The organism is Erwinia sp. INIA01 (assembly GCF_025947915.1).
GTDB classification, from domain to species: domain Bacteria; phylum Pseudomonadota; class Gammaproteobacteria; order Enterobacterales; family Enterobacteriaceae; genus Erwinia; species Erwinia coffeiphila.
The window spans coordinates 1-57671 of record NZ_JAPDNC010000002.1 but is presented as its reverse complement, the minus strand read 5'-3'; the positions used below and the strand labels follow the sequence as shown (position 1 = coordinate 57671).

Annotated in this window: 49 protein-coding genes, 1 rRNA gene, 1 pseudogene and 1 riboswitch (1 of these 52 running past the window's edge); of the genes and pseudogenes, 13 read left to right on the top strand and 38 right to left on the bottom strand. The window is 56.8% G+C overall.

The features are described 5' to 3' along the window. A protein-coding gene (locus OMR58_RS02220) for a MetQ/NlpA family ABC transporter substrate-binding protein (protein ID WP_105592288.1) crosses the window boundary here: on the bottom strand, positions 1-467 show its 5' portion. The gene continues 346 nt to the left of window position 1, outside the view; only the first 467 of its 813 coding nucleotides appear in the window; the start codon lies at positions 465-467; its stop codon lies off the left edge, out of view. Positions 468-709: 242 nt separating this feature from the next. On the opposite strand from OMR58_RS02220, the gene OMR58_RS02215 reads away from it, so the two are divergent. Continuing rightward, positions 710-1888, top strand: a complete 1179-nt coding sequence (locus OMR58_RS02215) for an aminotransferase class I/II-fold pyridoxal phosphate-dependent enzyme (protein ID WP_200561691.1) — start codon at positions 710-712, stop codon at positions 1886-1888. Positions 1889-1912: 24 nt separating this feature from the next. Here OMR58_RS02215 and OMR58_RS02210 read toward each other — a convergent pair whose 3' ends face one another. The 5 genes from OMR58_RS02210 to dnaB form a co-directional block, all read right to left on the bottom strand. Continuing rightward, positions 1913-2329, bottom strand: a complete 417-nt coding sequence (locus OMR58_RS02210; protein ID WP_105592290.1) for a secondary thiamine-phosphate synthase enzyme YjbQ — start codon at positions 2327-2329, stop codon at positions 1913-1915. Between the two features lie 101 nt (positions 2330-2430). After that, positions 2431-3624, bottom strand: coding sequence for an amino acid aminotransferase (locus OMR58_RS02205; RefSeq protein ID WP_172606572.1), 1194 nt, complete (start codon positions 3622-3624; stop codon positions 2431-2433). A 74-nt stretch (positions 3625-3698) separates the two neighbouring features. After that, complete coding sequence (locus OMR58_RS02200; RefSeq protein ID WP_200561687.1) at positions 3699-4316, bottom strand: YitT family protein; 618 nt, start codon at positions 4314-4316, stop codon at positions 3699-3701. A gap of 267 nt (positions 4317-4583) precedes the next feature. After that, a complete protein-coding gene (locus OMR58_RS02195; protein ID WP_105592293.1) occupies positions 4584-5048 on the bottom strand; it encodes an Lrp/AsnC family transcriptional regulator in 465 nt (154 codons plus the stop codon). 154 nt (positions 5049-5202) lie between these two features. Beyond that, positions 5203-6618 (bottom strand): replicative DNA helicase, encoded by a 1416-nt coding sequence (dnaB, locus tag OMR58_RS02190; protein ID WP_105592294.1) that lies wholly within the window; start codon positions 6616-6618, stop codon positions 5203-5205. 98 nt (positions 6619-6716) lie between these two features. Here dnaB and OMR58_RS02185 point away from each other — a divergent pair, with 98 nt between their 5' ends. Next, positions 6717-7697 (top strand): quinone oxidoreductase, encoded by a 981-nt coding sequence (locus OMR58_RS02185; RefSeq protein WP_200561685.1) that lies wholly within the window; start codon positions 6717-6719, stop codon positions 7695-7697. Positions 7698-7920: 223 nt separating this feature from the next. Here OMR58_RS02185 and pspG read toward each other — a convergent pair whose 3' ends face one another. From pspG to OMR58_RS02165, 4 genes are all read right to left on the bottom strand, one after another. Then, positions 7921-8151 carry an envelope stress response protein PspG gene (pspG, locus tag OMR58_RS02180; protein WP_105592296.1) on the bottom strand — a complete coding sequence of 77 codons (231 nt, stop codon included), beginning with the start codon at positions 8149-8151 and terminating at the stop codon, positions 7921-7923. Between the two features lie 137 nt (positions 8152-8288). Continuing rightward, a complete protein-coding gene (gene dusA, locus OMR58_RS02175) occupies positions 8289-9338 on the bottom strand; it encodes a tRNA dihydrouridine(20/20a) synthase DusA (protein ID WP_200543035.1) in 1050 nt (349 codons plus the stop codon). 97 nt (positions 9339-9435) lie between these two features. Then, complete coding sequence (gene nadS / locus OMR58_RS02170) at positions 9436-9732, bottom strand: NadS family protein (protein WP_200543034.1); 297 nt, start codon at positions 9730-9732, stop codon at positions 9436-9438. 67 nt (positions 9733-9799) lie between these two features. Next, positions 9800-10117 (bottom strand): type II toxin-antitoxin system RelE/ParE family toxin, encoded by a 318-nt coding sequence (locus tag OMR58_RS02165; protein ID WP_264545177.1) that lies wholly within the window; start codon positions 10115-10117, stop codon positions 9800-9802. Positions 10118-10328: 211 nt separating this feature from the next. Here OMR58_RS02165 and zur point away from each other — a divergent pair, with 211 nt between their 5' ends. Then, positions 10329-10838: a zinc uptake transcriptional repressor Zur gene (gene zur / locus OMR58_RS02160; protein ID WP_205066132.1), complete on the top strand. Its 510-nt coding sequence runs from the start codon at positions 10329-10331 to the stop codon at positions 10836-10838. 197 nt (positions 10839-11035) lie between these two features. On the opposite strand, the gene OMR58_RS02155 is transcribed toward zur, so the two are convergent. The 4 genes from OMR58_RS02155 to OMR58_RS02140 all read right to left on the bottom strand — a co-directional run bounded on the left by OMR58_RS02155 (position 11036) and on the right by OMR58_RS02140 (position 13984). Continuing rightward, the gene (locus OMR58_RS02155) at positions 11036-11245 is read right to left on the bottom strand and encodes a CsbD family protein (RefSeq protein ID WP_105592300.1); all 210 of its coding nucleotides are present in this window, start codon (positions 11243-11245) and stop codon (positions 11036-11038) included. Positions 11246-11490: 245 nt separating this feature from the next. After that, positions 11491-12819: an MATE family efflux transporter DinF gene (dinF, locus tag OMR58_RS02150; RefSeq protein WP_264545176.1), complete on the bottom strand. Its 1329-nt coding sequence runs from the start codon at positions 12817-12819 to the stop codon at positions 11491-11493. Positions 12820-12899: 80 nt separating this feature from the next. Then, entirely contained in the window at positions 12900-13508 is a 609-nt protein-coding gene (gene lexA, locus OMR58_RS02145; protein ID WP_264545175.1) for a transcriptional repressor LexA, read from the bottom strand. A 107-nt stretch (positions 13509-13615) separates the two neighbouring features. Then, a complete protein-coding gene (locus OMR58_RS02140; protein WP_264545174.1) occupies positions 13616-13984 on the bottom strand; it encodes a diacylglycerol kinase in 369 nt (122 codons plus the stop codon). A 128-nt stretch (positions 13985-14112) separates the two neighbouring features. Here OMR58_RS02140 and plsB point away from each other — a divergent pair, with 128 nt between their 5' ends. Beyond that, a complete protein-coding gene (gene plsB / locus OMR58_RS02135; RefSeq protein ID WP_264545416.1) occupies positions 14113-16536 on the top strand; it encodes a glycerol-3-phosphate 1-O-acyltransferase PlsB in 2424 nt (807 codons plus the stop codon). A 141-nt stretch (positions 16537-16677) separates the two neighbouring features. On the opposite strand, the gene ubiA is transcribed toward plsB, so the two are convergent. The 5 genes from ubiA to malK form a co-directional block, all read right to left on the bottom strand. Beyond that, positions 16678-17526 (bottom strand): 4-hydroxybenzoate octaprenyltransferase, encoded by an 849-nt coding sequence (ubiA, locus tag OMR58_RS02130; RefSeq protein WP_444861292.1) that lies wholly within the window; start codon positions 17524-17526, stop codon positions 16678-16680. A 19-nt stretch (positions 17527-17545) separates the two neighbouring features. Next, positions 17546-18073 (bottom strand): chorismate lyase, encoded by a 528-nt coding sequence (ubiC, locus tag OMR58_RS02125; RefSeq protein WP_264545172.1) that lies wholly within the window; start codon positions 18071-18073, stop codon positions 17546-17548. A gap of 168 nt (positions 18074-18241) precedes the next feature. Further along, positions 18242-19165, bottom strand: a complete 924-nt coding sequence (malM, locus tag OMR58_RS02120; RefSeq protein ID WP_200543028.1) for a maltose operon protein MalM — start codon at positions 19163-19165, stop codon at positions 18242-18244. A gap of 101 nt (positions 19166-19266) precedes the next feature. Further along, positions 19267-20550: a maltoporin gene (locus OMR58_RS02115; protein ID WP_105592308.1), complete on the bottom strand. Its 1284-nt coding sequence runs from the start codon at positions 20548-20550 to the stop codon at positions 19267-19269. A gap of 16 nt (positions 20551-20566) precedes the next feature. Next, the gene (gene malK / locus OMR58_RS02110) at positions 20567-21697 is read right to left on the bottom strand and encodes a maltose/maltodextrin ABC transporter ATP-binding protein MalK (RefSeq protein ID WP_105592309.1); all 1131 of its coding nucleotides are present in this window, start codon (positions 21695-21697) and stop codon (positions 20567-20569) included. A gap of 331 nt (positions 21698-22028) precedes the next feature. Here malK and malE point away from each other — a divergent pair, with 331 nt between their 5' ends. From malE to malG, 3 genes are read left to right on the top strand one after another with little or no spacing between them, the layout of a single operon-like run. Beyond that, the gene (gene malE, locus OMR58_RS02105) at positions 22029-23225 is read left to right on the top strand and encodes a maltose/maltodextrin ABC transporter substrate-binding protein MalE (protein ID WP_105592310.1); all 1197 of its coding nucleotides are present in this window, start codon (positions 22029-22031) and stop codon (positions 23223-23225) included. A 55-nt stretch (positions 23226-23280) separates the two neighbouring features. Continuing rightward, positions 23281-24813, top strand: coding sequence for a maltose ABC transporter permease MalF (malF, locus tag OMR58_RS02100; RefSeq protein ID WP_264545171.1), 1533 nt, complete (start codon positions 23281-23283; stop codon positions 24811-24813). Positions 24814-24821: 8 nt separating this feature from the next. Continuing rightward, positions 24822-25712: a maltose ABC transporter permease MalG gene (malG, locus tag OMR58_RS02095; protein ID WP_105592312.1), complete on the top strand. Its 891-nt coding sequence runs from the start codon at positions 24822-24824 to the stop codon at positions 25710-25712. A gap of 78 nt (positions 25713-25790) precedes the next feature. Here malG and psiE read toward each other — a convergent pair whose 3' ends face one another. From psiE to pgi, 6 genes are all read right to left on the bottom strand, one after another. Next, a complete protein-coding gene (psiE, locus tag OMR58_RS02090; RefSeq protein ID WP_264545170.1) occupies positions 25791-26207 on the bottom strand; it encodes a phosphate-starvation-inducible protein PsiE in 417 nt (138 codons plus the stop codon). Positions 26208-26373: 166 nt separating this feature from the next. Then, complete coding sequence (locus tag OMR58_RS02085) at positions 26374-28467, bottom strand: YjbH domain-containing protein (protein WP_264545169.1); 2094 nt, start codon at positions 28465-28467, stop codon at positions 26374-26376. Further along, positions 28467-29222 (bottom strand): capsule biosynthesis GfcC family protein, encoded by a 756-nt coding sequence (locus OMR58_RS02080; RefSeq protein WP_264545168.1) that lies wholly within the window; start codon positions 29220-29222, stop codon positions 28467-28469. Before OMR58_RS02080 ends, OMR58_RS02085 begins: the two co-directional genes overlap by 1 nt. Then, the gene (locus OMR58_RS02075; RefSeq protein ID WP_264545167.1) at positions 29219-29866 is read right to left on the bottom strand and encodes a YjbF family lipoprotein; all 648 of its coding nucleotides are present in this window, start codon (positions 29864-29866) and stop codon (positions 29219-29221) included. Before OMR58_RS02075 ends, OMR58_RS02080 begins: the two co-directional genes overlap by 4 nt. A gap of 75 nt (positions 29867-29941) precedes the next feature. After that, complete coding sequence (gene yjbE / locus OMR58_RS02070; protein ID WP_264545166.1) at positions 29942-30214, bottom strand: exopolysaccharide production protein YjbE; 273 nt, start codon at positions 30212-30214, stop codon at positions 29942-29944. A 551-nt stretch (positions 30215-30765) separates the two neighbouring features. Further along, entirely contained in the window at positions 30766-32409 is a 1644-nt protein-coding gene (gene pgi, locus OMR58_RS02065; protein WP_200561667.1) for a glucose-6-phosphate isomerase, read from the bottom strand. A 391-nt stretch (positions 32410-32800) separates the two neighbouring features. Continuing rightward, positions 32801-32993: riboswitch (Lysine riboswitch) on the top strand. Positions 32994-33085: 92 nt separating this feature from the next. Here pgi and lysC point away from each other — a divergent pair. Together lysC and panS are read left to right on the top strand one after the other, a co-directional pair. Beyond that, positions 33086-34438, top strand: coding sequence for a lysine-sensitive aspartokinase 3 (gene lysC / locus OMR58_RS02060; RefSeq protein WP_264545165.1), 1353 nt, complete (start codon positions 33086-33088; stop codon positions 34436-34438). A 246-nt stretch (positions 34439-34684) separates the two neighbouring features. After that, positions 34685-35611: a ketopantoate/pantoate/pantothenate transporter PanS gene (panS, locus tag OMR58_RS02055; RefSeq protein ID WP_105595820.1), complete on the top strand. Its 927-nt coding sequence runs from the start codon at positions 34685-34687 to the stop codon at positions 35609-35611. 292 nt (positions 35612-35903) lie between these two features. On the opposite strand, the gene OMR58_RS02050 is transcribed toward panS, so the two are convergent. From OMR58_RS02050 to OMR58_RS02025, 6 genes are all read right to left on the bottom strand, one after another. After that, positions 35904-37529 (bottom strand): Na/Pi cotransporter family protein, encoded by a 1626-nt coding sequence (locus OMR58_RS02050; RefSeq protein WP_105595789.1) that lies wholly within the window; start codon positions 37527-37529, stop codon positions 35904-35906. Between the two features lie 117 nt (positions 37530-37646). After that, complete coding sequence (locus tag OMR58_RS02045; protein ID WP_264545164.1) at positions 37647-38639, bottom strand: ABC transporter ATP-binding protein; 993 nt, start codon at positions 38637-38639, stop codon at positions 37647-37649. Between the two features lie 2 nt (positions 38640-38641). Continuing rightward, a complete protein-coding gene (locus OMR58_RS02040) occupies positions 38642-39427 on the bottom strand; it encodes an ABC transporter permease (RefSeq protein WP_105595787.1) in 786 nt (261 codons plus the stop codon). Between the two features lie 13 nt (positions 39428-39440). Further along, on the bottom strand, positions 39441-40283 hold the full coding sequence (locus tag OMR58_RS02035) for an ABC transporter permease (protein ID WP_264545163.1): 843 nt from the start codon (positions 40281-40283) through the stop codon (positions 39441-39443). Then, positions 40280-41095: an alkaline phosphatase family protein gene (locus OMR58_RS02030; protein WP_264545162.1), complete on the bottom strand. Its 816-nt coding sequence runs from the start codon at positions 41093-41095 to the stop codon at positions 40280-40282. Before OMR58_RS02030 ends, OMR58_RS02035 begins: the two co-directional genes overlap by 4 nt. 9 nt (positions 41096-41104) lie before the next feature. Then, on the bottom strand, positions 41105-42169 hold the full coding sequence (locus tag OMR58_RS02025) for an ABC transporter substrate-binding protein (protein WP_200543015.1): 1065 nt from the start codon (positions 42167-42169) through the stop codon (positions 41105-41107). Positions 42170-42377: 208 nt separating this feature from the next. Between OMR58_RS02025 and OMR58_RS02020 the strand changes: the two genes are divergently transcribed. Beyond that, positions 42378-43082 (top strand): UTRA domain-containing protein, encoded by a 705-nt coding sequence (locus OMR58_RS02020; protein ID WP_264545161.1) that lies wholly within the window; start codon positions 42378-42380, stop codon positions 43080-43082. Here OMR58_RS02020 and metH read toward each other — a convergent pair. Then, complete coding sequence (gene metH, locus OMR58_RS02015; RefSeq protein ID WP_264545160.1) at positions 43079-46762, bottom strand: methionine synthase; 3684 nt, start codon at positions 46760-46762, stop codon at positions 43079-43081. The genes OMR58_RS02020 and metH overlap by 4 nt on opposite strands. A 199-nt stretch (positions 46763-46961) precedes the next feature. Between metH and iclR the strand changes: the two genes are divergently transcribed. The 3 genes from iclR to OMR58_RS02000 all read left to right on the top strand — a co-directional run bounded on the left by iclR (position 46962) and on the right by OMR58_RS02000 (position 49540). Continuing rightward, a complete protein-coding gene (gene iclR / locus OMR58_RS02010; RefSeq protein ID WP_105595781.1) occupies positions 46962-47795 on the top strand; it encodes a glyoxylate bypass operon transcriptional repressor IclR in 834 nt (277 codons plus the stop codon). A 156-nt stretch (positions 47796-47951) separates the two neighbouring features. Next, complete coding sequence (locus tag OMR58_RS02005; RefSeq protein WP_264545159.1) at positions 47952-48611, top strand: lysophospholipid acyltransferase family protein; 660 nt, start codon at positions 47952-47954, stop codon at positions 48609-48611. Beyond that, the gene (locus OMR58_RS02000) at positions 48608-49540 is read left to right on the top strand and encodes a phosphatidate cytidylyltransferase (RefSeq protein WP_264545158.1); all 933 of its coding nucleotides are present in this window, start codon (positions 48608-48610) and stop codon (positions 49538-49540) included. The genes OMR58_RS02005 and OMR58_RS02000 overlap by 4 nt, the downstream gene beginning before the upstream one ends. A gap of 3 nt (positions 49541-49543) precedes the next feature. Here the strand turns inward: OMR58_RS02000 and aceK are convergent, their stop codons facing one another. The 6 genes and pseudogenes from aceK to rrf form a co-directional block, all read right to left on the bottom strand. After that, entirely contained in the window at positions 49544-51289 is a 1746-nt protein-coding gene (aceK, locus tag OMR58_RS01995; protein ID WP_200561655.1) for a bifunctional isocitrate dehydrogenase kinase/phosphatase, read from the bottom strand. Between the two features lie 57 nt (positions 51290-51346). Beyond that, entirely contained in the window at positions 51347-52651 is a 1305-nt protein-coding gene (gene aceA, locus OMR58_RS01990; protein WP_200561652.1) for an isocitrate lyase, read from the bottom strand. Positions 52652-52671: 20 nt separating this feature from the next. Continuing rightward, on the bottom strand, positions 52672-54270 hold the full coding sequence (gene aceB / locus OMR58_RS01985; RefSeq protein WP_264545157.1) for a malate synthase A: 1599 nt from the start codon (positions 54268-54270) through the stop codon (positions 52672-52674). A gap of 345 nt (positions 54271-54615) precedes the next feature. Then, the gene (gene metA, locus OMR58_RS01980; RefSeq protein WP_105595775.1) at positions 54616-55545 is read right to left on the bottom strand and encodes a homoserine O-acetyltransferase MetA; all 930 of its coding nucleotides are present in this window, start codon (positions 55543-55545) and stop codon (positions 54616-54618) included. A gap of 185 nt (positions 55546-55730) precedes the next feature. After that, positions 55731-56813 (bottom strand): annotated as a pseudogene (locus OMR58_RS01975) (porin); the annotation flags it as partial. Between the two features lie 453 nt (positions 56814-57266). After that, positions 57267-57382: ribosomal RNA gene (rrf, locus tag OMR58_RS01970) — 5S ribosomal RNA — on the bottom strand. Positions 57383-57671 lie beyond the last annotated feature (289 nt).

Genomic DNA, 57671 nt, shown 5'->3' with positions numbered 1-57671 from the left:
GCCTTCAGTTTGACCCAGCCGAGGCTTTGCAGCACCAGCAGGGCGCGATATTCATTAGGCGCCTGGTTCGGCACCGAGATCACCGTACCCGGCTTCGGCGTATCCAGCGTGTTGAGCTTGCCGGCATAGAGGCCCATCGGTGGGGTTGGCACCTGCACAATGCCGACGTTATCAATACCCAGACGTTCGTTGACCGATTTTAAATACACCGGGTGCTGCATAATATTGGCTTCAATATTACCCCGCGCCACCGCATCGTTAACCTGAATACCGTCGCTGAAATCTTTATACTCGACTTTATATCCCTTCTTGATCAAAAATGGTGCAACGCCATTCTGGAACTGCTCTTTATAAGGGCCGGGGTTAAAACCCACACGAATTAGTTTATCATCGGCATGCGCTGTCGAAATAACTACAGCAGAAGACAATAAGGCAACAACCAGTCCGCTAATCAATGACCTGCGCATAGAAATACTCTCTCCGGTGAAGTGCTGAATATAAAATAAATGATTCCAATATACTCAGGACTTTGCAGCGAAAGTGAATTCTGCTCAATATCTTTATTGTGCTAACCTTATCCGTTATTTGTTATTGTGTTTTTTGCATATCGATATCTGTTTTTATCTTTTCGCCGCCGAACAATTTCATTTTTATGCACCGATGGGCTATGCGATAGTCCGGCTATTAATAGTTTTTATCGAGAAGTATTATGCCGGTATTTTCTGCTTCGCCCCTTTTAGATCAATTAGAAGAAAATCTGTTTAGCGCGCTGGAAAAGATGGCGGCACAGATCGATACCTCGCAGCGTCCGCTGATTGACCTTTCTTCCGGCAGCCCGCGCCAGCCCACTCCGGCAGCGGTGGTCGCCACGCTGCAATCCGCCGCCGCACAGCCGGAAAACCATGATTACCCGTCGTTCTGGGGCAAACCCGCGCTGCGCCAGGCGATCGCCCGCTTTTATCAGCGCCAGTACGGCGTAGAGCTGGACCCGGATAGCGAGATTGCCGTTTTCCACGGCTCGCATATCGGTGTGACCGGCCTGCCGCGCGCGCTGCTCGCGCCCGGTCAGTTTTTGGTTTCGACCGATCCCTGCTACCCCATTTACCGTTCGGCCGCCGCGCAGGCGCAGGCGAAGTTTTACGGCATCCCGCTGCACGCTAAAAACCAGTTTCTGCCGGACTTTACCGAAGTGCCGGAAGCGGTCGCGCGGCATGCCGGGCTGCTGATGCTCAACTACCCGCATAACCCGACCGGGGCAGTGGCGACCCCGCAGCTGTTTGACGATGCGCTGGCGTTCGTCCAGCGGCTGAACGTTCCGCTGCTGCACGACTTCGCCTACTCGGCGATTGGCCGCCATGCTCAGGAAGCGCCGCCCAGCCTGCTGTCGCAGCCGGAGGCCAAAGAGTGGGGCGTGGAAATCTATACGATGTCGAAAACCTTCCTGATGGCGGGCTGGCGCTTTGGTTTTGCCGTCGGCAACGCCTCGGTGATTAGCGCATTCAAAAAGCTGCACACCCACAGCTACAGCACGGTGTTTGGCGCGGTGCAGGATGCGGCGATTACCGCGCTGGATCTGCCGGAGAGCGCGGTGGCGGAGTTTGCCGCGCTTTACCACCGCCGCCGCGAGCGGGTCATCCGCGCGCTGGAAGCGATGTGCTGGCCGGTGGATGCCCGCCAGGGCACCTTCTTCCTCTGGCTGCCGGTGCCGACGGGCTACAGTTCGCAGCAGTTCACCGAACGCCTGCTGCACGAGGCGCAGGTGCTGGTTGCTCCCGGCCACGGTTTCGGCGCGGGCGGCGAAGGGTTTGTGCGCCTGAGCCTGACCGCCAGCGACGAGGCGCTGGATGCGTCGCTACAACGGATTGCGGCACTGAAATTGTTTAGCTGATGCAGCTGGCGGGGAATGGGCATTTTACTCCCCCTGTAGCGTCGCCACGATCCGCCGCTCGCCGCCGTGAATACGGTGCTCGCCCAGATAAATCCCCTGCCAGGTGCCTAACAGCAGTCGCCCACGGCTGACCGGCAGCAGCAGCGACGTGCCGAGCAGTGAGGATTTAATGTGCGCCGGCATATCGTCCGGGCCTTCGTAGTCATGCTTGTACGGCGCATTCTCCGGCACGTGGCGCAGGAAGTGCTGCTCCATATCGCTGCGTACCGTAGGGTCGCAGTTTTCATTCAACGTTAATGAGGCCGAGGTGTGCTGCAACAGCAGATGCAGCAGGCCGGTCTGCACATCGCTCAGGCGGCGCAGTTCGCCGAGGATTTCATCGGTGACGAGGTGAAAACCGCGCGGTTTGGCGTTCAGGGTGAGGGTTTGCTGATACCACATTGTCTGGCTCCTTAACGTAACTGATGCGTTAAGTGTGCCGCATATGAGGCAAAGGTAAACCGGAAAAAACAACTGGCCGGGAGTTCCCGGCCAGCAGAACATCAGATTACCGCAGCGATAGCTTCGGCCACCTGACGCACGTTGTTGTGGTTCAGACCGGCGATGCAGATACGGCCGCTGGCAATCAGGTAAACGCCAAACTCGTTGCGCAGGCGATCAACCTGGGCCGCGCTCAGGCCGGTATAGCTGAACATGCCGCGCTGCTTCAGCAGGTAGTCGAAGTTTTTACCCGGTACGGCCTCGCCCAGCACGTCCACCAGCGTCTGGCGCATTTCCTGGATGCGCACACGCATCGCTTCCACTTCCGCCAGCCAGTTGGCTTTCAGATCGGCATCGTTCAGCACGCAGGAAACCACCTGCGCACCGAAGTTCGGCGGGCTGGAGTAGTTGCGGCGCACGGTGGCTTTCAGCTGGCCCAGCACACGAGAAGCTTCTTCCGCATCGTCACAGACGATTGACAAACCGCCGACGCGCTCGCCGTACAGCGAGAAGATTTTCGAGAAGGAGTTGCTGACCAGCGCAGGCAGGCCCGCAGCGGCGATAGCGCGGATCGCGTAGGCATCTTCTTCCATGCCGCCGCCAAAGCCCTGATAGGCGATGTCGAGGAACGGGATCAGCTCGCGCGCTTTCAGCACTTCGGTCACTTTATCCCACTGATCGTTATTCAGGTCCGCGCCGGTCGGGTTGTGGCAGCACGGATGCAGCAGCACGATGCTCTGTGCAGGCAGGGAGTTCAGTTTTTCCAGCAGCGCATCAAACTTCACGCCGTTGGTTTCCGGGTCATACCACGGGTAGGTATTCACCGTGAAGCCGGCACCGGCAAAGATAGCCACGTGGTTTTCCCAGGTTGGATCGCTGACCCAGACCTGTGAATTCGGGAAGTAGTGTTTAAGGAAGTCAGCACCCACTTTCAATGCACCTGAACCACCCAGCGTCTGAATGGTGGCGATGCGGCCCGCTTTCAGCACAGGATGTTCCGCGCCAAACAGCAGAGGCGCCACCGCGCTACGGTAAGGCGGCAGGCCTTCCATCGGCAGATACAGTGACGCCATCTGCGGCTTCGCGTTCAGCAGGGCTTCCGCTTTCGCCACGGCATCCATCTGCGGAATTGCACCCTGTGCGTCGTAATACAGGCCGATGCTCAGATTGACCTTGTGCGCACGATCGTCCTGCTTGAAGGTTTCCATCAGGGTGAGAATTGGATCGCCAGCATAGGCATCAACATTTTGAAACACGGTGCAGATCTCCATTTAATAATCAGTCATTCTGACGGCGGTTAACCCCGCGTCACATAGTCATCCAGAGGATATTACACGAAGTAACGGCCCGGGCGATGGTTCATGGCAATAATCAGGTTCAGGATCAGCGCGCCAATAATTGAGGCCACCAGCATTTCGCGGCTGACCACAAACAGCGACGCCAGCACCACGCAGGTGTCGACGCCCATTTGCAGCTTACCGGCGCGGATGCCGTAGCGATCCTGCAGCCACAGCGCGAGGATATTGATACCACCCAGGCTGGCCTTATGGCGGAATAACACTATAAACCCAATGCCCGTTACCACGTTACCGAACAATGTCGCATAAAAGGGATCCAGCGCCGCAAAATGAATAAACATCGGGTGCAGCTGGGAGAACAGCGACACCAGGCCGACCGCGCAGAAGGTTTTGATGGTGAACGCCCAGCCCATACGTTTCACCGCCAGCCAGTAAAACGGCAGGTTGATGGCGAAGAAGGCCAGACCAAAGGTACTTTTGGTGATGTAGCTAATCAGGAAAGCGATCCCCGCCGTGCCGCCGGTCAGCGCACCGGCCTGCTTCATCAGCGTCACGCCAAAGGAGACCATCAGCGTACCCAGCACGATCGCCATAATATCTTCGACCAGGGTATGGGGGATTTTTACGGGTTGTTCTACGACGTTATCCATCTTGTTTCTCGGGGGCTAAGTTATGCAATTATCTACCTGATAATTAGCAAAAATCGCACCAGCTAAGGACGCACGAAAGCACCTGAATCGCCCCGAAGAATTAACCCGTTGAATAAAATGCGCTTTAATTTTACATTTTGTGCGTAAAAATCAAATTATGCCGTTATTTCACGCATGGTTTGTGATTTTTTCGCACGATTTATGCATCAACAATGATGCATACGCACAGTATTGGTGCATCTCTTGCACCAATACTGTGCATTGCACTCACACCTGCGCCAGCATGCCGTTCTCTTTCAGGCGGTTCAGCACCACCGACGTTTTCACGTGTGCGACGCTTTTATGCCCGGCCACCAGCTGGCTAATCAGCGCACTCAACCCCGCCAGATCGGCCACCGCCACCTTCAGCAGATAGTCGGCATCGCCGGTGGTTTTGTAGGCGTCAACGATCGCCGACTGATCTGCCACCATGCGGTGGAAGCTGTCAACGTACTCCTGGGTGTGGTTGATCAGGCGCACTTCAATCAGGCCAATCACCCCCATGCCGACCGCATCCGGCGACAGCCGCGCGTGATAACCGAGGATCAGGCCCGCCTGCTCAAGATTGATGCGGCGGCGAGAACACTGCGAGGCGGATAAGCCGACCAGGTCACTCAGTTCCTGGTTGGTCAGCCGCCCGTTGCTTTCCAGTAAAGTCAGTATCTTAAAGTCAAAATCATCGATCTGGGTCATCGTCATTCCATGCCGGTATCAGGGGACAGCTTACTGACAGATAACCGTATTTTTTGTCGTGTTGTCCAACACTATTTTTCGCGGGGGATGAAACGCAGATCGATGCGGCGGGAACGATGGCCCCATGCGAAGCCGCCTGTTTTATGCTTTTAGGTTACTCGTCGTCGTACTGCGGACCGGCGTAGTTATCGAAGCGCGACCACTGGCCGTTAAAGGTCAGGCGCACCGTACCGATCGGGCCGTTACGCTGTTTACCGAGGATGATTTCGGCCACGCCTTTCAGATCGCTGTTCTCGTGATACACCTCATCACGGTAGATAAACATAATCAGGTCGGCATCCTGCTCGATGGAGCCGGACTCACGCAGGTCGGAGTTGACCGGGCGCTTATCCGCACGCTGCTCCAGCGATCGGTTCAGCTGCGACAGCGCCACTACCGGCACCTGCAGCTCTTTCGCCAGCGCCTTCAGCGAGCGGGAAATTTCGGCAATTTCCAGCGTACGGTTGTCCGACAGCGACGGCACGCGCATCAGCTGCAGGTAGTCGATCATAATCAGGCTGAGACCGCCGTGCTCGCGGAAGATGCGGCGGGCGCGGGAACGCACCTCGGTCGGGGTCAGGCCGGATGAGTCATCGATAAACATGTTCTTCTTTTCCAGCAGGATCCCCATGGTGCTGGAAATACGCGCCCAGTCCTCATCATCGAGCTGGCCGGTACGAATTTTGGTCTGATCCACGCGCGACAGCGAAGCCAGCATACGCATCATGATCTGCTCGCCGGGCATCTCGAGGCTGAAAATCAGCACCGGCTTATCCTGCAGCATTGCGGCGTTTTCGCACAGGTTCATCGCGAAGGTCGTTTTACCCATCGACGGACGAGCGGCGACAATAATCAGATCCGAGCGCTGAAGCCCGGCGGTTTTTTTATTGAGATCCTGATAACCGGTATCCACCCCGGTCACGCCATCGTGCGGCGTCTGATACAGCGATTCGATACGGCTGATGGTGGCTTCGAGGATCTGATCGACGCTTTTCGGCCCTTCATCTTTGTTGGCGCGGTTTTCAGCGATCTGGAATACGCGGGATTCCGCCAGATCGAGCAGATCTTCACTGCTGCGCCCCTGCGGATCGTAGCCCGCGTCGGCGATCTCATTGGCTACCGAGATCATCTCTCGCACCACGGCACGTTCGCGCACGATGTCGGCATAGGCACCGATATTCGCCGCACTTGGCGTGTTTTTCGACAGCTCGGCAAGATAGGCAAAGCCGCCTACCATGCTGAGTTCGCCTTTGGTTTCCATCGACTCGGAGAGCGTAATCAGGTCAATGGGTTTACCCATTTCCAGCAGGCGCTGCATTTCCGCAAAGATCATGCGGTGCGGACGGCTGAAGAAGTCCTGCGCCACCACGCGTTCAGAGACGTTATCCCAGCGTTCGTTATCCAGCATTAAACCGCCCAACACCGACTGCTCAGCTTCCAGCGAGTGCGGGGGCAGCTTCAGACCTTCCATCTGGCGATCGCGCGGCTCTCGGTTTTCGAAGGATTTGTTGGTGGGTTTATTTCCTGCCATAGTGATGTGCTACCAAAAATCTTGTGGGGGACGCGTAAGTATACTCGTTTGCGCCGCTGCCGTCCTCCTGCATTAAGTCGTAATCCACAGGAGTGAGCATGGTAAAACGTATACAAATCAGCCAGCACGGCGGGCCGGAGGTGATGCAGGCCATCGATTTCGATCCTGCCGATCCGCTGGCCGGCGAAGTGCAGATTGAGAATAAGGCGATAGGCATTAACTATATTGATACCTATGTGCGCAGCGGTCTGTATCCCGCTTCCCTCCCGAGCGGGCTGGGCAGCGAAGCCGCCGGTATCGTTCGGCGCGTAGGCCCGGGCGTGACGGTGCTGAAGCCGGGCGATCGCGTGGTTTATGCTCAGGCAACGCTGGGTGCCTACAGCGAAGTGCACAACGTTGCGGTGGACAGAGTGGCGCTGCTACCCGATGCGATTTCGTTTGAGCAAGCCGCCGCCTCATTCCTTAAGGGCCTGACGGTCTATTATCTGCTGCGGCAAACCTACGTGGTGCAGCCCGACGAACGCTTCCTGTTCCATGCCGCCGCCGGTGGCGTTGGGCTGATTGCCTGCCAGTGGGCGAAGGCGCTGGGCGCACATCTGATCGGCACCGTAGGCTCCGCCGAAAAGGCGCAGCGGGCTAAAGATGCCGGAGCCTGGGCCACCATTAACTATCTTGAAGAGAATATTGCCGAGCGCGTCAGCGAGCTGACCCAGGGGAAAAAGCTGCGCGTGGTGTATGACTCGGTGGGTAAAGATACTTGGGAAGCGTCGCTCGACTGCCTGCAAAGGCGTGGGCTGATGGTCAGTTTTGGCAATGCTTCCGGCCCGGTGACCGGGGTGGATCTGGCTATTCTGAACCAGAAAGGATCGCTGTACGTTACCCGCCCTTCATTGTACGGCTACATCACTACCCGCGATGCACTGACCCAGGCCAGCAATGAGCTGTTCTCCCTGCTGGCCAGCGGCGCGATTAAGGTCGATGTGCCGGAATCGCAGAAGTTCGCACTGGTCGATGCCCGTCAGGCACATCAGGCGCTGGAAAGCCGTGTAACTCAGGGTTCCAGCCTGCTTATCCCATAAAAAAATGGGGCTTCCTTACGGAAGCCCCTTTTGTTTCTTTCTTTTTTTAGTTCGCGCTGGGTGTAGGGTCAGCGGCGATGAATACGCTTTGTTTCAATCCAGTCATCCTGACAGAATTTATAAGTAAAAAATATGTTTAATTGCGAATTGTGCTGAATAATATTTCACGATGTGATCCAGAGCGCATTAGCCCACCCATGCTCATCACAAGCCCTTGATATCATCAGGATAAGCGATTGCCGTTACTATCCGGCTGTTTAATATAGGTTCGATACAACCACACCGCAGCGACCGCCAGCAGCAGCCATGGCAACAATTTAATCACAATCGCGAACAGCCCACCGACGAACATCACCAGCGTAGCGACGACCAGCGCAGCCAGGATCCCCAATATTGAAATGCCGGTCAGCATTAACATCAGAAAGAAACCGAGGACAAACAGAATCTCAATCATTGCACTCTCCCATCAATAATTACTGGATGAGACATTACAAGAAGCGTGCCATAACGACGAGAAACGTAATTCATTGAATTATACCAGGAAGGTTCGACCAGGCTAATGTTAACCTGGTCAATTTACTCAATCTATGGTCAAGCGTTAACCACGATCTTATCGGCAACCAGCGACAGTGCCTGTTCAACAACGTCGACGCCCGCACCGGCTTTATGCGCATTCTCGCTGAGGTAGCGACGCCACTGGCGCGCACCGGGAATGCCCTGGAACAGGCCCAGCATATGTCGGGTAACGTGACCCAGATAAGTACCTGCAGCCAGTTCGCGCTCGATGTACGGATACATCGCCCGTACCACCGCAACCGTATCGGCAACCGGCTGCGTGCTGCCAAACAGTTCGCCGTCAACGTGCGCCAGCATTCCTGGGTTCTGATAGGCTTCGCGCCCGACCATAACGCCGTCCAGATGCTGCAAATGGACCTTTGCTTCCGCCAGTGATTTCACGCCGCCGTTCAGCGACATCGTCAGATGCGGAAAATCACGCTTCAGCTGATACACGCGCTCGTAGTCCAGCGGTGGAATTTCGCGGTTCTCTTTCGGGCTGAGACCGGAGAGCCAGGCTTTGCGCGCGTGAATAATAAACGTCTCACAGCCGCCCTCTTCCGATACCTTACGAATAAAATCGCAGAGGAATTCATAGCTGTCCTGGTCGTCGATTCCGATGCGAGTTTTTACCGTAACCGGGATCGCCACCACGTCGCGCATCGCTTTGATACAGTCGGCAACCAGCTGCGCTTCGCCCATCAGGCAGGCACCGAAACGGCCGTTTTGCACGCGGTCCGACGGGCAGCCGACGTTAAGGTTGACTTCGTTATAGCCGCGCTCTTCCGCCAGCTTCGCGCACTGCGCCAGCGCGGCCGGATCGCTGCCGCCCAGCTGCAGCGCGACCGGCTGCTCTTCCTGACTGTAGGCCAGATAGTCACCCTTGCCGTGGATAATCGCGCCGGTTGTGACCATTTCGGTATAGAGCAGGCTCTGACGGGTCAGCTGGCGATGGAAGTAGCGACAGTGGCGATCGGTCCAGTCAAGCATCGGAGCGATGGAGAAGCGATGTGCAGGGAATTTTTCCAGCCCGTCAGCGTTAGCGGTGTTCAGAGGCATGGATTGTGATTCTTGATTCTGATGCATTTATATTCTTTGGCGGAAAATGGACTAAAACATGTCCTACTATAACACAGTGGGGTTCAGTGAGCAGAGGCGAAAATTTAGCCATCACATCAACGATTCAGATGGCTTTCAGCTGATCGATAATTAAAGGGTTTGCCTGTAGCAATAACAGTAACTTTCTTGGTGCACCGGTAGGCTGACGCCGTTTCATTTCCCAGCTTTTGACCAAATCGTAGCTAACGCCCACAGCGGCGGCAAAATCTTGCTGCTTCAAACCGGTCACTTCTCGTATTGCTCTGACATCAATATCACTATAAGTATGAATATGCTCCGGCGCTGGCGTTTCCAAACCCTGCTCGATTCTTACCATCTCCTCTGCACTGGCCAGCAGATCGGCAAATAATTCGTCTTTCATCTCTGTTTCATCGACCTCGTTGACAGGTTAGCAAAGCTACTGATTAATACGCAGACATCTTGCAGCGTTACACCAGCATGTCGGACAACTTTTTTAGCGCCTTCTTTTGCTCTTGTGATAATTCATCCTGCTCATTTTTCGGATACACCAATGCAAGATAAATCCTACCTCTGCTCGTGACATAGTAGTAAATCACCCGCACGCCGCCGCGCTTTCCCATGCCCGGTCGACTCCAGCGAATCTTACGAAACCCACCAGTCCCAGTGATAATGGCCCCTGTTTCAGGCACATCAATCAGCAGCTCCTGAAACATCATAAACTCATCATCCGGCAAAAGGTCCTGACGCCGTTTACTGAAACCCGACAGCTCAATAAAAGTAAGCATTTCACTCCCTGAAGTTGATATCTCCTGCTAAACAGGCTATTCGGGAGCAGTACAATTATCAATCAGATCGAGTGTACGTGGTACACTTTTAATGATCCATTTTATTTTTCTGGAATGTGTCTCTATAAACGCGAAGCGACGGCAAATTCGGCGTTTTGTGGCAGACGTGATAAAATATCACCTTGATCATGCCTGAGGAAAAACGATGAATATTACCAGTGCCGAAAGAATCCTGTCGCAGGCGGAAGTCATTTGTCAGCAGCGCAGCGTGCGGCTGACGCCGCAGCGTATGGAAGTGTTGCGCCTGATGACCGAGCACAACGCTTCGATTAGCGCCTACGATTTACTGGATTTACTGCGGGCATCGGAACCTCAGGCTAAACCACCTACCGTTTACCGGGCGCTGGATTTCCTACTGGAGCAGGGCTTTATTCACCGCGTGGAATCCACCAACAGCTACGTGGTCTGCCACCATTTCGAAGAGCCGTCGCACACTTCCGCAATGCTGATCTGCGATCGCTGTGGTTCTGTTACCGAACAGCATGCCGATGGCGTTGAAGAGATCCTCAAAAAGCTGGCGCAGAAAACCGGCTTTACCCTGGCCCACAGCGTGATTGAAGCGCACGGCTTTTGCCAGAAGTGCAGTGAAGTTGAAGCCTGTACCCATCAGGATGCCTGCGATCACGATCACAGCGTGCAGGGTAAGAAACGCGGGCGCTGAGATAGCCGACCTGCGAATGCAAAAGTCCCACAAGAAAGATATTTAGTTTGCGAGCGCGGAAGGTAAACAAGCTGGCAATGATACGCTTGCCGCAGACTGAAGATTGATACGTCAAGATCTAACAGAAGGTATGTAAAGCGCTTTGTCGGCACGTCCTTGTGCCAGGGGGTAGGAGCTTCTTCCTGAATTAAGTGTGGTTACCAGCGGTGATTATTGCGGCTTTCCCAGTCGCGAAGTTCCTTCTCGGCCTGGTCTTTCTGGTAGCCATAGCGTTCCTGAATCTTACCGACCAGCTGGTCGCGTTTACCTTCCACAACCGTCAGATCGTCGTCGGTGAGCTTGCCCCATTGCTCTTTCACTTTTCCTTTAAACTGCTTCCAGTTGCCGCTGATTTCATCGTTATTCATAACAGACTCCTTCTGGCTGAGATTAATGGTCTGGAATATTTCTATTCGTCACTCCGCTCAATAACCAGATAATTATCTGACTAAACGCCGAACTTACAGATAATTGTAGTGCAAATTTCGGAAGATGCTGCGCACGGGCCAATCGGAGTGCCTTAAAAGCCTGAAACCCAACGCAAGAAATCAAAAAAAACCAGCCCGTTCAGCAAGCTGGCCGTTATTCAGGGAGAAGTAAGCAAATATGTCTGTCAGCGCGACAGGGCAAACCAGGTACCGTTTCGCCAGTGTCGCTGCCAGATAAACCACAGGCTGATACCGCGCAGCAGCAGGAATACCGTCACCGCCAGCCACAGACCGTGATTGCCCAGCAGCGGAACGGTAAACAGCGTCAGCCCAAAGCCTGCTGCGGCCACCACCATGCTGTTACGCATTTCGCTGGCGCGGGTGGCACCGATAAACATGCCGTCCAGTAGATAGCAGCCTACGCCAGCCAGCGGCATCACCACCTGCCACCATAAATAGCGATCGGCCAGCTCCCGAAGAGGCTCCAGAGAGGTCAGTAGCGCCACAATATGCTCGCCGCCGAAGGCATAAATCAACGAGAACGCCAGCGCAACAACGCCGGACTGGCGGCAGGCCGCATGCCAGACGCTGAGCAGCTGCTGGCTGTTTCCCGCACCAAAGGCTTCTCCCGAACAGGCTTCGACCGCATAGGCGAAGCCGTCAAGCGCGTAGGCGGTGAAGGTCAGAAACATCAGCAGCACCGCATTGACGGCAACAATATCGCTGCCGAGCCGCGCGCCGAAAATCGTCAGTGAGGCAAAGCACACCTGCAACAGCAGAGAACGCAGCATAATGTCGCGGTTCAGCCTCAGCAGGCGGGCCAGATTACCGCGCCATGCACTCAGCAGCAGACGCAGCGACAGGCCACGCATCACCATCACCCGCCACACCAGCAGCAGCCCGACCAGCAGGCTGACGTATTCCGCAATAGCGGTAGCCGCCGCAGCGCCCTGAACGCCCCACTTCAGGCCAATAACAAACCACAGATCCAGCAGGATGTTCACCAGGTTGCCCACCACCAGCAGGATCACCGGCGCACGGGCATACTGTACGCCCAGCAGCCAGCCGAGTAATACCAGGTTTGCCAGCGTGGCGGGCGCGCTGAGCCAGCGGATCTGCATAAACAAATCGGCCTGGTGCAGCACGTCCTTACTGCCGCCGGTCAGCCCCAGCGCCAGATGGGTCAGCGGCGCTTTCAGCACAATAAAGGTGATACCGGCCATCAGCGCCAGCAGCAGCGGCTGCATTAACGCACGGGCCAGAGCGGGTTTGTCGTTTGCGCCAAACGCCTGTGCGGTCAGCCCGGTGGTGCTCATGCGTAAGAACAGCAGCAGCATAAACAGGAAGCTGGTGATAGTCGTACCAATCGCCACGCCGCCGAGGTAGGTCGGGCTATCAAGATGTCCAATAACCGCGGTATCCACCAGACCTAGCAGCGGCACGGTAATATTGGAGAGGATCATCGGCAGCGCCAGCCGCCAGAGATTTTTATCGGCAGCCGTCAGCAGTCGCATCGTGTTTCAACCGGAAGCAGGGAGTGATGAGAGATCGCAAAACGCGCCGCAGAGGGCGACGCGTCATATTCGGTGGGGGATTACAGCCAGTTGCCGTTGCGGATAACACCGACGGCCAGGCCTTCTATGGTCAGCGTCTGCTGACGCAGGTCGACAACAATCGGCTGAAACTCGCTGTTTTCCGGCAGCAGGTGAACGATGTTACCCTGCTTCTTCAGACGCTTAACGGTCACTTCGTCATCAATACGCGCCACAACAACCTGTCCGTTACGCACGTCTTCCGTTTTATGCACCGCCAGCAGATCGCCATCCATAATGCCGATGTCCTTCATCGACATGCCGCTGACGCGCAGCAGGAAGTCCGCATTGGGTTTAAACAGTTCGGGGTCTACCGAGTAGTGGCCTTCGATATGCTGCTCGGCCAGCAGGGGTTCGCCAGCGGCAACGCGGCCGATCAGCGGCAGGCCATCGGCCTCTTCCATCATCAGACGAATACCGCGCGATGCGCCGGAAACGATCTCAATCACGCCTTTTCTGGCCAGCGCTTTCAGGTGTTCTTCTGCAGCATTAGGGGAACGGAAGCCGAGCTGCGAGGCAATTTCTGCCCGCGTCGGTGGCATACCGGTCTGGTTAATGTGGTCGCGAATCAGGTCGTAAACCTGCTGCTGCCTTGCCGTTAGTGCTTTCATCCCGCCCCCTGGTTGTTTATACAGTCGACTGTGAGTATATACAGGTATTTGCGCGTTGGAAACCCAAAGCTGGCTAAAAAACAGCAGTTTGTTGAATTTCGGAAAACCTATCGCAAATGTGCAATCAATAGCATTGCCCACACAAAAATTGCCAATATTATGCTTAATAATACGGCGGCAGATCCCATATCTTTGGCACGCCCGGCCAGCGGATGAATTTCACTGCCGATACGGTCAACCACCGCTTCAATCGCACTATTAAGGATTTCAACAATAATCACCATCACTACGGAGCCAATCAGCAACACGCGGGTCACGGCATCCACATCCAGCCAGCAGGCGATCAGGATGGCGACGATGGCAGCAATCGCTTCCTGCCGGAATGCCGCTTCATGCTGCCAGGCAGCACGTATACCTTTCCAGGAATAACCCGCTGCTTTTACAATTCGAGTCAGTCCGGTGGCGTTATTTGCCATAATCAGGGAACCCTTTGGGAAGTTTAACGTCAATGAGAGGGTGTAGCACATTTTGCAACACCACAGATTCTGTTAGCGCTTTCTGGTATGCTTGCGGCGCTTTGCTAACAAGAGGCTTCATGTTGTCTATGTCAGGTTGGCGTAATTTATATTACAAACTGTTGAATCTGCCAGTGAAATTCCTGGTAAAAAGTAAGGCAATCCCGGCCGAACCGGTTGCCGAGCTTGGGCTTGATACTTCTCGCCCTATTATGTATGTGCTGCCTTATGATTCAAAGGCCGATCTCCTTGCCCTGCGCGAACAGTGCCGCAAACAGGATCTCCCCGATCCTTTGCATCCGCTGGAGATCGACGGCACCGTGCTGCCCCGCTATGTGTTTATCCATGACGGTCCGCGCGTGTTCCCCTATTTCGTACCGAACCTTGAGTCGGTCAAGCTGTTCCATGACTATCTGGACCTGCACCGTAATCATCCCGATCTGGATGTACAGATGGTGCCGGTATCGGTGATGTTTGGCCGTGCGCCGGGGCGCGAAGTACAGGGTGTCGAACAGCCGCATCTGCGGGTGCTGAACGGCATTCAGAAGTTCTTTGCGGTGATCTGGCTGGGTCGCGATAGCTTTGTGCGTTTCTCGCCTATCGTCTCGCTGCGCCGCATGGCGACCGAGCACGGTACCGATAAAACTATCGCACAGAAGCTGGCACGCGTGGCGCGTATGCACTTCGCCCGCCAGCGGCTGGCAGCCGTAGGCCCGCGCCTGCCGGTGCGCCAGGATCTGTTCAACAAGCTTCTGCAGTCCAAGGCAATTGCCAAAGCAGTGGAAGATGAAGCGCGCAGCAAGAAAATTTCCCATGAAAAGGCCCAGCAGAACGCCGTTGAGCTGATGGAAGAGATCGCGGCTAACTTCTCCTATGAAGCAATCCGCCTGACCGATCGCGTGATGGGCTGGACCTGGAGCAAGCTGTATCAGGGCCTGAACGTCAGCGGCGGCGAGCGCGTGCGCCAGCTGGCGCAGGACGGGCATGAGATCGTCTATGTGCCCTGCCACCGCAGCCATATGGACTACCTGCTGCTCTCCTACGTACTTTACCACCAGGGGCTGGTGCCGCCGCATATTGCCGCCGGTATCAACCTGAACTTCTGGCCTGCCGGCCCGATCTTCCGCCGCCTGGGTGCGTTCTTTATTCGCCGTACCTTTAAAGGCAACAAACTTTACTCAACGGTATTCCGTGAATATCTGGGTGAGCTGTTTACCCGCGGCTATTCGGTTGAGTACTTTGTGGAAGGTGGCCGTTCGCGCACCGGACGTCTGCTCGATCCGAAAACCGGCACGCTGTCGATGACCATTCAGGCCATGCTGCGCGGCGGGAACCGCCCAATCACGCTGGTCCCCATCTACATCGGCTATGAACACGTGATGGAAGTAGGGACCTACGCGAAAGAGCTGCGCGGTGCGACCAAAGAGAAAGAAGGCTTTATGTCGATGGTTCGCGGCCTGCGTAAGCTGCGCAACCTCGGCCAGGGCTACGTCAACTTTGGTGAACCTCTGCCGCTGGTCACGTACCTCAACCAGCGCGTGCCGGAATGGCGCGATTCTATCGATCCGATTGAAGCCCAGCGCCCGGCGTGGCTGACTCCGGCGGTCAACGATATTGCCCAGAAAGTGATGGTGCGTATCAACAACGCCGGTGCGGCCAATGCCATCAACCTGTGCGTTACGGCACTGCTGGCATCACGCCAGCGTTCGATGACCCGCGAGCAGCTCACCGAGCAGCTGGATTGTTATCTACAGCTGCTGCGCAATGTGCCCTACTCCAGCGACTCTACGGTGCCGGACGTCAGCGCTGAAGCCCTGCTGGAACATGCGCTTGGCATGAACAAGTTTGAGCTGGAGCAGGACAGTATCGGTGAGATCGTCATTCTGCCGCGCGAGCAGGCGGTTCTGATGACCTACTATCGCAACAACATTCACCACATGCTGGTGATGCCGTCGCTGATCGCCGCCATTCTGATGCAGCATCGCGAACTGAGCCGTGAGGAGCTGCAGCGCCAGGTTAGCGTTATTTATCCGATGCTGAAGAGCGAACTGTTCCTGCGCTGGGAAATCAGCGAACTGCCTGCGGTACTGGATGCGCTGGTCGCCGAAATGGCGCGTCAGGGCCTGCTGCTGGCCGAAGAGAACAGCCTGCGTCTGACCCCGGGCCGCTTCCGTACGCTACAGGTGCTGGCCGCTGGCGTGCGTGAAACCCTGCAGCGCTATGCGATTACCTTCTCTATTCTTAGCGCTAACCCGGCGATTAACCGCGGTACGCTGGAGAAAGAGAGCCGCACCATGGCTCAGCGCCTGTCGGTGCTGCACGGTATCAATGCACCTGAGTTCTTTGATAAAGCCGTGTTTACCTCACTGGTGCTGACGCTGCGCGATGAAGGCTACATCAGTGACTCCGGTGATGCGCAGGTTGAGCAGACCCAGAAGGTTTATCAGCTGCTGGCAGATCTGGTGACGCAGGATGTTCGCATGACGATTGAGAGTGCGGTCGCCCACGACTGATATCACAGACGGGTTTGACACGAAAAAAGGGGCAAACCGCAAGGTTCGCCCCTTTTCTATTATCTGAAAGACTCGTGTGCGCGGCTTACTACTCACCTGTACCCGCCACATAGCGACGCGGAATGATTACCGCTACACCAGCTACCAGATGCTCAGTGCAATCCCGACAAACAGCACCAGCCCAACATAGTTGTTGTTAAGAAACGCCTGGAAGCACTTCTCACGCTGACGGTCGGCAATCAGCTTCTGCTGGTGTACAAACAGTACGGCTGCCAGTAACAGTCCCCAGTAGAAAATGCCGCCTAAACCACTCAACCAACCGGTCAGCGCCAGCAGGGCGAGGGTTGCCAACTGCAGCAGTCCGATAATCAGCTTGTCATGACGCCCAAACAGGATCGCCGTCGACTTCACGCCGATCTTCAGGTCGTCGTCGCGGTCAACCATCGCATACTGCGTGTCGTACGCCACCGTCCAGCAGATATTGGCCAGGAACAGCAGCCAGCAGGTTAACGGCAGGGTTTCGTTCACCGCCGCCCAGCCCATCGGAATAGCCCAGCCGAACGCCGCGCCCAGCACCACCTGCGGCAGGTGGGTGTAACGCTTCATAAACGGATACATCCACGCCAGCAGCAGCCCGCCCAGCGACAGCCAGATGGTCATGCTGTTCATGGTCAGTACCAGCAGGAAGGAAACCAGCAGCAGGCAGACAAACAACACCTTTGCCTCATTGCTGGTAACCGCGCCGCTCGGCAGCGGACGTCCTCGTGTGCGTTTTACATGTCCGTCGATTTTGCGGTCGGCAAAATCATTGACCACGCAGCCCGCCGCACGCATGAAAAATACGCCCAACACGAAGACAATCAGCACGTTAAGCGGCGGCACCTTCATCCCCGCCAGCCACAGCGCCCACAGCGTCGGCCACAGCAGCAGCAGCCAGCCGATAGGATTATCAATCCGCATCAGACGGATATAGGCAGAAAGCTTACTCATTTGTAGACTGGTCTCCACGCTACTGATTCTCCTTAACGTTCGGCCTGGCATACAGGGGAGATGCCGGTAAAAACAGTTCCGTCAGCAGCAACGGTTTATCCGACAGGCGCAGGCGCGAACGCCTTCCCCACAGGTTTCCGCTGCGGCCAACATCAATAAAATCACGGGTTAACGTCGAGCTGGTAAATAAATAGCGCCCGAGCGGCACCGTACCCAGCTGCTGCAGCTTCTGTTCCGGGCCAATCAGGGTCGATTCCGGCACCAGCGTACGTGCCACCAGCCAGGGAATGCCATCGCCGCACAGTTCGATTTCCCGCAGCCAGAAACGGCGGTCAGCGGGCAGCAGTTCGGCATCGCTTCCAGCCTCCTGCGCGGTGATAAATCCTTCGCGCAGCAGATTAACTGTCACCTGCTGACAGTGACGTTCAAAACGCCGGGTCATCGAGTCTTCTTCCATCAGCCAGTCGAGCAGGGAAGCGGTTAACAGGGGCGATGATTCGGGCAGCCAGTCGATAGCGCGCAACAGCGGCAGCGCGTTCTCAGCCATCGCATTTCTCCGCAAAAAAATTCAGAAGCAGAGTGTAACGCAGACACCGGAGCCAAACCTATCAAAGCGGGGCAATTACGCAGAAATTTATAGGTAGCACAGAAGGAAGGAAAAAAGGTGCGCCGCACGGCGCACCAGTCATGGAGCCAGCCCAGCAATATGGGGATGTTATCCCTTGCCTTTCACACTGCTGATAAAGGTTTGCCGCGCCGAAGTGGAGCCCAGACGTTCGGCCTCGTTCATCAGACGCAGCGCTTTGTCGATATCCCCCGCCTTCGCCGCCTGGCGAATGCCCTGGTTGAAGTAGGTTTCGGTGTCGCTGAGCATCGGCTCCGCTTTTGCCGCCGGGGCCGCTGGTGCAGGCGCAGCAGCGACCGCTGCCGGAGCTGCCGTACTGCCAACCACCACCGGTTGCGGCTGTGGCTGGTTGAATACCTGGCCGATCATCACGTTACCGCTACCCTGCTCCGCTTTCACCTTCAGCGTAATCTGGCCGTCAGTGACGTGGCTGGCGATCGGATCGGGAATGGACGGCACGGCGTTACCCACGCCTTCGGCATAGGCCTTCGCCGGATTGGTCAGCTGGGTGGTAGTCGTCAGATCCTGCCGGGTGGTGTACACCAGCAGGTAAATTTGTTTTTGCCCCAGTGCAGGGGTCAGTTTCAGCGTCCCTTCCAGTCTGTCCTGCGAAACCACGCCGGGTTTCTGATACGGGAAGTAGCTGCCGGGATAGAAGGCGGCCGGGCGCATTTGTTCGTCCAGCACCAGCACGTTCGGCACATAGACGCGGCGATCTTTCACCACGCTGGTGAGAGTAATTTCCAGCGAGCCGCGATCGGCTGGCAGGGTCACGGCCGCAACCGGACCGGTAATTTCCCCCTGGTTCAGGCTCTGGGACGAGGCATTTAGCGCAATGTCGTTACTGGCCGGTGGCGTAACGGGCAGCCAGGAGAGCCGCTGCAGCGCGGAGGCCGGAATGGCCGGAGCCACCGCGACGTTCTGTGGCGACGTAAAGGTTGCCGCCGTAGCGGGCAGTATCGATGCGGAAGTCAGCCCCGCGATCAGGCACAGTGACAGCAGATTTTTTTTCATTTTATGTTCCTTAAACGGGCCACCCCGATCCTGCCAGGCAATGCAGTGTCGGGGGTAAAGAGGATCGGGCGGACCTGAGCGGGTCCGCCCGCGACTGGCTGTTACCACCAGGCTTCCATCTGCACACCGAAGCTGACTTCATCGTCGTTGCCGCGGCTGAAGGTTTTGGCACTGGTATCGCTGTAGGCGGTGCCGGAGGTGTAGCCGGTATCGTCAGACGTGGCGTAACCCCACTTCTCATCCCACTTGGCGTAGGTAGCAAACACGCGGATCGCCGGGCGCGACCAGATGCTGTCACCGGCCTGCCACTGCTGGGCCAGGGTCACTTTATACTGGCTGTTGCGCTCGCCGGTTTCCTGCGACTTGACGTTGTCGTAGCCCACTTCCAGCAGGGTGCTCATGATCGGCGTCCATTTGTACATCGGGCGCACGCCGGCGGTGTACCAGGTGGTGCCGTTTTTATTGTCGCGATCCAGGTCCTGGAACATGGCGACGTACATCAGGCCCCACTTGTCGTTAAAGTCCAGCGCACCGTGGTCGATTACGCGAATCATATGGCCGTTGTTATCGATGCTCGAACCTTCTGAGCGACCGTTACGCTGCGAAGTCAGCGCATCGGTGGCGTACTGCACGACAAACTTGTTGTAGCCGTTGTAGATAGTCTGAGTGTGCTCACCGGTCAACATCCAGCCATCTTTAGTGGCCCCGTCCGCCAGCGAATAGCCGTCCTGCACGTTGGCACGACCGTAGTCAACGCCCAGCTCCAGCACGCCGCCCGGGTTCACGTTCAGCTCGGCCACGCGCACGTCGAAGGTGTCGTTAACGGTTGGAACTTGCTTCTGCTGGTTATCGATAAAGCCGTAGGAGCCGCCCGCTTCACCGTTGCGGGTCACCGCCATGGACAGTTTACCCGCGCCCAGATCGATGTTTTCCACACCTGCACCCGGACCGGAAATGTCCCAGTAGTAGAAGTCGATCATATGTACGTCATGACGCTGGTAGAAGCGCTTACCGGCCCACAGGGTAGAACCTGGCAGCCAGTCGATCAGGTTTTTACCCTGAATGTTCACCTCACGAAAGCCCGGGTCGACGCTTTCGAAATCTGAACGCTGAGAAACGGCATACGCCAGGTTGGTATCGAAGTAGAAGCTCTTGTCGCCCTCTTTCCACAGTTCCTGGCCCAGTTTCAGTTCCGCATAGGTTTCACATTCGTTACCCAGACGGTATTTGCTGTTGGCACCGGTAGCCTGAAAACACTGCTGCTCGCCGCCGCTACCGGTCCAGCCGATACCCGAACGCGCATAGCCTTTAAAATCAACCGCTGCCGCCTGGCCGGAGATGGCCATCGCAATGGCCACTGCCAGAGGATATTTCAGCTTAATCATTATTGTGCTCCTGTTATCACTGCTTTAGCTGGAGTGCTTCTACACCCGGTTCCTGATGCAGCCGACGGCAGGCGCTTCCATCTTCACGGAACAGATGGCAGCGCTGCGGCGGCAGGCCGATGGCGTAATGGGCACCTTCTTCTACCAGCACCACGTCATTCTGGCGGTACACCAGGTTCTGACGCAGAGCGGGGATCTGGATATGGATCTGAGTCTCGTGGCCAAGCTGTTCGACAACCTGCACCACGCCGGAAAGACTGACGTCGGCCACCTCGCTGGGCAGCAGATGCTCGGGGCGAATGCCGAGCGACATATTGCTGCCGGGCAGGACGCCAGCGCTGTCTACCGGCAGCCAGATCTGCTGGCGATTCGGCAGCTCAACCTGGACCTGATCGATAGCGGTAGCGGTCACTTTGACCGGCAGGAAATTCATCTTTGGCGAGCCGATAAAACCGGCGACGAAGCGATTGGCGGGATAGTGATAAAGCTCCAGCGGTTTACCGACCTGAGCAATGCGTCCCCCTTCCAGCACCACGATTTTGTCGGCAAGGGTCATCGCCTCGACCTGATCGTGGGTAACGTAAATCATCGTGCGCTGCAGGCGCTTGTGCAGGCGGGAGATCTCGATGCGCATCTGCACACGCAGTGCGGCGTCCAGGTTCGATAGCGGTTCATCGAGCAGAAATACCTGCGGCTCGGCGACCAGCGTACGACCAATCGCCACGCGCTGCCGCTGACCGCCGGAGAGCGCCTTCGGCTGCCGGTCCAGCAGGTGAGCCAGCTGCAGCACTTCGGCGACTTTATTCACCCGCTGCTGGATTTCGGCTTTCGCCACCCCGGCCAGCTTGAGGCCGAAGGACATATTTTCCGCCACGGTAAGATGGGGATAGAGGGCGTAGGACTGGAACACCATGCCAACACCGCGACCGGCGGGAGGCACATCATTCATCCGGCGATCGCCGATCAGCAGCTCGCCCGAGGTGATCTCTTCCAGCCCGGCAATCATGCGTAGCAGCGTTGATTTACCGCAGCCCGACGGCCCCACGAACACCACGAACTCCCCTTCGGCAATCGTCAGGTCAATCGCATCTGATACCACCACGTCACCCCATGCTTTGGTGACATTATTCAGCACCACGCTGGCCATCCGCTTCTCCCGTCCACTGACTGTTGATGGCCGGAGTGTGCGGCAGCGCGCGGAAAGCTAACTCCTCCACCGCTGGATTTTTTATGGGGGAGGAGAAAGGAGGATGAGAAAAACGCACCCGACATCAACCATCGAGTCGGCGGGCGAATTTCGTGACGGCACTGGCAAAAATAACGGCTGTTTTTTGTGGCCGGTAACGCAGAAATGGATTTTTTGTTAATTCGATCACAGAAAGTGATTGGGGGGAGTAGAGCCGGGGATGACGCAGTTCTCCTTGCTTAACAGCAGACTGCAACCACATCCCGGCTTCATACCCTTAGAGGAACGAATAATGGCGAAGTTCAGATTAGCGAGTAAAACACTGCTGCTGTGTACCCTTTCCAGCCTGTTGCTCCCTGCGCTGGCGCAGGCAAAAATAGAAGAAGGCAAGCTGGTTATCTGGATCAACGGCGACAAAGGTTATAACGGCCTGGCGGAAGTCGGTAAGAAATTTGAACAGGATACCGGCATTAAAGTGTCGGTGGAGCACCCGGACAAACTGGAAGAGAAATACCCGCAGGTGGCGGCCACCGGTGACGGTCCGGATATTATCTTCTGGGCGCACGATCGCTTCGGCGGCTATGCCCAGTCCGGTCTGCTGGCCGAAGTGTCCCCGGATAAAGCCTTCCAGGACAAGCTCTATCCCTTCACCTGGGACGCCGTACGCTATAACGGCAAACTGATTGGTTATCCGATTGCCGCTGAAGCGCTGTCGCTGATTTATAACAAGGACCTGCTGCCCGAGCCGCCAAAAACCTGGGAAGAGATCCCGGCGCTGGATAAAAAGCTGAAGGCCAAAGGCAAAAGCGCCATCATGTTTAACCTCCAGGAGCCGTACTTCACCTGGCCGCTCACCGCCGCCAATGGCGGTTACGCCTTTAAGAAACTCCCCGACGGCAGCTATGACCTGAAGGATGTTGGCGTGGCAAACAAAGGCTCGCAGGAAGGTTTGCAGTTCCTCGTCGATCTGATTAAGAACAAACATCTGAATGCCGATACCGATTTTGCCATTGCCGAAGCCGCTTTCAACAAGGGCGAAACCGCGATGACCATTAACGGTCCGTGGGCATGGGGCAATATCGACAGCGCGAAGATCAACTACGGCGTTACCCTGCTGCCGACCTTTAAAGGCCAGCCGTCGAAACCGTTCGTTGGCGTGCTGAGCGCGGGCATTAACGCCGCCAGCCCGAATAAAGAGCTGGCGAAAGAGTTCCTGGAAAACTACCTGCTGACCGATGACGGCCTGGCGAAGGTCAATGCCGATAAACCGCTGGGCGCGGTGGCGCTGAAGTCGATGCAGGAGAAGCTGGCAAAAGATCCGAAGATCGCCGCCACTATGGAGAACTCGCAGAAGGGTGAAGTGATGCCAAACGTGCCGCAGATGAGCGCCTTCTGGTATGCGGAACGCACCGCGGTGCTGAATGCGATCAACGGCCGTCAGACGGTCGATGCCGCGCTGAAAGACGCCCAGGCACGTATCACTAAATAATCCCCGTTGTCTGCCAGGCGGGCGGAAGCGCCCGCCGCTGCTGTAAGGAATTTCTATGGCGAACGTTGCCGGTAAGCATGGCCTGAAGTGGCTGATCGTTACCCTGTTTGCGCTGTTTACCGGCTACCTCGTGGTGCTGATGTATGCGCAGGGTGAAGTGTTGTTCGCCGCGCTGACGCTGATTGTACTCAGCGTTGGGCTGGTGATTTTTGCTCAGCGTCGGGCCACGGCCTGGCGTTATGTCTATCCGGGGCTGGCAGGGATGGCGCTGTTTGTCCTCTTCCCGCTGGCGGCGACCATCGCCATCTCCTTTACCAACTACAGTAGTACCAATCAGCTGACCTTTGAACGGGCGCAGACGGTGCTACTGGACCGCCAGTATCAGGCGGGAGAACGCTATAACTTCAATCTGTGGCCGCAGGGCAGCCAGTGGATCCTGCAGCTGACCGCCGACGGCAAGCCCGGCTATCTCTCCGAACCGTTCAGTTTTGACGATAAAAATCCACAAACCCTGGCGCTGAAAGAGAGCGCTGAAGTCCCGCAGGGCGAGCGCGCCATGCTGCGCGTGGTGACGCAAAACCGCCAGGCGCTGGGGCTAATTACCGCCACGCTGCCCGACGGCAGCAGCGTACGTATGAGCTCGCTGCGTCAGTTCTCCGGTACACAGCCGCTGTATAAGCTGGCGGCGGACGGCAGCCTGACCAATCAGCAAACCGGCACGGTTTACTGGCCGAACGATGAGGTTGGTTTCTATCAGGCGAAGGATGCTAACCAGCAGTGGAGCGGCGAACGTCTCAGTCCGGGCTATACGGTAAGCATCGGCTGGAAAAACTTCCTGCGGGTGATGACCGACGATGGCATCCAGAAGCCGTTTATCGGCATCTTTATCTGGACGGTGGTATTCGCACTGCTGACGGTGATCCTGACCACCGCTGTCGGGATGGTGCTGGCCTGTCTGATGCAGTGGGAGGCATTGAAGGGGCGCGCGGTTTATCGCCTGCTGCTGATCCTGCCCTACGCGGTGCCGGCCTTTATCTCTATCCTGATTTTCAAGGGGCTGTTTAACCAAAGCTTCGGCGAAATCAATATCATGCTTAACGCCCTGTTTGGCCTGAAGCCGGCCTGGTTCAGCGACCCGACGCTGGCACGCAGCATGCTGGTGGTGGTCAATACCTGGCTTGGTTATCCGTACATGATGATCCTCTGTATGGGGCTGCTGAAGGCGATACCGGACGATCTTTACGAGGCATCGGCGCTCGATGGTGCCACCACGGTGCAGAATTTCTTCCGCATCACGCTGCCGCTGCTGCTGAAGCCGCTGGCGCCGCTGATGATCGCCAGCTTTGCCTTTAACTTTAATAACTTCGTGCTGATCCAGCTGCTGACCAACGGCGGGCCGGACCGTCTTGGCACCACCACGCCAGCGGGCTATACCGACCTGCTGGTCAGCTATACCTGGCGCATCGCCTTCGAGGGCGGCGGCGGGCAGGACTTCGGCCTGGCGGCGGCGATTGCCACGCTGATTTTCCTGCTGGTAGGCGGACTGGCCGTGCTGAATCTGAAAGCCACCCGCATCAAAGTCGACTGAGGTAAAACATGGCTATCGTACAACCTAAATCACAGAAGCTGCGCCTGCTGCTCAGCCATCTGCTGCTGCTGAGCTTTGTGGCCATCATTATGTATCCGCTGCTGATGGTGCTGGCCATCTCGCTGCGCCCGGGCAACTACGCCATTGGCTCGCTGCTGCCGGAGCATATTTCCTGGGACCACTGGAAGCTGGCGCTCGGCATCCCGGTGGTACATGAAAACGGCAGCGTAACGCCGCCGCCGTTTCCTGTGCTGCTGTGGCTGTGGAACTCAATTAAGGTAGCGGCCATCAGTGCGGTGGGCATCGTCGCCCTCTCCACCACCTGCGCCTATGCCTTTGCCCGCATGCGCTTTCGCGGCAAGTCCAGCCTGCTGAAGGGAATGCTGATTTTCCAGATGTTCCCGGCGGTGCTGTCGCTGGTGGCGCTCTATGCGCTGTTCGACAGGCTGGGGCAGTATCTGCCGTTTATCGGGCTGAATACCCACGCGGGACTGATCTTCGCCTATCTCGGCGGCATTGCGCTGCACGTGTGGACGATTAAGGGCTATTTCGAAACCATTGACGGTTCGCTGGAAGAGGCGGCGGCGCTGGACGGTGCCACGCCGTGGCAGGCGTTCCGCCTGATCCTGCTGCCGCTGTCGGTGCCGATTCTGGCGGTGGTGTTTATTCTGTCGTTTATCGCCGCAGTCACCGAGGTGCCGGTGGCATCGCTGCTGCTGCGCGACGTAAACAGCTACACGCTGGCGGTGGGAATGCAGCAGTATCTCAATCCGCAGAACTATTTATGGGGTGATTTTGCTGCGGCCGCCGTGCTGTCGGCGCTGCCGATTACTCTGGTATTTATCATCGCCCAGCGCTGGCTGGTTAACGGTTTGACCGCCGGGGGCGTGAAGGGCTAGTCCGATTTATTTGCCACTGCTGCTGTTCTTGCTTCGTTATATCCTGTGTTTCAGGCGGCCAAACGGCCGCCTGTTTTTTTATTCGCGCTTCAGGCGATTGCTGTTCGCCAGCCACAGGGTAATCACCAGAATCAGGATCGCCAGGCAGTAGGCCAGGGTATCAAACGGGTTTTTATGGTCAACGATGATCAGGCGGATAATCGCAGTAATACCGATATAGACAAAGTAGCGCAGCGGAAAATGGTAGCCCGACTGGAAGTACTTCACGATCAGCGCGATAAATTCGAAATAGAGAAAATAGATCACAATGCCTTCAATCAGCAGATACGAAGACGTCTGCTCCCCGGTGTTCAGCAGGACGTTCGCCAGGTGAATCGTCTCCTTACCGAGAAAGATCACCAGGATAACGGCCAGCGCAATCAGACCGGTGTTCAGCACCATCTGCAGGGCAAAGGCCAGGCGGGTGGCCGGAGTATTTTTTACGGGGGGAGTCATGTTCACACCTCTAAATGATTGTTATCTGTCGGGCTGCCCGACTTTTTAACAATATGCTTTAGCGTGACTCAGATCACAAGATACCAGGATCTTGATTCTGTAACAGCGTTTATTCCTGAAAAAGAAAAAGGGCCGATTACCGGCCCTTTAGCGACTGCGTGTGCAACTAGTGGAAGTTGCGATCGCGATCGGTGGTCATATCGTACAGCTCGTACTTACGTCCCAGCTGCTGGCCGCCGTCACGCGTCAACGGTGTCCAGTTGATATTCGCGCGGCTGCGGGTTGGACGGATGCTGAACAGATCCATCGGCACCGAGATATAGAAGCCCTTGGTGAAGTCACCCTCGCCGTAGTCTTCTGACGATACGTTGGTCTTGGTGGCGTAGACGCCCGCTCTGACGCCGCTGTCGAACTGTTTGGAAACATCCAGCGTCACGCCTTTATCCTCGGCGAGGTACTGGCCAACGCTGGCTTTCACCAGCACTTGATCCATAAACGTTGGCTGCCAGTAAACGGTGAGGTTGCCGACTTTCGCACTGTAGTCGGTAAACTTCATCATATTGTCCCAGTCACGCTGCTTAACGTAGTTGGCATCCACGCCCACCGCCCAGTTGGAGTCCAGAGGACGATACAGCAGCTCACCACCGGCACCGCCGAACATAGTTTCCAGATAACCACCGTACACCTGGCCGTAGAAATCACCGCCCAGGTAGTGCATGTAGTTAGCCTGCAGGTTGTTCACGTAAACGTCGTTTTCAACGTACTGACGAATCTGGGTACGTACGCGAGGCAGAGGTGAATTTCCACCAGACTTCGTATAGTTGAATCTGTCGTAGTTATTCGCCACGTTAAAGAACAGGCTGCCGTCGAGCAGCAGGTGGTCGGTGACCCACAGATTGGCGCCGGCAGAGACCCCGATCTGATACATATAGAAGCTTTCCGGTCCACCAAACGACTGGTTAAGCACCGGTGACAGGCTGTAGTCAAAGCGACGACCGTCGATAAAGTAGCCCTGCTCGGTGCGCTCCGGCGCAACCGGGTTGATTCGCTGCTGCTGCAGCGTCTCTTCACGGCCCAGCGGGTAGCCTTCCAGCTGACGCTGCAGGCTGGCGACGTCGGTTTTGGTGGTCACCTGCGGCATATGATAGCGCTGTTCGGTCAGCTCAATGGTCTTCACGCCTTCCGGCAGATGATTGGCCAAAATGACGTTAGCGCGTTCAACCGCCTCCTGGTTATCACGGTATTTGGTCTGCTCACCGCTGGCGTACAGCGTATCGCCCTTCAGCTGAATATGCGGTGCTTCAAAGCCGGCGTTGTACTTCAGGTCGGTCAGCTGGCTGGCGGTTACCGTCGAGTCGAGGAAGCGGCCCTGCGGCTGCGGATCGTAAGCTTTCTTCGGCGTATCAAGGTGCGGCTGAGTCAGCTCGTTAAAGTTGGTACGTAGAGTGAAGCCGGCCATAAAGGTATTGCCGCGCTCGTAGCTGACGTTAACGTCCGCCCAGTCGGTAATCCGGTAGATGGCGCCGACGTTAACCTTGCTTCTCTGCTCCAGCTTGCCGGCAAAGTCGCCCTGATAGTCGTTACCTTCATACTCCATTTTCAGGCGCAGAGGCTGCCACGGCGTCTGGTATTCAATGCCGCCGAACACCGCCATCGGGCCTTTAAAGGAATCGCCCAGGCTTAACGCGCCCGGCGTACGATTGCCGTCGGAACGGTAACAGTATTTTTCACTGGCTTTACAGAACGGGTTGGTGACGTTGCCGCTGTTGCCGAGGTAGCCCCAGCCAACGCCGAGCGTGAAATCAAACGGCCCCCAGGCCTTGGTGCCCACCACGTATTCGCTGTCAAACAGGCCGGTACCGCCAATATCGCGTTTCCCGACAGACACTTCCGGCAGCCAGAAGCCCTCTTCCCACAGGCGCAGCTTCAGATCGAAGGCTTTATCTTTATAGGTCTGATTGCCGCTGAAGTCTTCGTACGAGCTGTATTTACGGGTACGCACGTCGGTATAGCGGATGGTCGTTTCCAGCCACGGGAACAGCTGCAGCGAGGTGGAGTAAAAGCGGTACTGGTCGTTATAGCGATAGTTCAGGCTGAACTCGCCCTCTTTAGCCATACGCGCCGTCGGCACCTGCAGCAGGCCAATGCCGCCGAAGTCGGACTGTGAAGGCCCAACCGGTTCGGGATAGGAAGCCGCCTGAACCTGGCAGGCACAGGCGACGGAAAATGAAAGCAGGCTGAGAAGATAACGTTTTTTCATCAGTCAGGGATCCGGTGCGTCAAAACAGAAACGATCTGCTGGTTAAGGTCGGCAAGGTCGCTCGGCAGCGCCCAGGATGAGAAACCAATAAAGATAGTGCTGCCCGCCGCCAGCTCGACGTGGCGGCGATTCCAGTAGGCAACGGGAACCTCAGTCACCTCGCCCGAAGGTGAGATAACCAGCGCCACATTGCGCTCTGCGCCGCTCTGATGGGCGCGCGATTCGAGGTAATCCGCCACCGGACGTCCGGCAACCCACGGCGTAGTGCCCGCGCCATCAACGGCACCGGCCAGTCTGACCGAGGTGGGTTTGGCGACGGTATAAACGCTGTACTCTCCCGCCAGGCGACGATTGGCCTGTGGCCGGGTGCGTACCCAGTCAGGATCGAGGTTCACCAACTGGCGACCGGTCACCTTCAGCGAGGCAATCTGCTGGCGGACATTTTCAACCACCGCGGCTTCTGCCAGATCGTTATCGCTGCGCAGGTTATCGCGCCATGCCTGTAAGCGAGCGACCACCTCCTGCTGCTGACGCAGTGCGACCGCCGTGGCCAGCTTTTCACCGATTACCGTACCGGGCCACCAGGTTTTTCCCTGTAGCGCCGGACTGGATACCAGCTGCGCCAGATTTTCCACGTGGCTGACGACGGCAGTTTGCGACTGCCCCGGGTAAAACACCGTGACCTGGCTGTCCGCCAGTGCCTGCAGCGACAGCGATGCCACTATCCCTGCGAGAAGAGTTGTGATTTTTTTCATGATTTCGCAGGCTTCAGAATAGTGGTTGCCACAGGGAAGTAGTCCGCTCCCAACATTTGCACGGCCTGGCGGACCTGTCCGCTGGAGGTATCCACCCAGAAGGTATTGCGCCAGGTTTTACCACTCTCCGTCAGCTCGACCTCTTCCTGCCAGACGCGGCAGGCAACCTGACGGCCGCCCAGCTGCAGGACTTCATCTTTCAGACGAGTGAAGTGGGAGACCGCAGTACCGGTACGCAGCTGGCCTTTTTCCGTCCAGCTGAGCACACGTGTCCAGCTGGTGCCGTCCGTCAGGCGCAGCGCATCGCGCAGCGGATCCTGTTGCAGATTGGTCACCTCATTGAGGTTATCCGCCAGACCCAGGGTTTTCACCAGACGACCATTTTCCGTCACCACCGTTGCGTGGTCCTGGGTGATCCATTTCTGCTGGCCATTCTCGTTAAAGCCCATCACAACGAAGATCTGCTGACCGCCGTTAAGGCGCAGATACATACTGGCGTAGGGGATATTGGCGATCTGTTGATTGGTTAACTGGATGTCGTCTTCGCCGAGAAAAGCCAGCTTGAAGGTTTCACCCAATCCCTTTTGAGTTTGTGTACAGGCCTGAAGCAACAGGCAAAGCAGCAGCAATGGTAGGTTTCGCACCAGTGGGATCCCTGAGCTAAAGAAAGCAATGTGAAAATAACCACACTTTCGTGTGGTTATGATTAATGGTGGTACTTAGCGAGTGGTGCTGGTGGTCGTGGTGGTCGTGGTTCCAGTGTTGGAACCATCGCCGCCGCCTGACGCAGCCAGCGCAACGCCTGCAAACGCCGCTACCGCACCGATACCGATGGCAGTAGACGCGCCCGCAGACAGTGCTGCTGCTTCAGTACCAGCGGCAGCGCCGTCAGTAGAAGCAGAAGATCCTGCGACATCGCCAGGAGCGGCGAAAGCAGCTGAAGCGGTTGCTAAGTACAGTATGGCTGCAGTAGCACATAAGACTTTTTTCATTACACTTTCCCTTCACTAATGAATGGACACCAGGGCCTGGATGGTTCCTGGCATCTTCATTATGGGGAAATAACTCCCAGAAATCAGCGCCCCTTCCAGGTATTGAAAAAATAGTTTTTTACACTTGGATTACATTTAAAAAGATATTTTCAATTATGCGACACGCCATCAAGCGAATATCACAGAATATAATTCTGGTTTGTAGTAAAAATCAGCATTATGCCGTTAAAACACGCGCATAGTGTAATATCGTATTTTCAAACACGACAAAGAGAAACAAAAATGTTTGAAATCATAACGTTATTGTCATTTTTTTCTTATGTAATTCAGTGAAATAATAGATTTTCGCTCGATTTTTTTAGGATTAATCTCACCCACCAAAGATGAACTTTCAGTGTTTTCAGGAAAAACCTCAGGGTAGATGAGAGGCAAAAGTCGAGGTTGTCGGCGTCCCGGGTGGATATGGCAACAATGCCGGCGCAGAGCAGGCTGGCGATAAGCAATAAAAAAACCCCCGGATAATCGGGGGTTTCAGCTCGCAGGGCGAAAGATTAACGCCAGGATTTATAGCGGTTAATCAGGCCATTAGTCGAACTGTCGTGGCTGTTGACGTCTTTACCATCTTCCAGCTCTGGCAGAATACGGTTCGCCAGCTGTTTACCCAGCTCCACGCCCCACTGATCGAAGCTGAAGATGTTCAGGATAGCGCCCTGAGTAAAGATCTTGTGCTCATACAGGGCAATTAGCGCACCCAGGCTGTACGGGGTGATTTCGCGCAGCAGGATGGAGTTGGTTGGGCGGTTACCTTCAAACACTTTGAACGGAACCACATGCTCAACGGCGCTGGCGGCTTTACCGGCATCGGCGAACTCTTTCTCCACCACATCACGCGACTTACCAAACGCCAGCGCTTCGGTCTGTGCAAAGAAGTTAGACAGCAGCTTGCTGTGATGATCGCCCAGTTTGTTATGCGAGATCGCCGGAGCGATAAAGTCACATGGAACAATCTTGGTGCCCTGGTGGATCAGCTGGTAGAACGCGTGCTGGCCGTTGGTGCCCGGTTCGCCCCAGATGATTGGGCCGGTCTGGTAGGAAACCGGGTTACCGCTGCGGTCAACGTACTTACCGTTGGACTCCATATTGCCCTGCTGGAAGTAGGCAGCAAAACGGTGCATATACTGGTCGTACGGCAGAATCGCTTCGGTTTCAGCGCCGAAGAAGTTGTTATACCAGATACCAATCAGCGCCAGCAGCACCGGCAGGTTTTTCTCCACTGGCGTATCGGCGAAGTGGCGGTCCATAGCGTGCGCGCCGCTCAGCAGCTTCTCAAAGTTATCGAAGCCGATGGACAGCACGATCGACAGGCCGATCGCCGACCACAGTGAGTAGCGTCCGCCAACCCAGTCCCAGAACTCAAACATGTTGTCGGTATCAATACCGAACTCCGCCACCGCTTTACCGTTGGTAGACAGCGCCGCGAAGTGCTTCGCCACGTCGCCCTGCTCACCGGAGGTCAGGAACCAGTCGCGCGCGCTATGGGCGTTGGTCATGGTTTCCTGAGTAGTGAAGGTTTTAGACGCCACGAGGAACAGGGTGGTTTCCGGGCTCAGGCCTTTAAGCGTTTCGGCGATATGCGTGCCGTCCACGTTGGAAACGAAGTGCATGGTCAGATGATTTTTATACGGACGCAGCGCTTCGGTCGCCATAAATGGCCCCAGGTCAGAACCGCCGATGCCGATATTCACCACGTCGGTGATCGCTTTACCGGTGAAGCCTTTCCACTCGCCGCTAATAATGCGTTCGGAGAAGCTTTTCATCTTCGCCAGCACCGCGTTCACTTCCGGCATCACATCTTTGCCATCTACCACGATCGGGGTGTTGCTGCGGTTACGCAGGGCAACGTGCAGTACGGCGCGATCTTCGGTGCGGTTGATTTTCTCACCGGAGAACATCGATTTGATCGCGTCCTGCAGTTCGGTTTCTTTTGCCAGCGCCTGCAGCTTGCTGAGCGTTTCAGCGGTAATGCGGTTCTTGGAGAAGTCGACCAGCATCTGGTCGTCAAAGGTAGCGGAAAACGCGGCAAACCGGTTGTTGTCCCTGGCGAAAAGGTCAGCAATCTGAACGTCTTTCATTTGTTCAAAATGCTGCTGCAGTGCCTGCCAGGCAGCGGTTTGTGTCGGATTGATATTTTTCATAGCAACACACTCTTTTTATTTAAGAATCGTAAATCAGACCGGACAACATCGTACCTGTTTGCGGGGATCGACTCCCCCTTTTCCTGTAACAGGTTTCGGCTATCAACAGCGGAAAAACTGCGGTTTGCCCGGGCGCTATTTCGCATTCTGTCGGTGAGGATGATTCACACTAAGCATTTCAGTATGACGATGAAAGAAAAAAATTTACAGCCCGTACCGTGCTTATAAACATCGATGGTGCCAACAGGCGGCGTTTTTTTAGCCACGGATGATTAGTAAGATTGATACGACTGGGGTAATAAGGAAAATGAATAATCATCAGCCTCCCGGCGTTGACACCAGCGCCATAACCCGATATTTCTACACGCCTGAAAACGCGTGCATGTGCGCGCAAGCCAGAAGAGGCGCGTCGCCCAGGCAGTGTGTGTGAGGACCCGTATCCATTGATTACACATCAGGGGGAGCGACGCCGAGGTATTAACCACGCGGAGTGGGGCGTATCGACTGCAGGGGCTGAATCCTCTGAGTTGTCACCTGTAACGTTCGCAGTCGAACGTGCCACAAGGTGGAGCGCTTCTGGGTGACTCGTAGTTGTCCCTTTCTACGTCTGACCCGTTTCTGCTCTTTCCTTGTGCCAAGGCTGAAAGTTAAAACCTGTCACGAGGTAGTCATAGTCATGTCCCAGAATTTAATTGTGGCAAAATTTGGCGGCACCAGCGTTGCCGACTTTGCCGCTATGAACCGCAGCGCCGATGTGGTGTTATCCAATCCTGACGTTCGTCTGGTGGTCCTTTCCGCCTCTGCGGGCGTAACCAATCTTTTAGTTGCTCTGGCTGAAGGCCAGCCGCTGGAGCAGCGCGCCGCGCTGTTGGACGATATTCGTCGTATTCAGTACGCCATTCTGGATGAACTGAAGCAGAGCCAGGTGATCCGTGAAGAGATCGACCGCATGCTGGACAATATTGCCACGCTGGCCGAAGGTGCCGCGCTGGCGACCTCTGCCGCTCTGACCGATGAGCTGGTCAGCCACGGCGAGCTGATGTCCACCCTGCTGTTCGTGGAAATCCTGCGCGAGCGCGACGTTACCGCGCAATGGTTTGATGTACGTAAAGTGATGCGTACCACCGACCGCTTTGGCCGCGCCGAACCGGAAGTGGCCACGCTTGCCGAGCTGGCCGCTGCACAGCTTAAACCGCGTATTGCTGAAGCGCTGATCGTCACCCAGGGCTTTATCGGTAGCGAAGAAAAAGGCCGGACCACCACCCTGGGCCGCGGCGGCAGCGACTATACCGCTGCGCTGCTGGGCGAAGCGCTGCACGCTGGCCGCGTGGATATCTGGACCGACGTTCCGGGTATCTACACCACCGATCCGCGTGTGGTGCCCGCAGCGAAACGCATTGATGTGATTACCTTCGAAGAAGCCTCAGAGATGGCCACCTTCGGTGCGAAAATCCTGCATCCGGCCACGCTGCTGCCTGCGGTACGCAGTGATATTCCGGTATTTGTTGGCTCCAGCAAAGATCCGTCCGCGGGCGGAACCATGGTGAGCAATAAAACCGAAAATCCACCGCTGTTCCGCGCGCTGGCGCTGCGCCGCAAACAGACTCTGCTGACCCTGACCAGCCTGAATATGCTGCACGCACGCGGTTTCCTCGCCGAGGTGTTTAACATTCTGGCGCGTCACAATATCTCCGTTGATCTGATCACCACCTCAGAAGTGAGCGTGGCGCTGACGCTGGACACCACCGGTTCGACCTCCACCGGCGACAGCCTGCTGACGCAGGCGCTGCTGACCGAGCTTTCCTCACTGTGCCGCGTGGAAGTGGAAGAGAATCTGGCTCTGGTGGCCATTATCGGTAACGAGCTGTCCAAAGCCTGCGGCGTCGGTAAAGACGTCTTCAGCGTGCTGGAACCGTTTAGCCTGCGCCTGATCTGCTACGGCGCCAGCAGCTATAACCTGTGCTTCCTGGTGCCGGGCCAGGACGCTGAACAAGTGGTGCAGGCGCTGCACCGCAATCTGTTCGAGTAACCTCTCATCGGGCCAGTCGCAGCTGGCCCGACACTCCTTTTTTTTGATGCTATGATGCGGCGGGTCGTAATTTCCTCGTTCCGGTAAATACGGCTGTGCTATGGCAAATTTTCAGTTAAATAACACAACATTAAACGCCCCACTCTCCTTTCTGCGACGGCTGGCGGAACATCGCTGCCGGTTTTTGAATCGGCTTATACCGCCAGAGCTGCTGTGGAGATCAAGGGGTTAAAAGGATGCTTTTCTATGCTTGCTACTGTTACCCGACTGTTCCCCCTCTGGGCAGTCCTGCTCTCCGTTGCCGCCTATTACACGCCGACCACCTTTACCGGCATCGGGCCTTACGTCACTTACCTGCTGATGCTGATTATGTTTGGCATGGGCGTGACGCTGAACGTGGATGATTTTAAGCGCGTGCTGACCCGCCCGGCCCCGGTCATTGCCGGAACCTTCCTGCACTACCTGGTAATGCCGCTGGCGGCATGGGCGCTGGCAAAATTATTTAATATGCCACCCGATCTTTCTGCCGGGATGATTCTGGTGGGTAGCGTGGCGAGCGGTACGGCGTCAAACGTGATGATCTATCTGGCAAAGGGCGATGTGGCGCTGTCGGTGACCATCTCTTCCGTCTCCGCGCTGGTTGGCGTGTTTGCCACCCCGCTGCTGACCAAGTTCTACGTCGATACGCATATTCAGGTTGATGTCGTGGGCATGCTGCTCAGCATCGTGAAAATCGTGGTGGTGCCGATTGGCCTGGGTCTGATTATTCACCACACCATGAATGGATTAGTGAAGCGCGTGGAGCCGTATCTGCCGGCGTTTTCGATGGTCTGTATTCTGCTGATTATCAGCGCGGTGGTAGCGGGCAGCCAGAGCTTTATTGGTTCGGTCGGCCTGGTCGTGATTATCGCGGTGATCCTGCATAACGCCATTGGCCTGCTGGGTGGCTACTGGGGCGGTAAGCTGTTTGGCTTTGATGAGTCCACCTGCCGTACGCTGGCGCTGGAAGTGGGCATGCAGAACTCCGGTCTGGCGGCCACACTCGGCAAGCTGTACTTCTCCCCGCTGGCAGCCCTGCCGGGCGCGCTGTTCTCGGTCTGGCACAACCTGTCAGGTTCGCTGCTGGCCGGGTACTGGTCGGGTAAGGCGATTAAGGATAAGAAGAAGCCGTAATTCGGCTTTGTATTGGTGGCCCGGGCGACCGTTACGGGTATTGAGCCGCTTCGGCTCCGTGCCCGGGCGACCGTGACGGTTTTTAACCTACAGCGCCTTCCTAATCCACGGGCAATCGGTGACTGGCGGGTTCGCGGACCGTTGAGCGCAGGGACGCGCGAATCGAGGCCACACGGACGTGTTCACGCCGAGTCCGCGAACCCGCCCGGCACCGATACGCCAGACACCGAATGAACAGCAACTCTCTAAATAAAGCGACACAGCTCAACCAGACAACAAACGAGCAGCGACATCACTCATCGTCTTTATCATCATCCGCCTGTTCCAGCACGCTGTAGGCCACCGCGCAGAACAGCGAGTTCAGGCGTTTCATATCACCCAGCAGCCCCAGATGCAGCGAACTGGTTTCGATACTCTGCACGTTATGCTGGTGCAGACGGTCGACGTGCGCATGGGAATAGCGGCGGTTAGTGATGCGAAAACGATGTTTAGAACGGCGCAGACGTTTGGCGCTGGTCAGATCGCGGGAGAGGAACACCGACAGGCTGAGGCGCAGATTGCTGGTGAGCAGTTCAAGCTGCGCGTCCAGTTCCTGCATGCCCTCAACGGAAAAGGCCCGCCGCGCACTCAGCGATTTGTCGGCCACATCGCCACTCATACGTTCCAGAATGTCCCCGGACTGTTCCAGGTTCAGCGCCATCTCGATGATTTCCGCCCAGCGCCGCGAATCCTCTTCCGGCAGATCTTCCTTCGGCATCTGTGCCAGATAAAGCTTGATCGCCGTGTACAGCACGTCGACATCGTCATCCAGTCTGCGGATCTCGCGATCCTCTCGCAGCTCGCCGTGAATCACCTTGCCGAAGGTCGCCAGCATCTGCTCAAGTACATCCCCCATGCGCAGGGTTTCGCGAGCAGCATTCGCCAGCGCCAGCGCCGGGGTATCCAGTGAACTGGTATCCAGATGCTTTGGCTTCAGCCGCAGGTCGTTTTCAGGCTCTTCGCGGATCAGCCGTTTACAGAGTGCGGCCATCGGTTCGGCGAACGGCACCATAATCAGGCAGCGGATCAGGTTGTAGAAAACATGGAAGAAAATCACCAGCTCTTCATCACTGACCGGCAGTTTCGCCAGCCACTCTGCCAGCAGATCGACAAACGGCAGCACCATCAGCGAGCCGATAAATTTAAACAGCAGGCTACCGAGAGCCACGCGTTTCCCGGCGGCGTTTGATGTGCTGTTGTTCAGCATCGCCAGCAGCCCGCTGCCAAGGTTAGCCCCGATAACCAGGCACAGCGCCACCTTGAACGAAATCACCCCGGTAGCGGTCAGCGTGGCGGTGATCAACACCGCCGCCAGGCTGGAGTAGCTGATAATGGCAAACACCGCGCCGATCAGCGCATCCAGCATCACATCACCGGTCAGCGAAGAGAACAGTACTTTCACCCCGGACGCCTGGGTGATCGGCGCGGCGGCGGCCACGATCAGCTGCAGCGCCAGCAGGATTAACCCAAGGCCAATGCTGGCACGGCCAAGTTGGCCGGCGCGGGTCTGCTTGCGGCCGAGGAAAAATACCACGCCGAAGAAGATAAACAGCGGCGACAGCCAGGAGAGATCGAAGGTCAGAATACGGGCCATCAGCGCCGTACCAACGTCCGCGCCGAGAATGACCACCAGTGCAGGCGTCAGCCCAACCAGATTCTGGGCGACAAAGGACGTCACCAGCAGCGTGGTGGCGTTACTGCTCTGAACCAGCGCGGTGACGCCGATCCCGGCGAGAAACGCCATCGGTTTTTTCTCTACGCTACGGCTGAGCACCCGACGCAAATCGGCACCGTAAACGCGCATAATACCGGTACGCACGATGTGGGTTCCCCACACCAGCAGCGCCACGGCAGAAAGAAGATTTAACAGGGTTAACACCGGATATCGACCTCACAACTTCTGTACCATTATCAAACGCAAAGTCGAGTTCACTTTGCATCTCACAGCGGTAAGTTTAGCCGATATACAGAAAAAATCTTTTTTATCAGCGTGATATCAGGCGACTTCCCGCATCGTTTGTTTATCCAGCACCAGCCCCACCTGATAACCGGCCGGATGTAAATCGTCCACCGAGCGGTTGAGCACATCTACCAGCAGCTCAACATCATGGGCCTGGACGCGGTAGCGAATGACGTTACCCAGCAGGCTGTGGCTAATCACTGATGCAGGAATCCCCTGGTCCGGCGGACACAGCATCATCGACTCAGGGCGAATAGCGACCTGACCGCTGAACCGCTGGCCGGTCAGCTGCAATGCCTGCTCGGGGCTGAGTACATTGTAGTTACCCATAAATCCGGCGGCGAACAGATCGGCTGGCTGGGTGTACAGCGCCTCGGCGTTGCCGCTCTGCACAATTTTGCCTTTGTTCATCAGCACAATCCGGTCGGACATCGTCAGCGCCTCTTCCTGATCGTGGGTGACGAACAGCGTGGTCAGATTCAGCTCCTGCTGAATGCGGCGGATCTGATCGCGCAGATGGCGACGGATGCGTGCATCCAGCGCTGATAGCGGTTCGTCCAGCAGCAGCAGGCGCGGACGGGTCACCAGCGAACGTGCCAGCGCCACGCGCTGGCACTGGCCGCCGGAGAGCTGATGCGGATAGCGGCGGGCGAAATCCTTCAGCTCCACCAGCTCCAGCGCGTCCGCCACCCGCTGCTGGATCTCGGCGGCGGGCAGCTTTTGCATTTTCAGGCCGAAGGCGACGTTGCGCTCCACGGTCATATTCGGGAACAGCGCATAGCTTTGAAATACCATGCCGATGGCACGCTTCTGCGGCGTGACCGGCACGATATCCTCGCCCTTCAGCAGAATGCGGCCGCTGTCGACGGAGGTTAACCCGGCGATGCAGCGCAGCAGCGTGGATTTGCCGCAGCCGCTGGGCCCCAGCAGCGTCACCAGTTCGCCTTCTTCCGCGCTGAATTCAATATCCTGAAAGATGCTGGTCGGGCCATAGCTCTTATTCAGTTGGGTCACATTCAAATACGACATCTTCAGCCTCGTTCACGATTCAGGGTATTGGCCAGCCAGGTGACCAGCAGGACAACGACGAAATAGGAGATCACCAGCGCGCTACTGAAATGCCCACTGCTGTTGCGCACGTTATAGAGGTAAACCTGTAGCGTTTCATAGCTGGTGCCGACCAGCAGGTTAGCGAAGACAAACTCACCGATCAGGAAGGAGAACGACAGCAGCACGGCAATCGTCGCCCCTTTGCGTAGGTTAGGCAGCACCACCAGCAGCGCGGCCTGCCAGGTGCTGGCACCCAGCAGGTGGGCGGCATCGATCAGCTCACGCAGATTAATCGCCTGCATATTGTTGGCGATGGCGCGGTAGATAAACGGCAGCGCGATGGTGAAGTAGCAGCCAATCAGAATCCACGGCGTGCCGGTCAACATCAGCGGCGGCGACGAGTAAAGCTGTAGCAACCCTACCGAAGAGACTACCGGCGGAATAGCAAACGGCAGCAGGATCAGGATATTCATTACCGCGTCGAGCTTCGGGAAGTAGTAAGCGATCACAAACATCGTCGGCAGCACCAGCAGCAGCGAGAACAGCAGCGAGCCGAGGCAAATCAGCAGCGAATGCCAGAGGGCCACCAGAAAACGCGGGTCGCTCCACAGCTGGATCAGCCACTTGAGGGTTAAGCCGTCCGGCAAAATGGTTGCGCCCCAGCGGGTTGCCAGCGCGTAGAACAGCGTGGCCACCAGCGGCAGCGCGAGGATAACAAACACCAGCCAGACGATAATCCGGTGATAAACGTATTCACTTTTCGACATTGTTCCTCCTGCCTTAGCGCGCGTACTGGTAGCTGCGGCGCACCAGCCACTGATGAACCACGGTGATGATCGACATCAGCACCACCAGCAGCATCGCCAGCGCGCTGCCCATATTAGGGTCGAGCGAAACGTCGCCAGAGACCAGCGCCGCGATACGTACCGGAATGACGTTATAGCTGCCGGTGGTCAGCGCATAAATCGTGGCGTAGGCGCCCAGCGCGTTCGCCAGCAGGATCACAAAGGTGCCCACCAGCGCCGGAGCCATTACCGGCAGGCCAATGTGCCGCCAGTAGCGCCAGCGGCTGGCACCGAGCAGCGCGGCCGACTCCTGCCACTCCTTTTTCAGCCCGTCAAACGCCGGATAGAGCAGCAGAATGCCCAGCGGGATCTGGAACCAGGTGTACACCACAATCAGCCCGTCGGTGGAGTAAAGCTTGAACCCCTGCATGATTTCATATTTCCGCATCAGCAGCGTCAGGCAGCCGTTCAGGCCGAGCAGGATCACGAAGGCAAACGCCAGCGGCACACCGGCAAAGTTGCTGGTCATATTGGTAAAGGACATCAGAAAACGGTGCAGCCTGCCGCCGCCGAGCTGGTGCAGCGAATAGCCGCCCAGCAGCGCGATAATCAGGCCATACACGCTCGACCAGAATGAGATATCCAGCGAGAAGCGTATCGCCTGCTGGTAAAACGTTGAGGTGAGGATGTCGGTGTAGTTGGCCCATCCCCAGGCCTCGTTCATTTCGCTGTAGAAGCTGTTAACCGCAATCCAGACCAGCGGTGCTATCTGAAACGCGATATAGAACACCGCAAACGGCAGCAGGCAAAGCAGCGCAAGCCCCTTTCCTTTCGTCATGCCAGCTCCCCCGAGCGCAGCAGCGGCGCACAGACCGGCTTATCGTGCTGCACGCCGAGGATCTGACACACCGTGCCGCACAGCTCGGTTTGCTTCGGCGCGGCGTCTTCACGCAGGGAAAACGCGGAGCCGAATACGAACAGCGGTACCTGCGTTTCTTCCGGCAGGGTGCCGCCGTGGCTGCGGTCATCGTTCATACCGTGGTCGGCAGTGACGATCACCTGATAGCCCTGACGCAGCCACTCCGGCATCCACTGCGACAGATAGCCGTCGGCCATCCGCGCGCGGTTGCGGTATTGAGGAGAAGAGAAACCGTGCTTGTGCCCGGTGTCGTCAATGTTCATTGGGTGGATCAGCAGAAAGTCGGGCTGATAGTTCAGCCGCAGGCTTTCGGCGTCTTCAAACAGGTGCGAATCGGGATAAACGTCATCCGAGTAAAAGTGGCCATACTGAATCGGCAGATCGCTGTCTGCCGTATGGCGGTCGCGGGCGGGGACAAACGGCGTGCGGTTGTACAGCTCGCTGACCCAGTGATAGGCGGCCGCCGCGGTGGTCAGACCGCCCTCACGGGCATAGTGAAAAATGCTTTGCTGCGTGCTCAGGCGACTGACGCCGTTGTGAATAATGCCGCTTTTCACCGGCGTAATGCCGGTGAGAATGCACTCATACAGCGGGCGCGAGAGCGACGGCAGCTCGCAGGTGATCTGGTAGCGCTGCCCGTTACCCTGCGCACATTCCGCATGAAGATAGCCCATTGCATCACGTGCAACCTGAAAATTCAGCCCGTCCAGCACTACCAGAATCGTTTTCATCTTGTGACCTTATTGCTTCATGTTAATGATGACGTTTTCCTGCCACATACGCGGCAGCGCTTTCGAGGCTTTATCCCAGGCGGCCTGGTCGGCAATCGGATGCGCGTTTTTATACTCGCTTGACGGCAGCAGTTTGGCCTGCACGTCTTCCGGCAGGGTCAGATGCTCGGCGCGGATCGGGCGCGCGTAGCCGCGAGCCAGGTTGATCTGACCGGCGTCGGAGAAGATGTATTCACGCGCCAGCTTGGCGGCGTTCGGGTGTTTAGCGAATTTGTTGATGATGGTGGTGTAGCCGGAGGTGATGGAACCGTCGGATGGGATCACCACTTCAAAGCGGTTGCGGTCAATCTGGTCGCGGTAGTTCAGACCGTTGAAGTCCCAAACCACGGCCACCTGGATTTCGCCTTTTTCGATATTGGCAATCACCGGATCGGTCACGCCCAGACGGCCTTCTTTCGCCAGATCGCTGAAGAAGTCCAGCGCCGGTTTCAGGTTCTTCTCGTTACCGCCCAGCGCGTAGCTTGCTGCCAGCACGCCGTTCGCCGCCTGTGCCGCAATGCCGACGTCGCCGATGGTGACAACGTATTTGCCTTTTTTCAGGTCAGCCCAGCTGTGCGGGATATCCTTCACCTGGTCTTTATTGATGATGAAAGCGATGGTGCCGGTATAGGCCAGCGCCCAGTGGCCGTCTTTATCCTTCGCCCAGTCAGGGATTTGATCCCAGGTGCTCGGTTTGTACGGCTGGGTTACGCCCTTCTGCACGGCCAGCGGGCCGAATGAAGCGCCTACGTCACCGATATCGGCGCTGGCGTTGCTTTTTTCAGCGGCGAATTTGGCAATTTCCTGTGCGGAAGACATGTCGGTGTCGCTGTGTTTAATCCCGTACTTGCTGGTGATATCTTCCCAGGTGCCTTTCCAGTTAGCCCAGCTGTCGGGCATACCGACGCTATTGACCTGACCTTCCGCACGGGCGGATTTTTCAAGCGCCGCCAGATCGGCGTCGGCAGCCCAGCTGCTGGCCGAAAACGACACAACGATGGCACTGGCTAACACGGATGCGAACAAAGATTTCATACTAATGCTCCAGGTGATAGGGTTAATGGCCTTCTGGACTAGTCCAGCAAGAACCGAGCCAATCTAACCTGGTACAGTGAATGTTTTATGACAGCGCGCGCTGGCTGTGGACTAGACCAGCAACTCCTGCCAGGATCGTAAGCGGTACGGCAAGGCGGGTTACGCGCGATTTATGTGCAGACTCGCACCAATTTGAGGCTCTGATGTGATGAAATCATTAACTGTGGATGTCATTTGCCGGTCGCTGGCAGCGCGTATTCGCCAGGGCGACTTCGCCGACAGCGGTCGCCTGCCCGCCGAGCGCATCCTGAGCGAGCAGTTCTCCACCACCCGCATTACGCTGCGTGAGGCGCTGGGCCAGCTGGAAGCAGAAGGGATGATTTATCGCGAACTGCGCCGGGGCTGGTTTATCGCCCCACCGAGGCTGGCCTACGATCCGCTGCTGCGCAGCCACTTTCACGCCATGGCCGAGCGCCAGGGGCGCAGCGCACGGACCGAGGTGCTGGATGCGCAGACGGTGGTCGCGGAAGCCGGACTGGCCGCGCGGCTGGAGATGCAGGAGGGTGAGAAGGTTTACCGTATTCGCCGCCTGCGTCGGATTGATGAGCGTGCGGTGCTGTACGTGGAGCACTATCTGAATCCGCACTATTTCCCGCAGTTGCTGGAGCACGATCTAACGCGCTCGCTGACCCAGCTTTATCAGGAAGAGTACGGCATTTGCTACGGCCGCGTGGGCTTCACCATGCTGCCCGCGCCGCTGCCGGACTTCGCCGCGCCGGCGCTCAAGGTGGCGGCGGGCAGCCCGGCGCTGTTTATCACCCGAATTAACCGTGACCAGCACGACCGGGTGATAGACTGCGACTGCGAATACTGGCGCTATGACGCGCTGTATATTGCCGTTGAGGTGGATTAGTCCGCGTCGTAGCCCAGATTCGGTGCCAGCCAGCGCTCCACCTCGCTGACCGACATCCCTTTACGCTTCGCGTAGTCTTCAATCTGATCGCGCTGCAGCTGCGCCACGGCGAAGTATTTGCTGTCCGGGTGGCTGAAGTACCAGCCGGACACCGCCGCACCCGGCCACATGGCGAAGGATTCGGTGAGCTTCATGCCGGTACGGGCTTCCACATCTAGCAGCTGCCAGATCGTGGCTTTTTCGGTGTGCTCCGGGCAGGCCGGGTAGCCGGGTGCCGGGCGGATGCCCTGGTAGTTCTCGCGGATCAGCTCCTCGTTGCTCAGGTTCTCGGTGGCGGCAAAGCCCCAGATCACCTTACGCACCCGCTCATGCAGGTATTCGGCAAAGCCTTCCGCCAGGCGGTCGGCCAGCGCTTTAATCATAATTTTGTTGTAGTCATCGTGCTGCGTGTCATACGCCTCGGCCAGCGCATCCTCTTCCAGCCCGCCGGTGACGGCAAACGCACCAAGGTAGTCGGCTTTACCGCTGGACTTCGGCGCGATGTAATCGGCCAGGCAGTAGTTCGGGAAGTCCGTTTTCTCTGTCTGCTGACGTAAGTGATGACTCACTTGCAGAATCTCGGTACGTGATTCATCGCGGTAGATTTCAACGTCATCCCCAACGCGGTTAGCCGGGAAAATCCCCACCACGCCGCGCGGATTGAGCGTGCCGTCGGCGCTGAGCTGGTCCAGCATGGCGTTAGCGTCGGCAAACAGGCGTTTTGCCTCTTCGCCCACCACTTCATCTTCCAGAATGCGCGGATATTTCCCCGCCAGCGACCAGGTCATAAAGAACGGCGTCCAGTCGATGTAGTTGCGCAGCGTTTCGATGTTAGCGCTCACTTCGCTTATGCCCAGCCGGTGCGCTGGCGGTGGGGTGTAGTTTTCCCAGTCAAACGGAAATGCATTATCGCGTGCCGCCTGCAGGCTGACCGGCGGCGTGCGCGGTTTTTTACGCGCGTGCTGGATGCGCACCGTGTCGTACTCCTTCCGCGTGCGGGTGACAAAATCGTCGTACTGGGTCGCCGACAGCAGGGACGACACCACGCCAACGGTACGCGAGGCGTTCTGCACGTAGACCGTCGGGCCGCTGTAGTTCTGCTCGATTTTCACCGCCGTATGCGCCTTCGAGGTGGTCGCTCCGCCGATCAGCAGCGGCAGGGTAAAGCCCTGGCGTTCCATCTCCTTCGCCACGTTGACCATCTCATCCAGCGACGGCGTGATCAGCCCGGACAGGCCGATGATATCGGCGTTAACCTCGCGGGCGGTTTTAAGGATTTTGTCACTCGGCACCATCACGCCAAGATCGATAATTTCGTAGTTATTACACTGCAGCACCACGCCAACGATATTTTTACCGATGTCGTGCACGTCGCCCTTCACCGTGGCCAGCACGATTTTGCCGTTGCTGCTGCCCTTCTCTTTGCTGGCCTCGATATAGGGTTCCAGATAAGCCACCGCCTGCTTCATCACGCGGGCGGATTTCACCACCTGCGGCAGGAACATTTTGCCTTCGCCAAACAGATCGCCGACCACGTTCATCCCGGCCATCAGCGGGCCTTCAATCACCTCAATCGGCCGGGCCGAGAGCTGGCGGGCGGCTTCGGTATCTTCTTCAATAAACTCGGTGATGCCTTTCACCAGCGAATATTCCAGACGCTTAGCCACTTCCCAGCCGCGCCACTCGGCCTGTTGCTTGTTGCTGTCGTCATCGGCTTTGCTGCCGCGGTATTTTTCCGCCAGCTCCAGCAGGCGTTCGGTGCCGTCGTCGCGGCGGTTCTGCACCACGTCCTCGACCGCTTCACGCAGGTCGGCGGGCAGGTCGTCATAAATCGCCAGCTGACCGGCGTTAACGATGCCCATATCCATACCGTTACGGATAGCGTGATAGAGGAATACGGCGTGAATGGCTTCGCGCACCGGGTCGTTGCCGCGGAAGGAGAACGACACGTTGGACACGCCGCCGGAGATCATCGCGTGCGGCAGTTCGCGCTTAATGTCCTCACAGGCACCGATAAAGTCCACCGCGTAGTTATTGTGCTCTTCAATGCCGGTCGCCACGGCGAAGATATTCGGGTCAAAGATGATATCTTCCGGCGGGAAGCCGACCTCTTCGGTGAGTAGCTTGTAGGCGCGGCGACAGATTTCGATTTTGCGTGCGCGGGTATCCGCCTGGCCAACTTCATCAAACGCCATCACCACCATCGCGGCACCGTAACGGCGCACCAGTCGGGCATGATGCAGGAACGGCTCAATGCCTTCCTTCATCGAGATGGAGTTCACGATGCCTTTGCCCTGAATGCACTTCAGCCCTTTCTCGATCACCTCCCACTTTGAGGAGTCGATCATAATCGGCACGCGGGCAATATCTGGCTCGCCGGCGATCAGGTTAAGGAAACGCACCATCGCCGCTTCGGCGTCGAGCATTCCTTCATCCATGTTGATGTCGATCACCTGCGCCCCACTTTCCACCTGCTGACGGGCGACATCCAGCGCTTCGTTGTACTTCTCTTCTTTGATCAGCCGCTTAAACTTCGCCGAGCCGGTAACGTTGGTACGCTCGCCAACGTTAACAAACAGCGTATCGCCGCTGATATTCAGCGGCTCCAGCCCGGAAAGACGACAGGCCACCGGCACGGTCGGTAGCGAGCGTGGGGCCACGCCTTCGACCGCTGCCGCCATTGCAGCGATATGCTCCGGCGTGGTGCCGCAGCAGCCGCCAACGATATTCAGGAACCCGGCCCGCGCCCATTCACCGATCTGCTCCGCCATGGTTTTGGCATCCAGATCGTATTCACCAAAGGCGTTAGGCAAACCGGCGTTCGGGTGAGCGGTCACGTAGCCTTCGGCGATGCGTGACAGCTCGGCGACGTACTGGCGCAGCTCGTCCGGCCCCAGCGCGCAGTTCAGGCCGAAGGAGAGCGGCTCGGCGTGGCGCAGAGAGTTATAGAAGGCTTCCGTAGTCTGGCCGGAGAGCGTTCGGCCGGAGGCATCGGTAATGGTGCCGGAGATCATCAGCGGCAACGTCACGCCCAACGCCTCAAATTCGGTTTGTACGGCGAATATCGCCGCTTTGGCGTTCAGGGTATCGAACACCGTTTCAATCATGATGATGTCTGCACCGCCCTCCACCAGCGCGCGGGTCGATTCGCGGTAGGCTTCCACCAGCTGATCGAAGGTGACGTTACGGAAGGCCGGGTCGTTAACGTCCGGCGAAATCGAACAGGTACGGTTAGTCGGGCCTAACACCCCGGCAACGTAGCGCGGACGATCCGGCGTTTTTGCCGTCCATTCGTCGGCGCAGGCGCGCACCAGCTTTGCCGCCACGAAGTTAATTTCTGCCGACAGCGATTCCATCTGGTAATCGGCCATGGCAATGGTGGTGGAGTTAAAAGTGTTGGTTTCGAGGATGTCGGCACCGGCGGCGAGATAATCGTTATGGATCGCGCTAATCACCTCCGGTTTGGTCAGCACCAGCAGGTCGTTGTTGCCTTTCAGATCGCAGGGCCAGTCGGCAAAGCGCGTACCGCGAAAATCACCTTCTTCCAGCCGGTAGCTCTGGATCATGGTCCCCATACCGCCGTCCAGCAGCATAATGCGTTTTGCCAGCTGCTGATGCAGCGCTTCAATTCTGTTGCTCACAACCCAGCCCCTTCACTCGTCACTGATGGCACCACTGCCTGCAGGTCATACTGGCACAACTTCTGTGCGGGTAACAGCGGCGACTGATGAGACATTTTCAGCCAATCAATAAACTGATCCGACCAGATCGCAACGCGTTGCATTATTAGCCAATAAAACGAAAATGATTTCCATATGGTGAAAAATAAAGGACTCAGATATGGCTACCCCCGTCCCGGTTAAACGCGGCAAAAAACCTCGTACTGCCAGCGCCCAGGCAGCACAACCTGCTGGCCAGGTTCAGTCGTTAACCCGCGGCCTGAAGCTGCTGGAGTTCATTGCCGAATCCCACGGCAGCGTGGCGCTGACCGAACTGGCCCAGCAGGCCGGGTTGCCCAACTCCACGACGCACCGATTACTGACCACCATGCAGCAGCAGGGATTTGTGCGCCAGGTGGGTGATTTAGGCCTGTGGACCATCGGCGCACACGCGTTTGTGGTGGGCAGCAGCTTCCTGCAAAGCCGCAACCTGCTGGCGCTGGTGCATCCGATGCTGCGCAGGCTGATGGAGGAGTCCGGTGAAACGGTAAACCTGGCGGTGCTGGATCTCAGCGATCATCAGGCGGTGATTATCGATCAGGTCCAGTGTACACAGCTGATGCGCATGTCGGCCCCGATCGGCGGCAAGCTGCCGATGCATGCCTCCGGCGCGGGCAAGGCGTTCCTCGCCAACCTCAATGAGAAGCAGGTGACCGAACTGCTGCATCGCCAGGGGCTGCATCACTACACGCCAAAAACGCTGATGTCACCGCAGAGCCTGAAGGATAACCTGGCGCAGACGCGTAAAGCGGGCTATTCCTTTGATGATGAAGAGCATGCGCTGGGATTACGCTGCGTTGCCGCCTGTATTTACGACGAGCACCGCGAACCGTTTGCCGCGCTATCGATCTCCGGCCCGATTTCCCGTATCACCGACGATCGCGTCACCGAGATCGGCGCGATGGTGATCAAGGCGGCAAAAGAGATCACCCGCGAATACGGCGGCAGCCACTGATCGCACGCCAGGAACGTCTATTGATTGTTTTTCAACGCTGAGGGTTTTAAATGGATAAGGATGTTCAGTACCAACCAATTTGTATGGACAAACTGCGACAGATACGGGTTTCCGCACGGTCTTTGTCCTCTTCAGACAGTGGGAGGACGCTGAGCGATGCCTGAATCACGCTTATCCCTCGATCGCCGCCTGGTCAGTTCACTGCTGGTCACCGTCTGCCGCTTACTCACCGGCATCCGCTCCCGCTGGCACAGCGAACCGGAGCCGGAAAAAACCCGCATCTACTATGCCAACCACAGCAGCCACCTCGACGGTTTGGTGATCTGGACCAGCCTGCCACCGCAGATGCGCACCCGCGTTCACCCGGTAGCGGCGGCGGATTACTGGCTGGGCTCCCGCCTGCGGCGCTATCTGGCGCTGCGGATTTTCGGCGCGGTGCTGGTTGAGCGCCGCCCTGCCGGGGAGCGGGAGGAAGGCAGCCCTTCAACAAACAAAGACGTGCTGCTGCCGCTAAAGCAGGCGCTGGACGGCCAGCATTCGCTGATCCTGTTTCCCGAAGGCACGCGCGGCAGCGGCGAGCAGCTCAACAGCTTTAAGAGCGGCCTTTACCATCTCTCCAAAGCCTATCCGCAGGTCGAACTGGTGCCGGTGTGGCTGGATAACCTGAACCGGGTGCTGCCAAAAGGCTCGCGGCTGGTGGTGCCGATTATCTGTAGCGCCACCTTCGGCACGCCGCTGCCTGGCGTCACAGAAGGCGAAGATAAACAGGCCTTTCTGGCAAGGATCAAAGCCGCACTGGAGGCGATTGCACCATGAAAATCTGGGATTCTGAACTGAGCTGGCTGCTGTGCGGCCTGTTTGGTCTGCTGGTGGTGGCCAGCATCATCGGCGGCGTGCTCGCGAAGTTTAAGCAGAATGACACCATCGCCAATCTTAACGCGCGTATTCGCGCCTGGTGGGTGATGTGCATCATCTCCGTGCTGGCGATGACGCTTGGCCCTATCGGGTCGACGGTGCTGTTTATGCTGATGTCGTTCTATGCGCTGCGGGAGTGTGTCACCCTGCTGCCGACGCGCCGCAGCGATCATGAGGCGCTGTTCTGGTGCTTCTTTATCATCCTGCCGTTGCAGTATCTGCTGGTCGGTATCGAATGGTACGGCGTGTTCGTTATCCTGATCCCGGTTTATGCCTGGCTGTTTATTCCGGCCCGGCTGGCGCTGGCGGGGGATACCAGCCACTTCCTGGAGCGCGCGGCCAAAATTCAGTGGAGCATGATGATTGCCGTTTACTGCATCAGCCACGCTCCGGCCCTACTGATGCTGCAGATCCCCGGCTTTGAGCAGCAGAATATCAAGCTGCTGCTGTTCCTGATGATTGTGGTGCAGATTTCCGACGTGCTGCAGTATGTGTTCGGCAAGCTGTGGGGCAAGCGCCCGATTGTGCCGAAGCTCAGCCCGAATAAAACGGTCGAAGGCTTTGTGGGCGGCATCCTCAGCGCCAGTCTGGTCGGTATGGGGCTGTGGTGGATAACGCCCTTCGCGCCGTGGCAGGCGTTTCTGATTTCGCTGCTGATCACCCTGCTGGGCTTCCTGGGCGGCCTGTGCATGTCGGCGATCAAGCGCGATCGCGGGGTGAAAGATTTCGGCGCGATGCTGGAGGGACACGGCGGCATGATGGATCGCATTGATTCACTCTGCTTCGCCGCGCCGGTATTTTTCCACGTGGTGCGCTACTTCTACACCTGATTTTCAACTTGCCTGTCCGAGCAGGCCGTCGCCGTAACGCTGACAAAAGCGCTGCCGGCGGCGGTAGGCAAAGACATCTTCAATATGCCCGTTGCGTATCCGCTGCTGTAACCCGCGCCAGAAATCGGCGCGGAACAGTTCCGCGTGCATATCGTCAAACAAAAGCGCTATCTTCGGGTCCGCGCAGAGGTAGTGGCGGAACTCCTCCGGGAAGACATCTTCCGGCGACACGCTGTACCACGGCTCGTGGCTCAGCTCGTCTTCCGGGTAGCGCGGCGGCGGGATGTCGCGGAAGTTCACTTCGGTCATATAGCTGATTTCATCGTAGTCGTAGAACACCACGCGCCCGTGGCGGGTAACACCGAAGTTTTTATACAGCATATCGCCGGGGAAAATATTGGCCGCCGCCAGCTGTTTTACCGCGTTGCCGTACTCTTCTATCGCATCGTGCCGCTGCTGGTCATCCGCCTGCTCCAGCCACAGGTTGAGTGGGGTCATGCGTCGTTCCATATACAAATGGCCGATGATGAGCATCTCCCCCTGCTGCTGCAGTTTTTCCGGCACCTCGCGCCACAGGGCGGCCAGCAGATCCGGACTGAGCCTTGCCTGCTCAATGGCGAAGTTTTCAAACTCCTGGGTGTCGGCCATGCGGCCCACGCGATCGTGCTCTTTGACCAGCTGGTAGCACTGGCGCACCCGCTGCGGCGTGACGTCTTTCTGCGGCGCGAAGGTGTCTTTAATGACCTTAAACACCCGGTCAAATCCCGGTAGCGTAAACACCAGCATCACCAGGCCCGGCACGCCAGGGGCGATAACAAACTGCTCGCGGGTGGCGGACATGTAGTTGAGGTATTCCCGGTAGCTTTCCGTTTTGCCGTGTTTCTGGCAGCCAATCGCCATATACAGCTCGGCGGTGGTTTTCCCCGGCAGGATCTCGCGCAGCCACTCCACCAGCGCGGCGGGCAGCGGCGCATACACCATGAAATAAGAGCGGGCAAAGCCAAAGACGATACTGGCTTCGCGGTTGCGGGTCAGGCAGGTGTCAATAAACAGCTCGCCCGCGTCGCTGCGGTGAATCGGCAAAAGGAATGCGCAAACCCCTGACGGCGTGCGCAGTTTGGCCACCAGCCACGCCGCTTTATTGCGGTAAAACAGCTCGTTGGCGACCTGTAACGTTGCCTGCTGTAGATCGCTTTCGCTGAAGTTTTCCCGCAGGTGGCTGATGATAAAAGTGATATCCCTTGCCAGATCCTGCCACGGCAGACGCAGCGGAAGATCGTGCAGCAGACGGTTGAGAAGCGGCTGCCAGCCCGCCGAGGCGCTGAACTCCCGCGCCAGCGGCCGCGGGATCGTACGAAAACGCCGCTCCGGCTGGGAGCTGAAAATAAACAGCCGTTCCGGCGTCAGCGCCTGATGGCTGAACAAACGACAGTAAACAGAGTTGAAAAAGCTTTCGGCAATTTCAAAGCGCGGATAATCCGGCAGCAGACCGGTGTAAATGCTTTTCACCTGCTGCAGAACATCACGGTCTTCCGACTGCGAGCCGGTAATACAGCGCAGCTGTTCAACGACCAGCCCGACGTGGTGATCGTAAAGATGGATACGCGCTTTCATCGCCTGCTGTACCGCCTGCCAGTCAGCCTGTTCGAAGCGCTGCTGGGCACCGGCAGTAATTTCCAGGAAGCGACCATACTGCGCATCGAACCCCTGCAGGATAGTCTGGGCTATCAGCGTTTCCCTCTCTGACATCGTGCACCTCATCAACCGGCTAAACATGTGTGGCGGGCCGGATAGCCCGCCCGTTTATCAGAACTGATCTTCTTCGGTCGAACCGGTCAGTGCGGTGACGGAAGAGCTGCCGCCCTGAATAATGGTGGTCACGCGGTCAAAGTAGCCGGTCCCGACTTCCTGCTGGTGGGAAGAGAAGGTGTAGCCCTTGTCGATGGCGGCAAATTCCGGCTGCTGCACTTTTTCCACGTAGTGACGCATCCCCTCGCCCTGCGCGTAGGCCTGTGCGAGGTCAAACATGTTGAACCACATGCTGTGAATGCCCGCCAGAGTGATGAACTGGTATTTGTAACCCATGTCCGACAGCGCCTGCTGGAACTGAGCGATGGTGCGGTCATCGAGATTCTTCTTCCAGTTAAACGACGGCGAGCAGTTGTAGGCCAGCAGCTTGCCCGGGAAGCGGGCGTGAATCGCTTCGGCGAAACGGCGCGCCTGGTCGAGATCCGGCTTTGAGGTTTCGCACCACACCATATCGGCATACGGCGCATAGGCCAGCCCACGGCTAATCGCCTGCTCGATCCCAGCTCGGGTGCGATAGAACCCTTCCTGGGTGCGTTCGCCGGTAACGAATTCACGGTCGTACTCGTCGCAGTCGGAGGTAATCAGGTCGGCAGCGTCAGCATCGGTGCGGGCGATCAGCACCGTTGGCACGCCCATCACATCCGCAGCCAGCCGCGCGGCAACCAACTTCTGTACGGCTTCCTGGGTTGGCACCAGCACCTTACCGCCCATATGGCCGCACTTCTTCACCGAGGCCAGCTGGTCTTCGAAGTGGACCCCGGCCGCACCGGCCTGAATCATTGATTTCATCAGCTCAAAGGCGTTCAGCACGCCGCCAAAACCGGCTTCCGCATCGGCGACGATCGGCAGGAAATAATCCACGTAGCGCGGATCGCCCGGTTCGATGTCATTGGCCCACTGGATCTGATCCGCACGCTGGAAGCTGTTGTTAATCCGTTCCACCACCGACGGTACAGAGTTCACCGGATAGAGTGACTGGTCCGGGTACATGCTCGAGGCCAGGTTAGCGTCGGCGGCCACCTGCCAGCCGGAGAGGTAAATTGCCTCGATGCCGGCTTTCGCCTGTTGCAGTGCCTGGCCGCCGGTCAGCGCGCCGAGGCTGTTAACGTAGCCTTTTTTCGCGCCGCCGTTGAGCAGCGCCCACAGTTTTTCAGCGCCGTTCTGCGCCAGCGTACAGGCCGGATTCACCGAGCCGCGCAGTTTCACCACTTCTTCCGCGCTGTAAGGGCGGGTAATGCCTTCCCAACGTGCATCGCGTCGGGATTGTTCGATTTGTTGGATCTGTTGGGTACGTGAGGTCATGGCAATGTTCCTTGTCAGGTTCAGGGAAGTAAGCGGTAGCCAGGTAAGGTCAGGAATTCAACCAGTTCGGATTCGGTCGTGATACGCTCCATTAATGCGGCGGCCTCTTCAAAGCGGCCCTGCTCGAAGCGCTGGCCGCCGAGCTCTTCGCGGATAACCAGCATCTCTTCGGTCAGCATTTTGCGGAACAGTGCTTCGGTCACGACTTCACCGCTTTGCAGGGTTTTGCCGTGGCGTATCCACTGCCAGATGGAGGTGCGGGAAATTTCTGCCGTAGCGGCATCTTCCATCAACCCGTAGATCGGTACGCAGCCGTTGCCGTTAATCCAGGCCTCGATGTATTGCACCGCCACGCGAATATTGGCGCGCATTCCTTCTTCGGTGCGCTCGCCGTTGCACGGGGCCAGCAGCTGTTCGGCGGTGATAGCCGCGTCCTGTTCACGCGTTACGTGTAGCTGATTCAGCTCGTCGCCCAGCGTCTGGTTAAAGACCGCCATCACCGTATCCGCCAGGCCGGGATGGGCAATCCAGGTGCCGTCGTGGCCGTTGCTGGCTTCGCGCTGTTTGTCCGCTTTCACCTTGTTCAGCACCCACTCGTTCCGTTCCGCATCTTTGCTCGGAATAAAGGCCGCCATGCCCCCCATGGCAAATGCGCCACGGCGGTGACAGGTTTTGACCAGCAGCCGTGAATAGGCATCCAGGAAGCCCTGATCCATGGTGACCGACTGCCGATCGGGCAGCACGCGGTCAGGATGATTTTTCAGCGTTTTGATGTAGCTGAAGATGTAATCCCAGCGCCCGCAGTTCAGACCTACGATGTGATCGCGCAGGCTCCAGAGGATCTCATCCATCTGAAATACCGCCGGCAAGGTTTCGATCAGCAGAGTCGCCTTAATGGTGCCGCGCGGCAGATCGAAACGATCTTCGGCATAGCTGAATACCTCACTCCACCAGGCGGCTTCCTGATACGTCTGTGTTTTCGGCAGGTAGAAATAGGGGCCGCTGCCTTTCGCCAGCAGAGCCTCGACGTTGTGGAAGAAATAGAGGGCGAAGTCAAACAGGCTGCCCGGGATCGGCTCTCCCCGCCAGGTGACGTGTTTTTCCGGCAGATGCAGGCCACGCACGCGGCAGATCAGCACCGCCGGGTTCGGCTTCAGCTGGTAGATCTTCCCCGCTTCATTGCTGTAGCTGATGGTGCCGTTAACCGCATCGCGCAGGTTGATCTGCCCGGCGATCACTTTGTCCCAGCTCGGCGCCAGCGAATCTTCAAAGTCGGCCATAAACACGTTGACGTTGGCATTCAGGGCATTGATCACCATCTTGCGCTCAACGGGGCCGGTAATTTCCACCCGGCGGTTCTGTAAGTCCCGCGGGATACCACGAATTTGCCAGTCATCATTTTTAATGGAAGTCGTTTCCGAAATAAAATCAGGCAGCTCACCGGCATCGATTTTACGCTGAGTTTTCGCGCGTTCCGCCAGCAGCGCATTGCGCTTTGGCGTGAAGCGCGTCACCAGTTCGGTAAGGAAATCGACCGCGGCATCCGTGAGAATTTCGCGTTCCTGCTGGCCAGGATGGCGCTGGAAGGTGAGTTCCGCGCTGATTAGCTGTTGTGTCATACCCCTGCTCCTGTCAGTTTCGTCCGCCTGGCGTGACGATCGTTAAGTGGACAATCTTTAACCCGCAGGATCAAAATATAAACAGTTAATTTTCAAAATCAAAAACTATTTCCATTTTAATTACAAAATTAATTCAATTAATTGATTTATATGACAATAAAAATACTTAAAGATAAGAAGGTGTTTTCATCATGATTTTTAGGTGTGATAGCAGGGATCGATTCAGCAGATCGCAACTGGAGAGATTGGATTAAAGTTGGGGGAGTGGCATAGAAATGAGGGTGGAGATCCACCCGATCGCAGGAGTCAGCTTAGCGTAGAGACGTGAGATCGGGTGAGGTAAAACTAGTCCAGCGTTGGGTTCATATGGCGCAGATCGAATGGTGTGATCTGGTAGACATAGTAGTTTAACCAGTTTGAAAACAGCAGGTTGCCGTGACTTCTCCAGCTCGCGCTGGGTGGAAGCTCGGGGTTGTCCTGCGGGAAGTAATTGTAGGGGATTTCAGGATTTAATCCCGCGTCGTAGTCGCGGTGATATTCACCCGAGAGCGTCAGCGCATCATATTCCGGGTGCCCGGTAACAAAAGCCAGGCGCTTATCCTTACTGGCAAACAAATAAGCACCGGTTTTTTCAGATTCGGCAAAGATTTCCAGATCGGTGTAATCACGCAGGATCTGCGCCGGGAAGTCGGCATAGCGTGAGTGAGGCGCCAGGAAGGTATCGTCAAAACCTCGCGTCAGCAACGCATGCGGATGCAGGATCTGATGCTCGAATACGCCGGATAGTTTATTCTCCCGCGTCTGCTTCGGAATGCCGTAGAGGATGTTTAACGCGGCCTGTACCGCCCAACAGACGAACAGCGTAGAGGTCACGTGCTCTCGCGCCCAGTGCAGGACCTGCTGGATCTGCGGCCAATAGGCAACATCGCAAAAATCAACCAGTCCGAGCGGTGCACCGGTGACGATCAGTCCATCATAGTTATCGTGTTTAATATCTTCGAAATTGCAGTAGAAGTTATTCAGGTGCTCGCTGGGCGTGTTGCGGGACTCACGGCTGTCGATGCGCAGCAGCTGAATATCAATCTGTAGCGGCGAGTTTGAAAGCAGACGCAAAAACTGATTTTCAGTTTCGATCTTCTTCGGCATCAAATTTAGTACCAGCACCTTCAAGGGACGGATCATCTGAGTGCTGGCACGAGTTGACGTCATAACAAAGACGTTCTCATTGCGCAGAAAACTCACGGCTGGTAATTCATCAGGTACCCTGATCGGCATGGTCAACTTCCTCACTACATACGTTTATACGTTTAGACATCCAGATGCCTGAAGATAGCGTGATGCATAACAAAAGTCGAGTTGTTCATATGATAGTTGAAAATGTTTCAGGGTGAGGAGCAGCCAGCAGATACCGTTGCGTATTATCACGACAGGGTGCGAGCAAAGCAGGCTGGAGGGGAAACTCAGAAGTCGTAGCTCAGGCGTACAAAGTTGACATCGCCCTGCCTGTCAGTGCTGGAGGTAAACATATGCTCATAGTCAACGCTGAAACCCCAGGCAAAGGCCAGCAGGAGACCTAGCCCGTTGTCGATGCGCTTATAGTTCCTGCCGCTGACGTACTCCAGTCGGTCACCCATGAAGAACGGCTGTACGGTTTTCAGCCCTGCGCGATCGAGATGAAAGCTGTAGCCAGCATAGTATTCAATACCCCATGCGCTACCGGCAAAGTAATTATTCGTACGGGTGGATTCTGTTTGCAGGAAGTTTTTATACCAGCCACCGCCCACGGCGAAGGTCCAGTTATCGGGTACCCAGCTAAGGGCTGCACCCACAATATGTTGATTATAGGTTTTATCATCGTCAGCGCCGGGATGCTTGATGGTTGCACGCGTTTCATTCCACGCCATGCCCAGGCTGAGATCATCGTCGATATGGTAATCAAATCCCAGCGATCCGCCGCCTTTTCGTCGGTAACGTGTACCATCGCCTACCAGGTATTCACTGTCCGGAAATAGCCAGCCAGCGTACAGATCGACGCTGCCGTAACTGTTTTTAAACTTCAGCTGCTTACGCGGACGGTATGAACCATCATAGGCGCCGTTGATGCCGACTCCTGGCGCCTGAGCAAGCATATCGTCGTCCCACAGGTCGGTTTTTGCCGCGACAACATCATAGTAGACGCTGGTTTGCTGGCCGATGGTTAACTCACCCATATCATCAGCTTTCAGCCCGGTAAAGAGCATGCGCCTGGTAGTAAAGGCACTGCCCTCCTCGTAATGGTTTTTCCAGTCGAACAGCGCGGGCATATTCAGGCCAAACTCATAGTAGGTGTACCAGCTTACGCCATCGCGCAGATAGTAGTCCGCGGCAAAGCCAAAACGGGTTTGATTATCACCATCATCGAAACCATTACGCTTATAGGAACCTTTATCACTGCTGCCCATCACGTCATAGAACTGTGGTCGGATACTGCCATTCACTGAGAAATTGAGCCTGTTCAGCCAGTCCGGATTGTCTCTGTTCTGCTGTAAAAGGGTAATTTCCGCGCAAAGGTCGGTACTCCAACAGGTGAATATCAACAGGCTGGCGTAGATGGCATGTCTTTTATCGGAAGCGATCATCTGCTCCTCAATTTCCTTTTGAGGTTGATTGTTATAAACAGTCTATTTTGAGTGAAAAGAGCGGGAGTACTGGGAATCTTTTGTGCGCAGGCCGGCCTGGCAGCATGTTCTGTGGCCCGTCGATGTGCAAAAACCATTCGGTTATTGCTGATATCTTCGCCACTGTCACTATTCCCGGAGGGTTTCAATGAGTCGAGCGCCCCCTGATTTAAACAACATCGGTGAGAATGCTGGTTTTACTGAGAGCAGGGTTATGCGCTGGATAGCAGTACAGAGAACGCAGACTACTGGGTTGTAAAAGGGTCACTTCAGGCGGGATTCTGAACGGCGTAAACGCAAAAAGGCCATCCGTGAGGATGGCCTTCTGCTTTATTTGATGCCTGGCAGTTCCCTACTCTCGCATGGGGAGGCCCCACACTACCATCGGCGCTACGGCGTTTCACTTCTGAGTTCGGCATGGGGTCAGGTGGGACCACCGCGCTACAGCCGCCAGGCAAATTCTTGGTACCCTGTCCTGTGTCTTTTGTGCTGATACTGCGTTGGCTGCGTTCGCATCGCTCAGTCACATACTTATGTATGCTCCTTCCCGCCGACTCGCTTGCCGCCTTGTCTCAGCGCAAAATCCTTCGGACTTTCGTCCGCAGAACAGTGCTAAATTCTTTATCCGTCACAAGCTGAAAACTGTTTGTGTTGTCTCTCAGACACCCACCAGAACGCTTCTGGTGTTGTAAGGTTAAGCCTCACGGGTCATTAGTACCGGTTAGCTCAACGCATCGCTGCGCT

Coding starts and splice junctions, on each gene's coding strand:
- OMR58_RS02215 (WP_200561691.1), top strand. CDS start 710: ATGCCGGTATTTTCTGCTTCGCCCCTTTTAGATCAATTAGAAGAAAAT.
- OMR58_RS02210 (WP_105592290.1), bottom strand. CDS start 2,329: ATGTGGTATCAGCAAACCCTCACCCTGAACGCCAAACCGCGCGGTTTT.
- OMR58_RS02200 (WP_200561687.1), bottom strand. CDS start 4,316: ATGGATAACGTCGTAGAACAACCCGTAAAAATCCCCCATACCCTGGTC.
- OMR58_RS02195 (WP_105592293.1), bottom strand. CDS start 5,048: ATGACCCAGATCGATGATTTTGACTTTAAGATACTGACTTTACTGGAA.
- dnaB (WP_105592294.1), bottom strand. CDS start 6,618: ATGGCAGGAAATAAACCCACCAACAAATCCTTCGAAAACCGAGAGCCG.
- OMR58_RS02185 (WP_200561685.1), top strand. CDS start 6,717: ATGGTAAAACGTATACAAATCAGCCAGCACGGCGGGCCGGAGGTGATG.
- pspG (WP_105592296.1), bottom strand. CDS start 8,151: ATGATTGAGATTCTGTTTGTCCTCGGTTTCTTTCTGATGTTAATGCTG.
- dusA (WP_200543035.1), bottom strand. CDS start 9,338: ATGCATCAGAATCAAGAATCACAATCCATGCCTCTGAACACCGCTAAC.
- nadS (WP_200543034.1), bottom strand. CDS start 9,732: ATGAAAGACGAATTATTTGCCGATCTGCTGGCCAGTGCAGAGGAGATG.
- OMR58_RS02165 (WP_264545177.1), bottom strand. CDS start 10,117: ATGCTTACTTTTATTGAGCTGTCGGGTTTCAGTAAACGGCGTCAGGAC.
- OMR58_RS02155 (WP_105592300.1), bottom strand. CDS start 11,245: ATGAATAACGATGAAATCAGCGGCAACTGGAAGCAGTTTAAAGGAAAA.
- dinF (WP_264545176.1), bottom strand. CDS start 12,819: ATGCGACTGCTGACGGCTGCCGATAAAAATCTCTGGCGGCTGGCGCTG.
- lexA (WP_264545175.1), bottom strand. CDS start 13,508: ATGAAAGCACTAACGGCAAGGCAGCAGCAGGTTTACGACCTGATTCGC.
- OMR58_RS02140 (WP_264545174.1), bottom strand. CDS start 13,984: ATGGCAAATAACGCCACCGGACTGACTCGAATTGTAAAAGCAGCGGGT.
- plsB (WP_264545416.1), top strand. CDS start 14,113: ATGTCAGGTTGGCGTAATTTATATTACAAACTGTTGAATCTGCCAGTG.
- ubiA (WP_444861292.1), bottom strand. CDS start 17,526: ATGAGTAAGCTTTCTGCCTATATCCGTCTGATGCGGATTGATAATCCT.
- ubiC (WP_264545172.1), bottom strand. CDS start 18,073: ATGGCTGAGAACGCGCTGCCGCTGTTGCGCGCTATCGACTGGCTGCCC.
- malM (WP_200543028.1), bottom strand. CDS start 19,165: ATGAAAAAAAATCTGCTGTCACTGTGCCTGATCGCGGGGCTGACTTCC.
- OMR58_RS02115 (WP_105592308.1), bottom strand. CDS start 20,550: ATGATTAAGCTGAAATATCCTCTGGCAGTGGCCATTGCGATGGCCATC.
- malK (WP_105592309.1), bottom strand. CDS start 21,697: ATGGCCAGCGTGGTGCTGAATAATGTCACCAAAGCATGGGGTGACGTG.
- malE (WP_105592310.1), top strand. CDS start 22,029: ATGGCGAAGTTCAGATTAGCGAGTAAAACACTGCTGCTGTGTACCCTT.
- malF (WP_264545171.1), top strand. CDS start 23,281: ATGGCGAACGTTGCCGGTAAGCATGGCCTGAAGTGGCTGATCGTTACC.
- malG (WP_105592312.1), top strand. CDS start 24,822: ATGGCTATCGTACAACCTAAATCACAGAAGCTGCGCCTGCTGCTCAGC.
- psiE (WP_264545170.1), bottom strand. CDS start 26,207: ATGACTCCCCCCGTAAAAAATACTCCGGCCACCCGCCTGGCCTTTGCC.
- OMR58_RS02085 (WP_264545169.1), bottom strand. CDS start 28,467: ATGAAAAAACGTTATCTTCTCAGCCTGCTTTCATTTTCCGTCGCCTGT.
- OMR58_RS02080 (WP_264545168.1), bottom strand. CDS start 29,222: ATGAAAAAAATCACAACTCTTCTCGCAGGGATAGTGGCATCGCTGTCG.
- yjbE (WP_264545166.1), bottom strand. CDS start 30,214: ATGAAAAAAGTCTTATGTGCTACTGCAGCCATACTGTACTTAGCAACC.
- pgi (WP_200561667.1), bottom strand. CDS start 32,409: ATGAAAAATATCAATCCGACACAAACCGCTGCCTGGCAGGCACTGCAG.
- lysC (WP_264545165.1), top strand. CDS start 33,086: ATGTCCCAGAATTTAATTGTGGCAAAATTTGGCGGCACCAGCGTTGCC.
- panS (WP_105595820.1), top strand. CDS start 34,685: ATGCTTGCTACTGTTACCCGACTGTTCCCCCTCTGGGCAGTCCTGCTC.
- OMR58_RS02045 (WP_264545164.1), bottom strand. CDS start 38,639: ATGTCGTATTTGAATGTGACCCAACTGAATAAGAGCTATGGCCCGACC.
- OMR58_RS02040 (WP_105595787.1), bottom strand. CDS start 39,427: ATGTCGAAAAGTGAATACGTTTATCACCGGATTATCGTCTGGCTGGTG.
- OMR58_RS02035 (WP_264545163.1), bottom strand. CDS start 40,283: ATGACGAAAGGAAAGGGGCTTGCGCTGCTTTGCCTGCTGCCGTTTGCG.
- OMR58_RS02030 (WP_264545162.1), bottom strand. CDS start 41,095: ATGAAAACGATTCTGGTAGTGCTGGACGGGCTGAATTTTCAGGTTGCA.
- OMR58_RS02025 (WP_200543015.1), bottom strand. CDS start 42,169: ATGAAATCTTTGTTCGCATCCGTGTTAGCCAGTGCCATCGTTGTGTCG.
- OMR58_RS02020 (WP_264545161.1), top strand. CDS start 42,378: ATGAAATCATTAACTGTGGATGTCATTTGCCGGTCGCTGGCAGCGCGT.
- iclR (WP_105595781.1), top strand. CDS start 46,962: ATGGCTACCCCCGTCCCGGTTAAACGCGGCAAAAAACCTCGTACTGCC.
- OMR58_RS02005 (WP_264545159.1), top strand. CDS start 47,952: ATGCCTGAATCACGCTTATCCCTCGATCGCCGCCTGGTCAGTTCACTG.
- OMR58_RS02000 (WP_264545158.1), top strand. CDS start 48,608: ATGAAAATCTGGGATTCTGAACTGAGCTGGCTGCTGTGCGGCCTGTTT.
- aceK (WP_200561655.1), bottom strand. CDS start 51,289: ATGTCAGAGAGGGAAACGCTGATAGCCCAGACTATCCTGCAGGGGTTC.
- aceA (WP_200561652.1), bottom strand. CDS start 52,651: ATGACCTCACGTACCCAACAGATCCAACAAATCGAACAATCCCGACGC.
- aceB (WP_264545157.1), bottom strand. CDS start 54,270: ATGACACAACAGCTAATCAGCGCGGAACTCACCTTCCAGCGCCATCCT.
- metA (WP_105595775.1), bottom strand. CDS start 55,545: ATGCCGATCAGGGTACCTGATGAATTACCAGCCGTGAGTTTTCTGCGC.